Source organism: Mycobacterium sp. TY814 (assembly GCF_030755175.1).
Classification (GTDB): domain Bacteria; phylum Actinomycetota; class Actinomycetes; order Mycobacteriales; family Mycobacteriaceae; genus Mycobacterium.
In genome coordinates, this window is record NZ_JAUFRY010000002.1 from 1,037,374 (window position 1) to 1,093,662 (window position 56,289).

Genomic DNA, 56,289 nt, shown 5'->3' on the forward strand with positions numbered 1-56,289 from the left:
GGTCCGGGAAGAAGACCTTGGGGAACGTCAACGCCGCGGCGGTGCCGTAGATGTAGAAATCGTAGAACTCGACGGTGGTACCCACCATGCACGCGAACGCGATACGTCTGACGTTCACGAACCCGGCACCCTCCTCCGCAGCGGGAGTCTAGGCGCACAACGCCGGCCGGGAAGCGCTTTCGCGCGTGCTAGGTTGAGCCGAGATGTTCCGCCGCCGCCTCTCCGAAGCCCAGCACGTCATGCAGCCCGCCGTGCGGTTACGCGAACAGGCCGAATCCCTCGCCGATTACGTCGGCCGCGGCGACAGCGTCCTCGACGTCGGTTGCGGGACCGGACTTCTCTCGTCCTACCTGCGGGAGATGTACGGGGCGGTCCCAACCGGCATCGACGTCAAGGACGCCCGGCAGGCCGACATCCCCTTCACCGAGTTCGACGGAACATCGATCCCGTTCTCCGACAACTCCTTTGACCACGTGATCCTCAGCGAGGTGCTGCACCACAGCCACGACCCGGTCCGGCTGATCGCCGAGTGTGACCGCGTGGCACGCCGGCGTGTCATCGTGTTCGAAGACATGCCTGAGGGGTTGGTCGGCAAGCTCGCATTGCAGGCGCACGTGCAGGCCTTCGCGCGCTACCACCGGTACCCGTCCCGTCCGGCACGCCTCGACGAATACCGGCAGGCGCTGGCCTGGCTTGCCACCAAAGCGACTGGTGTGCAACGAATTCCGCAACCACCGCAGTGGCTGACCTGCTATCCGCGGGTGCTGTACATCTATGACCTGGCGGCAGGACCCGCTACCAGCTGACCGGCAGCACCTTGATGCCGTGGATGAACTGCGACAGCAGTCGGCGCGGCTCGGCCGTGGCCACGATCTCCGGCATCTCGCGGCGCAACTCGTCGAACACCACCCGGATCTCGCGGCGGGCCAGGTTGGCGCCCAGGCAGAAGTGAGCGCCGCCACCGCCGAACCCGACATGCGGGTTGGGGTTGCGTGCCACGTCGAACCGCCACGGGTCGGCGAACTTCGACTCGTCCCGGTTGGCCGAGCAGTACCACAGCGTAACCTTGTCGCCCTCAGCCAGTTTCGTGCCGGACAGCTCGAAATCGCGGGTCAGCGTGCGGCGCATGTACACCACCGGTGAGGCCCACCGCACGATCTCTTCGGTCGCGGTGTGGGCCAGGCCCTCGTAGTCGGCCCACCACTTGTCCCGCTCCTCGGGATAGCGGGACAGCGCGAGCACCCCGTGGCTGATTGCATTGCGGGTGGTCTCGTTGCCGGCCACCACCAGCAGGATGAAGAACATCGCGATCTCCGACGACGAGAGGCGCTCGCCGTTGACCTCGGCTTCCACCAGCGCGGTGGTCAGGTCGTCGTGATGCTCCACCCGCGCGCTGCGCCGGTCGTCGGCCATCGCGGTGGCGTACGCGCCGATGTCCATCGAAACCTGAAGAAACTCACCGAAATCGGTGGCCAGGTCGGGATCGCCGAAGCCGAGGATGACATTGGTCCAGTGGAAGATCTTCTGGTGGTCTTCCTCGGGGATGCCCATCATGTCGCAGATGATCTGCAGCGGCAGCGGTCCGGCGATCTCGCTGACCAGGTCGGCCTGCCGGTCGGGGTGATTGGCCATCATCGACGTCACCAACTGGTGCGCGCGGTCGCGCACCGACGCTTCGATGCGTGCCACCACCTTCGGGGTGAAGGCCCGGCTGACGATGGAGCGCAGCCGTTGGTGACGCGGATCGTCCATCACGATCATCGAACCGAAGTACTCGGCCAGTTCCGGCGTCTGGTCGTTGATGGTGATGTTCGGGCTGGAGCTGAAGACCTCCGGATGGCGGCTGGCGAAGAAAACGTCGTCCAGCCTGGTCAGCGCCCAGTGCCCGTTGCCGCCGGTGAACCCCTCCATCTCGATCGCGGGCCAGAACGAAATGGGCGCCTCGCGGCGCAGAGTGGCGAAGGCGCCGTCGCGGTAGTCGTCGTCGAGGGCCCAGAAGTCCAGCGAACCCAGCGCGATGTCGGCCAGCGGAATCTCCGGCGGCGGCGTCCCGTTCACCCGAGGCTTGAGGCCCGAGTGTGCGTCAGTCTTGAGGTCCATTAATCCTCCTTTGCCTCCTCAACGTTGAGGGGGCGCCACCGCCGAGCCTAGACGCGTCAGTGCGAGCACATGGCGTGACCGGGAGTCCCGGTGGAATGCGCGTCATTGACCACGTTGCCGTCCACCACGATCTTGCACGCGATGGTGCCCTGCCCCTGCGCGCTCAACACGAAGACCTGACCGCCGAAACCCTGGAAATCCGTGGAACAGGGCAGTGGCACGTTGACGGCACGCTGCTGTCCGGATTGCGTCTGGTACGAGATGTATTCGGCCATGCCGGTGCCGCTGACCTCATAGTGGACCTGGGGGAAGGCACCCGGTGGCTTGAAAGGATCCGCGTGCGCCACACCGTAGGTGGCCCCGAAGGCGGTGCCGGTGGCAATCAGGATCGAAGCTGCGCGACGGATGGTCATGGTTGTCATCGTGTCATCACCCGCGGCGCCACACCAGAGGTTTGCCCGCTTTGACCGGAGCCATCACCAGGTCGGCGGGCACCGCGCGCAGGGTCGACTCCTGGATCCCCACGGCGGCGCCCCACAGCAGAGCGCCCGCGATCACCAGCGCAACACTGCGACCGAACGCCGTCAGGGCCACCAGGATGGACAGACCGGCAGTGCGACAAGGGTTTTGGCGCCGAACCGGTCGTAGCACCAACCGGAGGCGAGCGCCGCGGCCTCGCCGATGCCGGCGACCACCCCGACCACCAGCCCTGTCGTGCCGACGAACCGCCACGGGCTCAACGCCGGGACTGCTCGCACGGTCCGATGCTAGATGTCCCCTCGCTGCCCGCTTAGGGTGAAGCGATAAACGAAAGAGGTGGCCGATTGATGACGCAGAGTGGCGTTAAGCGAGTGGTGGTGTGGGGCACCGGCTTCGTGGGGCGGATGGTGATCCCCGAGATCGTCAAGCATCCGTTGTTCGAGCTGGTCGGTGTGGGCGTCAGCAACCCGGACAAGGTCGGCCGCGACGTGGGCGACATCTGCGGCATGGCCGAACCGGTCGGCGTCACCGCCACCGACGACGTCGACGCGCTGATCGCGCTCAAACCCGACGCTCTGGTGCACTACGGCCCGACGGCGATGCACGCCAAGGACAACATCTCGTTGATCACCCGGTTCCTGCGGGCCGGTATCGACGTGTGCTCCACGGCGATGACGCCGTGGATCTGGCCGACCATGCCGCAGAACCCGCCGAACTGGATCACCCCGATCACCCAGGCCTGCGAGCTGGGGGAGTCGTCCTGTTTCACCACCGGCATCGACCCCGGCTTCGCCAACGACCTGTTCCCGATGACCTTGATGGGCCTGTGCTCCGAAGTGAAGCGGGTGCGCGCCTCGGAGTTGCTGGACTACACCAACTATGAAGGCGACTATGAGCGGGAGATGGGCATCGGCCGCGAACCCGAGTTCAGCCCGATGCTGGAAAACCGCGACGTGCTGATCTTCGCGTGGGGCGCCACCGTTCCGATGATCGCGCACGCCGCCGGAATCATGCTCGACGAGATGACCACCACCTGGGACAAGTGGGTGACTCCTACTGACCGCCCGTCGGCCAAGGGCGTGATCAAGGCGGGCAACGTCGCCGCCGTCCGGTTCACCATCAACGGCCTCTACCAGGGGGAGACGAGGATCCAGCTCGAGCACGTCAACCGGATCGGGCTCGACGCTGCCCCGGACTGGCCGACCGGCCACGACAACGACGTGTACCGGGTGGACATCGAAGGCACCCCCAGTATCTTCCAGGAAACCGCGTTCCGCTTCACCGACGGCTCGGGCCGCGACGCTGCGGCCGCTGGATGCCTGGCCACCGGCCTGCGGGCGCTCAACGCCGTTCCCGCGGTCAACGAGCTGTCGCCGGGCTGGGTGACCGCGCTGGATCTGCCCCTCATCCCGGGCGCAGGTACGATCCGCTGACCGGCGCTCATACAGCTCGCGCATAGCTGATACTGAGAGTACCTATAGGTTTTACCGAGAAAATGAGCTGGGCGACACGGGGGTGAGGCCAGATGGCAGATGGAGCTAGGCCCGCACTGGGTCTGTCGATCGGTGCCACCAACCTGGCTGCCGTCACGCCCGACCATGCCATCACCCGAAAACCCGTGCTGACCCTGTACCGGCAACGTCCGCCCGAGGTCGGGATCCCCTCGGAGAATCCCCGGCTGGACGAACCCGGCCTGGTGATCACCGACTTCGTCGACCGGGTGGGCGACCGGGTCGGCATCGTGGCGGCAGACGGTTCCGTGCACCGCAGCGAAGCCCTGGTTGCCGACGGGTTGCGGGCCCTGGCCTATGCGGCCACCGGCGGGCGCGCACTGCCCGACAATGTCGCGGTGACCTACCCGGCGCACTGGGCGCCGGCCGCGGTCGACGCGCTGGGCGGTGCGGTGAGCCGGGTGGCGGAATGGTCCCACCAGGCCACGCCGGTCACCCTGATTCCCGACGCCGCAGCCGCGGTGTTCGCGGTGCGGGCCAATCCCGGCATACCGGCGCGGGGAACGGTCGCGGTGTGCGATTTCGGTGGCAGCGGAACCAGCATCACCCTGGTCGACGCGAGCGGCGACTATCAACCGCTGGGTCCCACGGTCCGCCATCACGACTTCTCCAGTGATCTGGTGGATCAGGCGCTGTTGAGCTACGTCATGTCCGAGATGCCCGCGACGGGCTCGTTCGATCCGACGGCCACCGCGGCGATCGGATCGCTGACCCGGTTACGAGCCGCCTGCCGCGCCGCCAAGGAGCGGCTCTCGGCGACGACGGCGACCACGCTGGCCGAAGCGGTGCCGGGACTGCGCGGGGAAATTAGACTCACCCGCAACGAACTCGAGGAGACGATCCGCGACTCGCTGGCCGGAGTAATGGCGGTCCTCGAAGAAACGTTGCGGCGCAACGCAACAGGATTGGTCGCCATCGTCACCTTCGGCGGCGGGGCGAACATCCCGGCGGTGACGACGTCGCTGTCCGGGCGGTTCGGGGTGCCGGTGATCACCACGCCGCGCCCCCACCTGACCGCCGCCATCGGTGCCGCCCTGCGCGCCGCCCGGGGCCCGGGTGACACCAGCGCCACCATGTTGACGCCCGCCGCGCCGCCCGCGGTGCCGGCGCCGGAGCCGCCCGCCGAGGAATACGAGGACGTGCCCGCCGCGGCACCGGTATCGGCAATGCAGCCCGCGCTGGCCTGGTCGGAAACTCAGGACGAGTCCCGGGTGATGCTGGCAGTCGGGTCGGGATCTGGATCGGGCTACACGGCCGCCCGGCCGCAGATGAAGTTCGAACACGACGAGCGCCCGGAGCCCGAGCAGAAACCCTCGCCGATTCCGTGGTACCGCCTGCCGGCGGTGATCATCGTCAGCACGGTGGTGGCGGTCCTGCTGGTCGGAACCGCAGTGGCTATCGGGCTGACGTCGCACGACAGCAAAGGGACCAAGTCGCCCGGGGTGAACACCACCCCTCGCAGCTCCGCGCCCCCGGCGCCGCCCACCTCCGCAAGCCCCAGTCCGGAGCCGCCGCCGGCGTCGACGCCCGAGCCCGCGCCCACGACCCAAGCGCCCGCCCCGCCTCCGCAGACACAGCAGGCGCCACCGGCCACCCAAACGCCGGCGCCCACGAGCGAGGCGCCGGCGCCGACGACGGCGCCACCGCCGGCGACCACCCAGCCGCCGGTCACTACCCAGCCGCCAGCTACCACCCAGCCGCCGGTGACCACCCAACCGCCGGTGCCGCAGATACCTCAGCTGCCAGGCCCTGGCAATCCGAATCCACCTGCGCCACCGGCGATTCCGCAGATCCCCCAGATTCCGGGGCTGCCGCAGATCCCCGGGATCAGCTGGCGCTAAGCCTCCGCCTTTTCCGAGGCCTTCTCCCGGTCCTCGCGGTCCTGCTTGGTCGCCTCAATGATCTCCTTGTTGAACTCTTTGTCCTTCTCCAGGTTGTCTTTGACGCGTTGTTCGGCTTCTTCGTTGAGCTGCTCGATCGACTTGTTCTCGTCCTCCGCCGTTTCGTCGGCTTCAGAGGCGCGCTCACTCTCGGCGGTGCTCTTGGCCCGGCTGCCGCCTTCGTTGTCGCCGTCGTCGTCGGCCCGGTCTGTGCCCGCATCGTTTCCGTCCGCCGAGTCGTCTCCCTTGGTGGCGTCGGATCCCTCTGACTTGGCCTTCGCCGCCGGCGAGTCCTCGTCGTCGGCGTACTTGGGGTTGCCGTCATCGTCGAGCCACTCGTTGACCGCGGTCCCGGTGATGGTCTTGCCCGACCCAGGCATCACCAGCGTCGGCTTGTCCTCGTAAGCCGTCATCATTTCGGCGGCCTTTTCCTTGGCCTCGTCGTCCGGCTCCGGCTTTTCGGTGGTGTCCTGGACGCCGCCGCTGTTCTCGTTGTCGTTCTCGTCGGCCTCGGCCGTACTCACGGCACCCTCGTCGGTCTTGCTGGCGTCCTGACCAGCCGATTCGTCCTCGTGCGCGCTCATACGTGTGGCCCCCTTATGGAGTTGCTCTGCGACCCGACCCAAAGTGAGGGTTACCACATCGACGTCGGGCCGAAACTCCCGTTACTGCGAATCCCGCTTGGCCAGCACCAGGGACGCGAGCGGAATCCGCATGGGCTCGGGTGCCTTGGCCAGCCGCTCGGCCACACCGGCTTCGAGCCGCTCGACGAAGTCCGTCCCCCGCGGATCGTTGAATCCGCCGGCCAACCCTGCCCGCAGCGTCGGAAACAGGGCGGCCCGGGCGAACGCCGCCCACTGCGCGCCGAAAGCCTCTGCGTCCGAATCCTTTTGGAACCTCGCCCAGAACCGGTCGTCGGCATTGAACATCTCGAGGTGCTCGATCGTCAGGCCCTCGAACCAGCCACGCGGTGCGAACGGGGCGCGGAAGTCCTTCTCGGTGCGGGCGACGACGGGAATCACCATGCGCCGCATCTCTTCCCGGCGCAGCAGACCCTGTTCGGCAAGCTCCTCCAGCGTCGCCATCAAAGCCTCGTTCATCGGTCGATAACCGAATTCGCCGTCTTCGTCGAGGGCCATGGTGAGCACCACCAACCGGCCGCCGGGGCACAGCTCCCGGCCCCGGAACGCGACGAAGTCATTCCAGTCCAGCGCAGACTGGTGCTGGTATGCGCGCCGCGCTTCGGCGCTGCTGCTGTAGGCGATCTGCACATGGTCGGCGACTTCCGGCGCACCTTCGGGGACGCGGCTCAGCCATTGGATCGCCCAGGACGACCACCCGAGGTTGACGGTGCCGGTGGGCAGGATCTGCTGATAGAAGGACCGGCCGATGGCCGAGGTGAAGCTGGCCGTGTCGTTGTTGAGGTAACTGTCCGGGTCGTCGGACAGCGTGTTGAACAGGGCGGTGAAGTCGTTCTCCGGCACGTCGGTGTGCACCACCAGGATGGCGTGGTCGTGGCGGGTGCGTGCGCGCAACACGTCGACCGCGGTGGCCATCGGCCGCAGCGAGTTGTGGCCGGTGGCCGCACCGTAATCGGCGATGACGACCGGTTGCGGAGGTTTGGGCAGCGGAACCTGCTGCGCCGCCTGTTCGAACAGCGCGACGGCCGGCAGCAGTCCCGCCGCCTGCAGACGCGACGACTGGGTGTAGGTCGCGGAGTCCATCGGTTCCGGCCGCACCACGACGCTTGATTCGGGCAGGCGGACCTTGGGCTGCCGGTCAGTGCGACGAGGGGTAGCTGACACCGGTGAGCCTTTCCGAAATCTCCCAAAGTCGTTTGCAGTCATCGTCATTGGCGGCGCGCACGGGCACCTTGGCCTCGGTGACACCGCCGCCGGCGGCCTCGTAGAACCCGCGCGGCCCGTAGAACGCGCCGCCCTCGGCGCCGGGCGTGACCGCCGCGTACAGCACCGGCAGGATGCCCTCGTCGATCTCCTGCCACAGGAATGGTGCGTACTTCCAGGACGTCGTGTACAGGCGCTGCATCAGCGCGGGTTTGTCCCGACCGTGCGACGGCCCGCTGATCTGCAGGTTCGTCTTGGTGAGCCCCGGATGGGCGGCGTTGGACATGATGCCCCAGCCACCGCGCCGGCTGCGCCGGTCCAACTCGCGGGCGAACATCAGCATCGCCAGCTTCGACTGGCCGTAGGCCGACATCGAGGCGTAGGACTTCTCGAACTGCAGGTCGTCGAAGTGGATGCGGCCACGGCGGGCGGCGATGCTGCTCAGCGAGACCACCCGCGGGGCCGGCGTCGCGCGCAGCAGCGGCAGCACGTGGCCGGTGAGCGCGAAGTGGCCGAGATGGTTACTGCCGAACTGCAATTCGAAGCCGTCGGCGGTGGTGTCGCGCTCGGGTGGGGTCATGACGCCGGCGTTGTTGATCAGGATGTCGATCGGGCGGCCGTCAGTGTTGAGCTGTGCACCCAGGGCGGCGACAGAGGCCAGCGACGACAGGTCCAGCGACTTGATCGTCAGGCTGGCATCGGGCACGGTTTTGCGGATCTCTTCGATGGCGGCCTCACCCTTGGCCTGGTTGCGGATGGCCATCACGACGTCGGCGCCGGCCGCCGCGAGACGCTTGGCCAGACCGAATCCCAGGCCGCTGTTGGATCCGGTGACAACTGCCAGCTTGCCGGACAGATCGGGCACCGTGGCGACGAGATCGCTGGCCATGGGAGAACTCCTTTTCCGGTTGCGTCGTCTGCGGTCGCAAACAGTGTCCCCCGTCGCCGCCGGTCGTGACACACTGCCTGGATGAATAGCAGACGGGTCGCCAAGGTCTCGTTGATCCTGGCGGTTGTGACGCTGGTGGTGGCGGTCGCCGGCTTCATCACCACGCTGGTACTCAATGTGTTCTTCCTGGATGACTTCGACGCCTACGGTGAGGTCCCCGTCCCGGGCACCGGCAGCGTGCACCTGCCCAAAGGGGAGGCCACCGTCAGCCTGCACACGCTGGTGATCGGCGGGACCGACGGCGGCGGGTTGCCGGTGCCGCCGCTACGCATCTCGATCACTCCGCCGGACGGAGTGGCGCAGCCCGAGGTCACCGAAAGCATCGGCAGCACAACGACGGTGAACAACGACGCCCACATCCGGGTATGGAACGTGCGGGTGCCGGCCGAGGGCACCTACAACGTCATCACCGACGGCCAGGTCAACGGTTACATCAATCCGCGACTGGCTTTCGGCCATCAGAGCTCGTACGGCTACCTCGTCTGGGTGTTCGTGGCCCTGTTCGTCGTCGGACTGGTCGACCTGACGCTCTCGATCATCTGGCTGGGGCGGGCCCGGCGGCGCCCGGTGCCGTCCTCCGGATCACCCGTCGCTTTCGCGGCGCCGGCGGTGGCCTACGAGCCCACCGGCGAGGGCGTGCGTGTCGAGCGGCTGAAAACTCTTTCCGCGCTGCGCGATTCGGGGGCGTTGACGGAAGACGAGTTCCAGCAGGAGAAGCGCCGGATCCTCGACGGGCTGTAGGGGCCTACGTCTTCGTGCGGGTGGTGCCGTGGCGCGAGCGTGCCCGGATGTACAGCGGCACGCCAGCAGCGGCGGCATTGAGTGCACGCCCGGCGATGACGCTGAACCGGCCTAGTGGCCGCGCTTCTCCCACTCCTCGTAGTGCACGATCTCGTCGCCGATCGTCGTGCTGTCCCCGTGTCCGGTGTGCACGACGGTGTCGCCGGGCAGCTTGCCCAGGCGCTCGGAGATCGACTGCAGGATCGTCGGGAAATCCGAGTACGAACGGCCGGTCGCGCCGGGCCCGCCGGAGAACAGCGTGTCGCCGCTGAACACCACGCCGAGGTCGTGGATGTACCAGCACACCGATCCGGGGGAGTGCCCCGGCGTGTGGATGGCGCGTATCTCGGTGCCGCCCACCTTTAGCGCCTCACTTTCGGAGATCGGCCGAAAGTCGCTGTCCGGATGCGTCATTCGCCACAGCACCTCGTCCGCAGGGTGCAGCAGCACCGGCGCGTCGAGCTCCTTGCCGAGTTCGGGCGCCACCGTCACGTGGTCGTTGTGCCCGTGTGTGCACACCACCGCCACCACATGGCGCCCGTCCACGGCCTCGATGATCGGCGCCGCGTCGTGGGCGGCGTCGAACACCACCACGTTGGAATTGTCGCCGACCAACCAGATGTTGTTGTCGACTTCCCAACTGCCGCCGTCGAGTTCGAAGGTGCCGCGAGTGACCAGCCGGTCGATGACCACCATCAGAGAATCACCACCGAACGTAATACCTCGCCGTCATGCATCTTGTGAAACGCCTCCTCGATGCCGTCTAGCCCGATTCGCTCGGAGACAAACTTCTCCAGCGGCAGCCGGCCCTGCAGGTAGAGGTCGACCAGGGTGGGGAAGTCGCGCTCGGGCAGGCAGTCGCCGTACCACGACGACTTGAGCGAGCCGCCGCGGGAGAAGAAGTCCACCAACGGCATGTCCAGGCGCATGTCCGGGGTCGGCACCCCCACCAGCACCACGGTCCCGGCGAGGTCGCGGGCGTAGAAGGCCTGCTTCCAGGTCTCGGGCCGCCCGACGGCGTCCACCACGACGTCGACCCCGAAGCCACCGGTGAGGTCCTGGATGGTCTCCACGACATCGAACTCTCGGGCGTTGACTGTGTGGGTGGCGCCGAACTTGCGCGCCCACTCCAATTTCTTGTTGTCGGTGTCGACGGCGATGATCTTCTTCGCTCCGACCAGCGCGGCGCCGGCGATCGCGGCGTCACCGACCCCGCCGCAGCCGATCACCGCAACCGTGTCGTCACGTGTGACGCCACCGGTGTTGATCGCCGCGCCGAGGCCGGCCATCACCCCGCACCCGAGCAGGCCCACGACGGCCGGATCGGCTTCCGGATTGACTTTGGTGCACTGCCCGGCCGCCACCAGTGTCTTGTCGGCGAACGCTCCGATGCCAAGGGCGGGAGTGAGTTCGGTGCCGTCGGTCAGCGTCATCTTCTGCTCGGCGTTGAAGGTGTCGAAGCACAGGTGCGGCCGACCCCTTCGGCAGGCCCGGCACTGACCGCACACCGCACGCCAGTTCAGGATCACGAAGTCACCGGGTTGGACGTGGGTGACGCCGGGACCGACCGCTTCGACCGTGCCTGCGGCCTCGTGCCCGAGCAGGAAGGGGTACTCGTCGTTGATGCCGCCCTCGCGGTAGGTCAGGTCGGTGTGGCACACGCCGCAGGCGGTGATGTCGACGACGGCCTCGCCCGGTCCGGGGTCGGGAATGACGATGTCGACCAACTCGACGGGTTGCCCTTTGCTCCGCGAGATGACGCCGCGCACTGTCTGACTCATGGCGTCCAACCTACGGTGTAGCGTCGCTTGCCATGACGGCACCCGAGACCGGCACCGAAACCGTCCCTGAAACCGTGGAGGCCTTCGCCGACCGAATGGTCTCGACGATCGACAACGCAAGCCTGACGCTGCTCCTGAGTCTGGGGCACCAGACCGGACTCCTGGAGACCATGGCTCGATTGGCGCCATCCACTAGCGCGGAGATCGCCGAAGCCGCCCAGCTCGACGAGCGTTACGTCCGAGAGTGGTTGGGCGGCATGACAACCGGCCGCGTCGTCGACTACGACGCCGAGACCGGGACCTATAGTTTGCCCGCCCACCGTGCGGCGGTACTGACCAGTGCGGCCGGGCCGGACAATCTCGCGCTGGTCGCACAGTTCGTGCCGCTGCTCAGCGAGGTCGAACAGAAGATCCTCGGCTGCTTCCGGGCCGGCGGCGGTCTGCCGTACAGCGAATATCCCCGCTTCCACACATTGATGGCCCAGCAGAGTGGTGTGGTGTTCGACGCCGGGCTCATCGACGTGGTGCTGCCCCTGGTGGACGGCCTGCCGGAACGTCTGCGCGCCGGCGCCGACGTCGCTGACTTCGGTTGCGGCAGTGGGCATGCCGTGAATGTGATGGCGCAGGCGTTTCCGGCCAGCCGGTTCACCGGCATCGACTTCTCCGAGGAGGCCATCGCCGCTGGCCGCGACGAGGCGGCGCGGCTCGGCCTGACGAATGCGGCTTTCGAAAGCCACGACCTGCCGACGCTGGACAGGGAGGCGGCCTACGACGTCATCGTGGTCTTCGACGCCATCCACGACCAGGCCCAGCCGGCGCGGGTGCTGGAGAACATCTACCGCGCATTGCGGCCGGGCGGTGTGTTCCTGATGGCAGACATCAAGGCATCGAGCCGACTCGAGGAGAACGTCGGCGTACCGATGAGCACCTACCTCTACACGGTGTCGTTGATGCACTGCATGACGGTGTCGCTGGCACACGGCGGAGCCGGGCTGGGAGCGGCGTGGGGCACGCAGCTGGCCACCTCGATGCTCGCCGACGCCGGCTTCGGCGACGTCGTGGTGGCCGAGGTCGAGTCGGACCCGATCAACAACTACTACATCGCCCGCAAATAGATGGCCGCCCTCGACGTCCTGGACGACTGGCCGGTCCCGAACGCCGCCGCCGCGGTGGTCGGACCGAAGGGGGTGCTGGCCTCCCACGGTGACACCGCGCGCGTCTTCGCGCTGGCATCGGTCACCAAGCCGATCGTGGCACGGGCCGCGCAGGTCGCGGTGGAGGAAGGCGTCGTCGATCTCGACACCGAGGCCGGCCCGCCCGGCTCCACCATCCGTCACCTGCTGGCGCATGCCTCGGGTCTTGCCATGCTTTCCGGCGATGTGCTGGCCCGCCCGGGAGCGCGCCGCATCTACTCCAACTACGGGTTCGCCGTGCTCGCCCAGACCATCGAGCGCGAGTCCGGCATCGAGTTCGGCCGCTACCTCACCGAGGCGGTATGCGAGCCGCTCGGCATGACTTCGACGCGACTCGACGGGGGCGCCGACACCGCCGGCTACGGCGCAACCTCCACGGTCGACGACCTGGTCCGGTTCGCGGGCGACCTGCTGCGCCCGGCGACGGTCTCGGAACAGATGCACGCCGACGCGACCAGCGTGCAGTTCCCGGGTCTGGACGGGGTGCTGCCCGGATACGGCTCCCAGCGGCCCAACGACTGGGGCCTGGGATTCGAGCTGCGCGACTCGAAGTCGCCGCACTGGACGGGCGCGGGCAACTCGGTGCGCACCTACGGTCATTTCGGCCAGTCAGGCGGCTTCATCTGGGTCGATCCCGACGCGGACCTGGCCCTGGTGGTGCTCACCGACCGCGACTTCGGCGAGTGGGCGTTGCAGCCGTGGCCGGCGCTGTCCGACGCGGTGCTCAGCGAGTACGCGTCAAAGGAAAATGCACACTAGCGCAACACAGGCATCACAGGGCACAATAGACACGCAAGACACAAGAAAAGATATCGCGCAGTATCTGCTTGATCGGATTCACCAGGTCGTTGGGGAAGACGTCCCTCGTGAAACCGAAGGAGCAAGAAGATGCGTGCGTCGAATCAGTTCGCCGACGTGACGGCTGGTGTGGTGTACGTCCACGCCTCGCCAGCGGCGGTGTGCCCGCATGTCGAGTGGGCGTTGTCGTCGACCTTGCAAGCCAAGGCGAATTTGGTGTGGACTCCGCAGCCGGCCATGCCCGGGCAGTTGCGCGCGGTCACCAATTGGGTGGGTCCCGTCGGGACAGGTGCCCGTCTGGCGAACGCGCTGCGCTCATGGTCGGTTCTGCGGTTTGAAGTGACCGAGGACCCCAGCCCCGGTGTCGACGGACACCGGTTCAGCCACACTCCGCAGCTGGGGTTGTGGAGCGGGCCGATGAGCGCCAACGGCGACATCATGGTGGGCGAGATGCGGTTGCGGACGTTGATGGCGCAGGGCGCCGACACCCTTGCGGCCGAGATGGATTCGGTGCTGGGCACCGCGTGGGACGAGGCACTCGAGCCGTACCGCGACGGCGGCGACGCCGGCGAGGTCACCTGGCTGAGCCGGGGAGTGGGCTAGCTTCGGCTTGCCGAGCAGACACAAACTCGCGTTGGAGCAGCCGCTCCCACGCGAGTTTGTGTCTGCTCGCGCCGGGAAGGCCACCAGTTGGCCCGCCCGACCAGTGCCGCCATCGCCGGCACCGTGATGGTGCGCACGACGAACGTGTCGACCAGCAGACCCGCGCCGATGATGAAACCGGTCTGCGCCAGGGTGGACATGCTGGCGCACATCAGCCCGAACATCGACGCGGCGAAGATGATGCCCGCCGAGGTGATCACGCCACCGGTCGAGCGCACCGCCCGGATGATGCCCGAGCGGATTCCGGCCGCCGCCTCTTCCCGGATGCGGGTGATCAGCAGCAGGTTGTAGTCCGCCCCCACCGCGACCAACACGATGAACGCCGTCGCCTGCACGTTCCAATAGATCGCCTGGTGCAACACGAACTGGAAGAAGACCACCCCCAGTCCGACCGCCGACATATACGAGATCACCACGGAGGCAATCAGATACAGCGGCGCCACCAGGGCGCGCAGCAGCAGAACCAGGATGAGGAAGACCACGACCAGGGTGGCGATGATGATCAGGGTCACGTCCCGGTCGTAGTACTGGCGCAGCGTGCTGTACATCGGGGTGGTGCCGACCATGGATATCGACGCGTCCGCCAGCGAGGTATTCGGCTGCGCACCGCGCGCGGTGTCGAGGATCGAGGCCACCTGATCCATCGCCGCCGGGCTGAACGGGTCCAGCTTCGTCTCCACCATGTAGCGCACCGAGTGCCCGTCGGGAGAGATGAACATCCGTGCGGCGTTCTTGAAGTCCTGCGAGGTGAGCACCGTGGGCGGGATGTACATGCCGGCCATGCCGGGCTGTGCCGCATCACGTTTCATCGACAGCAGCAGATCGGCCGCTTGATTCATGCCCGAGCCCATCTTCTTGGTCTGCTCGACGAGCGTCCGGACGCCGCGCGCCAGCTGCTGGCTGCCGTCGGCCAGCTTGTCGGCCGCCGCCTGCAGTTGTGCGATCCGCTGGGTGATGCCGGCGGCTCCGGCGCTCGCGGTGCGCAGGCTGTTGTCCGCGCTCGCGAGCATCGCGCTCACGTTCTGCACCGCGGCCTGCAGGTTCTGCATCGCCGACGGCACCAGGCGCGAGCGGCACGTCGTGTCGTCGGCGCAGAACGGACTGTTGGCCAGGGCATCCAGGACCGGGTTCCCGGCAACGTTGCTGGCCGTGACGGCTCCGTTGGCGAGCCCGCGCAGATGGTCCAGGAGGTTGGCGGCCCCGGTGAGCTGCTGTTGCACTCCGTTGAGCGTGCCGGTCACCTGTGCCACCGGCCCACTGGCGCCACGGATCTGGTCGCGAACCTGGGCGAGCGCCGCGGCCAGTTGGTCGGCCCCGTTGGTCAGCGCATCGAGGTCGTCGGTCTTGTCGCTGATCTGGGTCGAGGCGTCCGCGAGCTTGGAGCCCACCGCACCGGCCTGCACGCTGAGCTTGGCCTGGTCGAGCGGCTGACCGTCGGGCCGGGTGACGCCGCGCACCGCGGCGATGTCGGGCAGCTGGGACACCCGCTGTGCCATCTGGTCCAGGTCGGCCAGCGCCCGTGAGGTCCGCAGGTCATGGGGTGAGCGCACGTAGATGTACTGCGGCAGTAGCGCATTCGTCGAATAGTGCGCCGCCATCGTAGTGAAGCCGACGTTGCTCGGCGCCGACTGCGGTAGCTGCAGGCGGTCGTTGAAGGTGGGCCGCAGCAAGGCCGCGCAGTCGGCCAGCGTGAGCAGTACGGCCAGGCTCACCACCAGGTGGGCCTTGGGCCGGCGCACGATCGCGACGGCAGAGCGCCGCCACAGCCGGTCGGTCAGCCCGGGGCGCGGGGCCACCCAGCCGCGCCGGCCGGCGAGCACCAGGATGGCGGGCAACAGGGTGACGGCCGCGAAGAATGCGATCGCGATCGAAACCGCAAGGGCCGGGCCGATACTGGTGAATGCGGGCAGCCGGGTGAACACCATGCACAGGAAGGTGACCGCGACGGTGGCCGCCGACGCCGCGATGACTTCGCCGATCGAGCTCAGCGCCTTGCACACCGCCTGGTCGGAATCGCTGCCGGCGCGGATGTGCTCGTGATAGCGGCTGATCAGGAACACGGCGTAGTCGGTGCCGGCGCCCACGATCATCGCCGTCATCAGCGCGACCGTGAGCGCCGATACCCCGAGCCCCAGTTGAGCCAGGCCGGACACCACGCCCTGGGAAGTGGCGACCGAGATGCCGATGGTGAGCAGCGGCAGCAGCACGGTCATCGGCCGCCGATAGATCGCCATCAGAATGAGCAAGACCAGTATGGCCGTGGCGATCTCGATGATGTGCATGTCGTGGGTAGTCAGGATCGACATGTCGCCGACCATCGCCGCCTGTCCCGTCACCGCCGCGGTCAGCGACGAACCGGCGGTGACGCGTTGCGCGGTCTGCGCGATCCGCTGGTAAGCCTGCGACGACTCCGGGGACCCGGCCGGCGCCTTCAGGCTCACGGCCAGATAGATGGCCTTGTGGTCGGCGCTGGCCATGAAGGTGCGCAACGCGGGCGTGGTGAGGACGTCCTGCACATTGGCCACATCAGCGGTCTGACTGCGCAGCGTGGCGGCCAGCTTCCGGTAGGTGTCCTCGTCACCGGGTTGCAACCCCCGGTTGTCGGTGAGGACGACCAGCAGCAGGTTCTGTGCGGACTCGCCGAAGTCCCTGGCCATCTGATCGGCTGCCGCCATGGCGCTGGGCGGCAACGGCTGCAGCGGCCGGCTCTCGACCACCGTGGTCAGCGGTGTCAGGGTGGCAGCCAGCGCTGCGACGACGACGATCCAGGCGGCGATGACCACCCAGGGTGCGCGCACGGCGACCCGTCCCAACACCGAGAACACGCCGATCGGCATCGAGGTCCGCGCAGGGGCGAAGCGTTTCAACATGGTGACGTCCTTCTCGGTCAGGCGTAGGCACGCCCGCCCCGGCAGGTGCACAGCCTGCCGGCGGGCGTCGTGTTGACACCGAAGCTACGGCCGCCCCGGCGCCCGGTCGCGCTTGTCAGCGATAGTCGGACTTAGCCACGTTTGGCGAGGTTGTGCGCATTGTGCTCTGCTGCCGGCCAGCCCGCGGCGGAAGGGATGCCGAATTCCCGCAGAACCTCCGAAATATCCTTGAGCAGTTGGGCATTCGAGTTGCGATCGCACGGCTGATGGGACAGCGCCGAGAGGAAAATCTGTCCGTTGACACGCCCGGACACGAGCCCCAGCAGGCCGCCGGTCGGGCGCATCGTCGCCGCGGTAGACCGCGGATACAGCGACCTCATGGCCATGCAGTCGGCGTCGGTGCCGTCCGGCCGGTTGACCGCCGGGTCGATCACGCCGAGGTTGGAGGATCCGCTGGTCGTCGCACCCCCGAGAGCCACACCGACCATCCGTCGAACCGCCCACCGCGGCAGCCACGGAGTCAGGGGGAGCAGCGCCGAGCGCTCGTCGGGCATGGTGCCGCGGCGAACCAGCGCGTGCTTGATGGCGGCCCGGACCGGGGTCAGGTCCGTCGTCACCATGGTGGAGTCCACCTCGACGTCGACGGCCGTGATGGCGTTGGCCCGGGTATCGCCGTCGACCCGCTCGTTGACCGGTATCGCCACGGTGGCGCAGCCCGCGTCGGTGACGCGTCCGGTCCGCCGGGCAAGCCGGGCGGTGACCGCCGCCAGCAGCGCGTTGCCGGTGCCCCCGAGCGCCCGGGCGCGAGCGTCCCACCAGTCGCCATAGATATGCACCGTCGCCGTGGCCAGCGCCACGCGCTGGGGTGACCGCGGAGACCGGGCCGGCCGTGCGGTGGCGGTCCGGTGGGTGCCGCGTGCCAGACGTGCGGCGTCCCGCAGAGCCCGCCGGGTGGCGGGCAGGTCGCGCCGGGTCTGGCGGGTGTCCTCGCGAAGTGCCCGCCACCGCCGCCGCGAGCGGGCGGCCGGCCAGCTGACCGGATCGTCGTGCCCGCAGGCGGCGTCGGCCAATGCGGCGCAGATGCCGACGCCATCGGTGAGGCAGTGCGTGGTCACAAAACTCACCCCAGCGCCACCGTCGGTGAACGGGAGCACCGCCAGATGCCAGCCAGGTCCGCGTTCCGGGTCCAGCGCGATGTCCGCCTGTTCGTCCAGCCAGCTGTCGAAATGCTCACGCGGACGGGGTGATTCGATGATCTCGAGCTCGGGCTGGGCGGGTGTGGACACCCAGCGGTGGCGGCCGAAGGGTAGCGGTGAGCGTTCGATGCGCCGCGCGAGGCGTCCCCGCTGCAGGTGGTGGTGGAATCGGCGCAGACCGTCGAGATCGACGCCGCCCTGGTAGAGCCAGGCGCACTGCAGCACATTCGTGGAGCCCGTGGCACGCTCGGCCAGAAACGCGGCCTGGTCCATCAGATCGAGGACGTTACTCATCGCCGGGACGCATCCTGGTCCGCCAGCTGGGACAGCTCTGCGACGGTCAGCGAGAAGTCGTTCAGCACATCCGAAAGATGTTGTCGCAGTTCGGGCGTGGAGTTGGGGCGGCCCAGCTGGTAGGCCAGCACCGAGACGAAGACGTGCCGGCCCGTGCGGCCGGACAGCACCATCAGCAACCCGCCCAATCGGTCCATGATCGCCGAGGTCACCCCCGGCGCCAGTGACTTCATCGCCAAATGGTCGGCCTCGGTGCCGTCCGGCCGCAGGGCGGCTGCATCGATCGCTCCGAGGTTGGAGGCGATCACGCTGGCCGCCCCGCTGGCCGAGAGACCGACCCAGCGCCGCACCAGCCATTGCGGCAGCAAAGGAACCAGGGGCAGCAGTTGCCAGCGCTCGTTTTTCGACGTGGCGGCGCTGGTCAGCGCGTCCTTGATCGCGGCCCGAAGCGGCCGCAGGTCCGTTGTCGTCGGCGCGACCGCGAAATCGACATTCGTGATCGCGTTGGCCCGGGTATCGCCGGTCGTGCGTTCGTTCACCGGCACGGTCAGGGCAACCGTGCCGTCGGCGGTCAGCCGGCCCACGCGCTGGGCGAGGCGGGACGCGACGCCCGCGAGCAGCGTGTTGGGCGTCCCGCCGAGCGCTGCGGCGCGGGCGTCCCACTGGTCGGCGTCGACGAAGATCGTCGCAGTCGGGAGCGTCACGGGCTCGTCGGATCTGTCTTGCGGTGGCGGTGCGGCCGAATCCTGCTGCCGCCGAGCCGCTCTGGCGATGACGACGACGGCGCGCCCGATGGCCGGGATGTCACGCAGGGTCTGACCCGCGTCTTGGTACAGCGCCTGCCACCGGGGTCGGGAACCGGCGGCCGACCACCGGAACGGGCTGTGCCGCCCGGACGCCGCGTCCGCCAGCGCCGTGCACAGCCCGACTCCATCGGTGAGGCAGTGCGTGACCACCAGGCTCACTCCGGCCCCGCCATCGGTGAAGGGCAGCACCGCGAGATGCCATCCCGGCCCGTGTTCGGCATCCAGCGCGACGTCGGCCTGCTCGGCCAGCCAGGACTCGAACAGGGCACGCGGCCGTGGTGTTTCGGCGATCTCAAGCTCGCAGTCGCGGCGGGGTGAGACCCAGCGATGGCGGCCGAACGGCAGGGGTGAGCGTTCGACGCTGCGCGCCAGCGGGCCGTGCTGCAGGTGGCGGTGGAATCGTCGCAGCCCGTCGAGGTCGACGGCGCGGTCGTAGAGCCAGAAGCACTGCAGGAGGTTGGTCGCTCCGGTGGCGCGCTGGCCCAGAAACTGGGTTTGGTCATAGAGGTCCAGAACGTCGCTCATGATCGGGAACCTTTCGCGGTGGTCAGGTCGTCGGATGTGGTCGCGGTGAGCGAAAACTCGTCCAGCACGCACGAAATATGCTGTTGGAGAGCGGTATTGGAGTTGATCTGGCCCGGTTGATAGCCGAGCACCGAGATCGCGATCCGCCGGCCCACCGTCATCGCGTGCAACGACAGCAGGCCGCCGATCTGGCCCAGCATCGCCTCGGTCAGATCCGGGTAGACCGACCGCACGGCGACGTAGTCGGCGTCGAGGCCGTCTGGCCGGCTCAGGGCCGGTGGCGCCGTGCCCAGGTTGGACGCGACGACGACATTGGTCGCGCCGCCGGTGGCGACCCCCACCAGCCGGCGGGTGAGCCGCCGCGGCAGCCAGGGGATCAGGGGCAGCAGTGTCCGCCGCTCGTCGGGCAGTTCCCGGTAGCCGGTCAGCGCATGCTTGACGGCGGCCCGGATGACGCGCAGGTCGGCGGCCACCCTGGCCGGGTCCACCGTGATGTTCACCATCGTGACGGCGTTGGCGCGGGTGTCATCGGCGGCGCGTTCGTTGACGGGTATCGCCACGGCGACCGTGCCGTCGGCAGCCACCCGTCCGACCCGGTGCGCGAGCTTGACCGCCACCGCCGCGAACAACGTGTTGCTGGTTCCGCCGAGCGCGTGTGCGCGAGCTTCCCATTCCCCGGCGTCGACGAAAACCGTTGTGGTGGGCGCGGTGTACGGTTCGTCGGCGCCGGCGATCGGGAGGATCGGGGTGGCCCGGCCGCGGTTCTGCCGGGCGAACCGGGCGGCGGCGGCGAGGGCCCGGCAGACGGCGGGCATGTCGCGGGCGGTCTGCCGGGCGTCTTCGCGCAGCGCACGCCAGCGGGTGCGGGAGCCGGCGGCAGGCCAGTGCGCGGACGGCTCCCGGCCGCACGCCGCCTCGGCCACCGCGATGGCGCCGCCGACACCGTCGGTGAGGCAATGGCTGAGCACCAGGCTGACCCCGGTGCCGCCGTCGGTGAACGGCAACACCGCAAGGTGCCAACCCGGTCCGAACTCGGCATCCAGCGGGGTGTTGACCTGCTCAGTCAGCCAGGCGTCGAATTCCGCACGGGGCCGGGGCTGGTGAGCGATCTGCAGTGCGGACGGTCCGCGCTGGGACACCCAGCGGTGGCGGCCGAACGGCAACGGTGAGCGTTCGATGCTGCGCGCCAGCCGCCCCTGCAGCAGCTGGTGGTGAAATCGGCGCAGCCCGTCGATGTCGACCGGGCGGTTGTACACCCACACGCACTGGCCGACGCCGGCGGCTTGTTCGAGCCGAAAGAAGGTCTGATCGACCAGATCAAGGACGTTGCTCATCTGCCGGGGATCCTTTCCTGCACCGGCCATCCGGTCGTCGTGCTGAGCGCGAATTCGCTCAGCACATCCGAAACAAGGCCGTTGACAAAGCTGTTGGAGTTGCGGCCGTCCCGCTGATAGGAGACGACCGAGACGAAGACCGTGCCCCGCACGCGGCCCGAGAGCACCGACAGCAGCCCGCCGGAGCGGTCCGTCATCGCGGTAGTGGCATGCGCGGTGAGCGACCTCATCGCGAAGTGGTCGGCGTCGGTGCCGTCCGGCCGGTTCACGGCCGGATCGATGATCCCGACGTTGGATGCCCCGACGCTGACCGCACTGGTGGCGGCGGCATCGACCCATCGTCGGCCCAGCCGCTCGGGTATCACCGGAACCAGCGGCAGCAGGCGCCACCGCTGTTCGGGCTGCTCCGCGCAACGGATCAGCGCTTGCTTTGTGGCAGTGCGGATCTCGCGGAGATCCGTCGCGGCGTGCGTGGGGTTTGCCGTGAAGTCCACATTGGTGATGGCGTTGGCGCGGGTGTCGCCGGGGGCGCGTTGGCTGACCGCCATCGTCACCGCGACCGCACCGTCCGGGGTGGTCCGTCCCATCCGCTGGGCCATGCGGGCGGCCACCGCGACCAGCAACGTGTTGCTGGTCCCGCCGAGATCGCCGGCGCGGGAGTCCCACTCGTCGGCGTCGACGAAGGCGGTTGCGGTGGGGATGGTGATGCGGGCAGATGGTCCGGTCGGTGCGGCGACCTGTCCGCCGTCCCGGCGGTTGCGCCACGCGAACTGTGCCGCGACGGCGGCTGCCTTACCGATGGCCGGGACGTCACGCACGGTTTGCCAGACGTCTTCGCGCAGGGCCTGCGGCCGCGGGCGCGACCCGGCTGCCGGCCAGCGCCGTGGGAGATCGCGGCCCTGCGCCGCATCCGCGAGCGCTTCGCACAGCCCGACGGCATCGGTAAGGCAATGCGACGCAACCAGACTCACGCCCGCGCCGCCGTCGCTGAAGGGCACTACCGCCAGGTGCCAGCCGGGTCCGTGCTCGGCATCCAGCGGGGTGTCGGCCTGCCGGGCCAGCCACGTGTCGAAATCGGCGCGTGCACAACGCTCCTCGGCGATCTCCAGCTGGTTCTGCTGCCAGGGGGAGACCCAGCGGGGACGCCCGAACGGCAGTGGCGAGCGCTCGATTCGGCGGGCCAGTCTGCCGCGCTGCAGATGGTGATGGAACCGCCGCAGGCCGTCGATGGCTACGGGGCGGTCATACACCCAGGCGCACTGGATCACGTTGGTGACCTCGGCGGCCCGCTCGATGCGGAAGAAGGTGTGGTCGACCAGATCGACGACAGTGCTCACGGTGCTCACACCGATCCCTTGCTGATGACCGGAATGCCCTGCCCCGAGTTCGCATGCTCGGCAACCTCTTCCAGCCACGGCGGGGTGGACGGGGCGACGATACGCGCGAAGGCTCCGGCCAGTGCCGAGAGGTAGCGGCGTACCGACGTGCGTGCCTCGGTGTTGTCCGGAAAGGAGATGGTCGCGGTGGTCTTGTCGGCGTGCCGGGTGATCCAGACGTTGACCCCGCCGCGTGACAGATTGTCGCCGTAGGCGCCGAAGTTCGTTTGTTCGAACAAGGGCGCCAGGGGTAGCTTGCGGACGTCGATGAACGACACCATCGATTCCGAACGCTCGGGGGGCGCGATTCCCAGCTGTTCCGGCGTCGCCAGTTGCAGTACCCGGTCGAACGGGACACCGGCCAGACGCTTGGCGGCGTCGAACGATTCCTGCGCGGCGCGGGCCATCCGGGGGAAGGATCCGGAGCCGATGGAGACACTGATCGGTACCAGGCTGGCGAACCAGCCGACGGTGAGAGTGTCCAGGCCGGGTGTACGGGTGTCGTAGGGGGTGAATCCGTAGTAGGTCGTGGCGCCGGTCAGGTCATGCTCGGCCTGCGCGGCACAGGCCAGGACACCGCCACTGAAGCGTGCACCGGCGGCCAGGCAGGCGGCGTCGAACGATTCCGTCCCGGCGGCGTCGAGCAGGTCGACCGTCAGAAAGTCGCCCGTGGTGGTGACATCGACGTCCCCGAGCGGAAGCGGGAAACGGGGCCAGTGTCCACCGGTGCCCTCCATGAAGGAGATCCACTCCCTGACCTCTGGCGATGTGAGCGTCAGGCGCGCTATCCGCTCGTGCTGCCGCGCCGCGTAACGCCGATAGCTGGCGATCTCCGGAGTGACGGGTTGCTGCGCCGGGTTCTGCGTCAGCGCGTCATAGGAGAGATGGATATCGAAGAAGATCAGGCCGGCCGACATGCCGTCGATGTAGAGATGGTCGACGCTGGTGTAGAAGGTGAAGTAGTCGGCGTGCTGGATGACCCCGAAGGTGATGCAGCCCCACTCCAGCGTGCCCGGGGTGCTGGTCAGCGCATGGTTGCGTATCTGTTCGGTGTTCATCCGGCCGAATTGGACGGGGTGGAAGGCGATGACATCGGGGTTCTCGATGCGCCGGCGCTGGATTGCCGCACCGTCGAATTCGAACCAGTCGTGGTAGCTGTCGTGGCGGCGCACATGGGTGTTGATCGCGGCCGTCATTGCGCCGATGTCGCAGGTGCCGGCGATGTCCCAGGCCACGACCATCAACCGGGGCAGGGTGTGGCCGGCTTCCTGAGCGGCCAGGGCCGACCGAAGGTGTTGCTCCCGTTGGTAACTGGGAGCCAGAGTGCTGTGCGGCGCCGTCCGTGCCGCGGCGCGTGCCGCCGGGGTGGCCGTCCAGGTGGTGACCAGCCCGTGCGGCGGTCGCCATTCGTTGATCGTGCCCAGTCCTACCATCGCTCGATCCCTTTCGCGTGTGCCGGCCGTGTATGGCAGGCAAAACCACTGGGGTGCCTGGATTTCGCCGGCGGAAATCCTGTGCGTGGTTGGGCGGAGCGCGCCTGCCAATCGGTTGATCACAAACCTAGGAATTCGGCGGCGAGCCGTCACGGTTGTGGTCGATAGCCGGAGTAAACGACGATTGCAGGGTTTTGCGCGTTATGCTCACGCAGTGGTGCGGCGGACGTGGATTACGTCGCGGGAACGTGCGCGAAATGGTCGATCAGTGCTTGCTGATCGACGCCGTCTCGCGGACGGGCACTTAGGTGACGGGCCCTGATATCGGCTTGGCCGACACCGGCATATCGACATTGCCCGCGCAGGTGCCGCTGGCGATATCGGTGTGGAAGACGCCGGTGAGAATGCCGTATTGCCCTGGGGTGTAGACGGTTATCGATTTGGCCGGGTCGTATTCGATGGTGCCGTCCGGCAGCAGGCAGTCCCATTTCCAGGTCATCTCGCGCACCCATTGCGAGCCGTTCCAGGTGAATTCGATTGTCCGGGGCATCGATTCGTTCTTCGGTACCGGCGGGTTGTCGACCGTGGCGACGCAGACGCCCGCGGCGCAGCTGGAGGTGAAGGAGACGGTGGAGCGGTGGGCGAATTCGGGCTGGCCCGCTGCCACACTGGTGCCGGATTTGGCGTTGGCGCCGAGCACGACGAGGTATTCACCGTTCCAGGAGGCGACTTCACCCGCGTGCGCCACCGGCGCCACGCACAACGGAACCCCTATGGCCGCTACCGCGGCCAACCCGGTCTTGACGAACACTGACATGCTGAACATGTCGCGTCGCGTGACCGGTTCGTTACACCTTGTGGGCCGGCCTCAGCACCTGCAGCGCGGCCGGAACCGCGGAGATCTCGGCCGGCAGCGGACAGGCGAAGTCACCGTCGGCGTACACGTTGATGCCGGGGCATTCGACTTCGACGGTCTTGGCTCGCGCGGTGGTGACTTCGTCGAGCCCCACATGCGTGCCTTTGAGGGCGGTGGGGAAGAAGCGGATCAGCTTCGTGCGCGACTCTGACCGCACCATGGTCAGATCCAGCAGGCCGTCCGAACGGTCGGCGTTCGGGCAGATCAGCATCCCGCCGCCGTAGCTGCGGGTGTTGCCGAAGGCAGTCATGGTGAGGTCGGTTTCGATCACCTGCTGCCCGTCGAGCACCAGCCGGAACGGCAGCAACCGCAATTGCGACAGCTCGGCGAACATGGCGATGTAGTACCGCATCCGCCCGTGCGGCCAGGTCATCCGGTTCGCCCGATCGGTCACCAGCGAGTCGAATCCCGTTGCCGCCACGGTGCCGAACCACTTGTTGACGCCGTGCTGGTCGCGGATCCGGCCCAGGTCAATGGTTTCCGTCCAGCCGTCCACCACGATGTCCGCCGCGGCTTCGGGATCCTTGGTGGGGATACCGAATTCACGCGCGTGGTCGTTACCGGTGCCCGCCGGGATGATCCCCAGCGGCACATCGGTTTGCGCCAGCACCTGCAGGGCGTTGGAGATGACGCCGTCGCCGCCGGTGACGACGACCGCGTCAGTGCCCTTCTCCAGCGCCGCGGCGACCAGAAAGCGTGCGTCTTCGGCGCCGTCGCCGATGATCTCGACGACTTCGATGCCGCGTTTGTGGAACCGGGCGATCGCGCGTTGCGCCGCCTCGATCGCGGCACCGTGTCCCGACAGGGGATTGGTCAGCGCGGTGACCTTGGCGATCTCGCGCCGGCTCAGGACGGGGGACTGCTGCGTCACGGAATCAGTTTGCCGGGGTTGAGAATTCCGGCTGGATCCAGGGTGGCCTTGGCCGCGCGCAACAATTGCACCCCGAGGTCGCCCACTTCGTCTCGCATCCATGCCCGGTGGTCGGCTCCGACGGCATGGTGGTGGGTGATGGTGCCACCGGTGGCCATGATCGCGTCACACGCCGCCTTCTTCGCCGCCCACCACTGCTCGACCGGATTGCCGCGCTGGCCGGCGACCACGGTGAAGTACAGCGAGGCGCCGGTGGGGTAGACGTGCGACACGTGGCACATCACCAGCGCCGGGGTGCCCGACTCGCCCAGCGAACTGGTCAGCGCCTCGGTGACGGCGGCCTTGAGGGCGGGAATGTTGGACCAGTCGGTGGCGGTCTCCAGCGTCTCGCAGAGCGCGCCCGCGGCCAGCAGTGAGTCGCGCAGGTACGGAGCGCTGAACCGGCCGTGCTCCCACGTCTTGGCCGGGCCTTCGCCCAGCGAGGTGCCGCCGCTGGCTTCCAGCAGCGCCCGGGTCTCGGCGTGTCGGCTCTCGGCGTGCTCCTTGGTGCCCTCGAACAGCGTCAGACCCAGACATCCACCGCTGCTTTGGTTTTCACCGATCGTCTCGTGAGTGGCGAGGTTGATGCCGGTCTCCGCCTCATCCGAAAGGCGCACCACGGTGGGGCCGGTGCCGGTCTGGGTGATGGCACGCAATGCGGCGACCCCGGTTGCGAAGTCCGGGAACGACCACGCCTCGTAGCTGGTGGTCTCCGGGACGGGGTGCACCCGCAATCGCACCTTGGTGATGACCCCCAGGGTGCCTTCGGAGCCGATGGCCAGCTGGCGCAGATCCGGACCGGCGGCCGAAGCCGCCACCCGCCCCAGGTCCCAGATGCCGACGGGGGTGACCATGCGCAGTCCGATGATCATGTCGTTGAACCGGCCGTAGCCGGCGGAGTCCTGGCCGGACGAGCGGGTCGCCGCGAAACCGCCGATGGTGGCGTACTCGAAGCTCTGCGGGAAGTGCCCGAGGGAGAAACCGTGTTCGCCGAGCAGGCGTTCGGCGTCCGGGCCGGTGACGCCGCCGCCCAGTTCCGCGATGCCCGACACCGGGTCCAGGGAGTGCAACTCGTCGAAGCGACGCAGGTCCAGCGAGATGACGGCGGCGAACTGCCCGCGGGTGGGATCCAGGCCCCCGGTGACGTTGGTGCCGCCGCCGAACGGGACGACTGCGATGCCGTGGTCGGAGCAGTAGCGCAATATTTCCAAGATCGTGTCGTCATTGCCGGGGAGCAGCACCGCGTCGGGCGCATCCTGGACGCCGCGGTCTTTGCGTCGCAGCATGTCGGGGGTGGACTTGCCGCCGGCGCGCAGCAACCGGTCGCGGTCAGCGGTACGGAAGTACTCGCTGCCGACGATCTTGGCGAGCCCGTCCCGGGCTTCCTGCGACAGGGCGCATTCGCGCAGCTTCACCTCGTTGGGCTGCAGCTCGTCCTCATCCGAATCTTCAAGGCCCACAACCTGCTTCAGCAGACCGCGGATTCCATCGGAGAGTGGCTTGGCCGCGGCGGGATCCCCCCACGCGTTCCATTTCATCGGCGGAAGGAGTTCCTCAAGGTGCGTCATGCGTTACAGTATTACACATGGTGTCAATGAGTAATGACCCAAATTTGGATACCGGGGACCGAATATTAGCTGCGGCGGCCAGCTGCGTGGTCGATTTCGGTGCCGACCGGGTGACTCTCGCCGAGATCGCCCGCCGCGCCGGCGTGAGCCGTCCGACGGTCTACCGCCGATGGCCGGACACGCAGTCGATCATGTCGACGCTGCTGACCGACCACATCACCAACGTGATGCGCGAGGTGCCTTTCGCCGGCAACGACCGGGAGGCGCTGGTTCGGCAGGTGGTGGCGGTGGCCGACCGGTTGCGCCGCGACGAGCTGATCATGTCGGTGATGCACTCGGAGCTGGCCCGGGTCTACATCACCGAGCGCCTGGGTGCCAGCCAGCAGTTCCTGATCGAAGGGCTGGCCCAGCGGCTGGCCGAGGCGCAGCGGGCCGGCACCGTCCGGCCCGGTGACCCCCGTCAGTTCGCGACCATGATTCTGCTGATCGCCCAGTCCACCATCCAATCCGCCGACATCGTCAAACCGATCCTCGACGACGAGGCCCTGGCCACCCAACTCGCCTACACACTGAACGGATACCTGTCGTGATGGACAACCTGACCGCGCTCAACGCCGCTCGTCGCACCGCAGACCTCACCGCCCTGGCCGACGGCGCCGAGCTCGACGTCGTCGTCATCGGTGGTGGCATCACCGGCGTCGGCATCGCCCTGGACGCCGCGTCGCGCGGCCTGCGCACCGCGCTGGTGGAGAAACACGACCTGGCGTTCGGCACCAGCCGGTGGAGTTCGAAACTGGTGCACGGCGGTCTGCGCTACCTGGCCAGCGGCAATATCGGCATCGCGCGCCGCAGCGCCATCGAGCGCGGAATCCTGATGTCGCGCAACGCCCCTCATCTGGTGCACGCGATGCCGCAGCTGGTTCCCCTGCTGCCGGCGATGAACCACTTCAACCGTGCCCTGGTGCGGGTCGGCTTTCTGGCCGGTGACGCGCTGCGGGTGATGGCGGGCACGTCGTCCTCGACGTTGCCCCGGTCGCGGCGGATCTCGGCAAGCCGGGTGGTCGAGCTGGCACCCACGGTGAAGCGCGACGGCCTGGCGGGGGGACTGCTCAACTACGACGGGCAGTTGATCGACGATGCGCGGCTGGTGACGGCGGTGGCGCGTACCGCGGCCCAGCACGGCGCCCGGATCTTGACCTATGTGGCCGCCTCGGAGGCCACCGCCACCTCGGTGCGGCTGACCGACCAGCGGACCGGCGAGTCGTTCGAGGTGAAGGCCGGCGCGGTGATCAATGCGGCCGGGGTGTGGGGCGGTGACATCGACCCGGCCTTGAAGCTACGGCCCAGCCGCGGAACACATCTGGTGTTCGACGCTGCGGCGTTCGGCAATCCGACTGCGGCGCTGACCATTCCGATCCCGGGCGAGGTGAACAGGTTCGTGTTCGCCATGCCCGAGCAACTCGGCCGGATCTACCTCGGGCTGACCGACGAGGATGCGCCCGGCCCGATTCCCGATGTCCCGGAGCCCTCTTCGGCAGAGATCGCCTTCCTGCTGGACACGGTAAACACCGCGCTGGGCACCACCGTTTCGTCGTCGGACGTGATCGGGTCTTACGCCGGGCTGCGGCCGCTGATCGACACCGGTTCGGGCCGGACCGCCGACGTATCCCGCGACCACGCGATCTTCGAGTCGCCGACCGGGGTGATCAGCGTGGTGGGCGGCAAGCTCACTGAATACCGTTACATGGCAGAGGATGTGCTCAACCGGGCGATTGAGCTGCGCACGTTGCGCGCCGGGCAGTGCCGGACCCGCAACCTGCCGCTGATCGGGGCGTCGGCCAACCCGGGCCCCGCCGCGGGGCCGGGTAACGTGCCGGCGTCCATGGTGGCGCGGTACGGCGCCGAGGCGGCCAACGTGGTTGCGGTGGCCACCTGCGAGCGGCCGACCGAGCCGGTTGCCGACGGCATCGACGTGACGCGGGCGGAGTTCGAGTACGCCGTGACCCACGAGGGCGCACTGGACGTCGGTGACATTCTCGATCGCCGGACCCGCATCGGTCTGGTGCCGCGTGACCGCGAGAAGGCGGTCGCGGTAGCTGAGGAGTTCCTGGCAGGTGTCGGCTGACCCTCGCTATGCCACGACGCGAGTTGTAGTTTCGTATCCGTGACGGGGGAGGACCGTCGGGTATTGATTGTCGGAGCCGGGGTGGGCGGCCTGGCGATGTCGGCGTTGCTTGCCCAGCACGGCGTGCGCTCGTTGCTGATCGACCGGCGGCACGAGACCTTCGTCTATCCCAAGGCGCGCAACCTGAGCTTTCGCAGCCTGGAAATTCTACGCGGGCTCGGTCTGGGCGACGAGGTGCACGCCGTGGCGGAGCGGGTGTCCACCATGGTGGTCAAGCCCACACTGGACAGCACGGCCCCGGGGCACCCGGCGATCGATATGGATGCGATATTCGCCGGCCTGGACGCGGTGAGTCCCGAGCCCGCCGCGCAGTACTGCCCGCAGAGTGAGTCGGAGCCGATGTTGTTGCGAGCGACGCGAAGTCGCGGCAGTGAAGTGCGCTATGGAACCGCACTGGTGTCGTTCGAGCAGGACGGCGACGGTGTCTCGGCGGTCCTTGCCGACCGGGAATGCGGGCGATCGCAGACAGTGTGGGCCGAGTATCTGATTGCGGCCGACGGGGTGCACAGCCCGATCCGCAAGGCGCTGTCGGTACCGACTTCCGGCTATGGCGCGTTGCCGATCTTTGTGGTGTTCGTCTACTTTCGCTGTGCATGGCGCCGGTTCGCTCCGGATCTCACCAACGGCGGTGCGGTGCAGATTAGCAATCCGGCTGCGCCCGGCATCTTCCTCGCGGTCGACGAGGACCGCGGCATGTTCATCACGACCTATTTTCCCGCCAAAGGCGAAACGGCCCAACAGTTCACGCCCGAGCGGTGCGCCGAATTGGTGACCGCGGCAATCGGACAGCGGGCCGAGGTACAGATCATCGAGGTCGCCTCGTGGCAGCCCTATGAACAGGTTGCAGATCAATTCTGTTGTGGCCGTGTCCTTCTGGTCGGTGATTGCGCGCATACCATGCCACCGTTCAAAGCCGGCGGAGCCAATACCGCCATTCAGAGTGCGCACAACCTCGCCTGGAAGCTGGCAGCGGTTCTGCAGGGGCGAGCCGGGCCGGCGCTGCTGTCGAGTTACCACAGCGAGCGGCACCCGGTCGGCCGGTTCGCCGCCCACCAGTCACTGACGGGCCCCACGCTGGCCACTCTCGAATTGGGAGACCAGCGGCCACGTTTAGCGCCCGAGCAGGAGTGCTCGATGTTCGAGCTGCTGATCGGCTACCGGTATCGGTCGGCTGCGGTGCTGACCGACGATCCCGATCCCGGGGCGTTGGAGCTGGTGCAGGAGTTGCGCGGACAGCCCGGCACCCGAGTTCCACACGTGTGGCTGCAGCGCGACGGGAAGCGGTTGTCGACGCTCGACCTGCTGGGACACCGGTTCACGCTGCTGTCTGCCGACGAGCGGTGGCGTGCCGCGACGGCCGGTCTCCAGGTAGCCATGCACCGCATCGATGAGCCAGAGTGGTTGGACGTCAACGGTTTAGGCGCGACGGGAGCGCTGCTGGTGCGCCCCGACGACTTCGTGGGATGGCGGGTCGAGGAGCTGCCGGACGCCCCAGCCGGTGCACTGCGACAGGCGCTGAGGGCGATCCTGGCGCACGGGTGAGCAGTCGCAAAATCGCACGTTTCCCGAAGGAAATCGTGCGATTTTGCGTCTGCTCGCGAGTGGGTGGTGCCCCCTGCTCGCGAGTGGGTGGTGCCCCTGCTCGCGTAGGGAGCTGGCCCCCGCTCGCGAGGATTTACAGCGGGATGTTCTTGTGGCGTCCGCGGCGAGCCGGCGCCTGCGCCAGCGCCTCGGTGAGCTTGCTGCGGGTGTGCGACGGGTCGATCTTCTCGTCGACCACACCGATGTCGATGGCGCTGTCCACACCACCGGCGATGCGCTCGTGCTCAGCGGCCAACTCGTCGTGCAGGGCCTCACGCTCGTGGTCCGGCGCGGCGGCCAGCTTGCGCTTGTGCAGGATGCCGACGGCCGCCTTGGCGCCCATCACCGCAACCTCGGCGTCCGGCCAGGCGAACACCTTCGTCGCGTTCAGCGAGCGGGAGTTCATCGCAATGTAGGCCCCGCCGTAGATCTTTCGCGTCACCAGGGTGACCCGCGGAACCGTCGCCTCACCGAAGGCGTGCAGCAGCTTCGCGCCGCGGCGCACCACGCCACCCCACTCCTGGTCGACACCGGGCAGATACCCCGGCACGTCGACGATGACCACCAGCGGGATACCGAACGCGTCGCACAACCGCACGAAACGCGCTGCCTTCTCGGCACTTTCGGAGTTCAAGCAACCGCCCAGGCGCAGCGGGTTGTTCGCCAGCACGCCGACCGTCCGGCCCGACAAGCGGCCCAGGCCGACCACCATCGACGGCGCCCACTTGGCCTGGAATTCCTCGAAAGGCGCGTCCGAGTCGAGCACGGCGCTGACGATCGGGTGCACGTCGTAAGCCCGTCGCGACGACTCAGGCAGCAGCGCCCTGATGTCGGTGTCGCCGGCCTCGGCCTTGCTGCGGTCGAAATGTCCCTGCTGGCAGAACAATCCGACCAGCCGGCGACCACGCTCGAAGGCGTCGAGTTCGTCGTCGGCGACGATGTGGCACACCCCGGACTTCTTGTGGTGGGTTTCGGGCCCACCGAGGGACGCCATGTCGACGTCCTCGCCGGTGACGCTGCGGACCACGTCGGGCCCGGTGACGAAGACCCGGCTCTCCGGCGCCATCACGATGACGTCGGTCAGGGCCGGCCCGTAGGCGGCGCCGCCGGCCGCGAAGCCGACGACCACCGAGATCTGCGGGATGTAGCCGGATGCCCGGATCATGGCCTCGAAGGTCAGCCCGACCGCGTGCAGCGCTTTGACGCCCTCGGCAAGCCGTGCGCCACCCGAGTGCCAGATGCCCACGATCGGGCACTGTTCCTCGATGGCGGTGTCGTACGCGTTGACGATGTGGGCGCAACCCTCGACTCCCATGGCGCCGCCCATGACGGTGCCGTCGGTGCAGAAGGCAACGGTGCGTACGCCGTTGACGGTGCCCGCCGCGGCCAGCACACCCGAGCGGTCCCGCTCGTGAAGCAGCTCGATGCTGCCGTCGTCGAGGAAGTTGCTCAAACGCAGCAGCGGATCGCGGGGGTCGAGCGACTCGCCAACCGCCTCAGGGGCCATGATTGTCATCGCAGATCTCCTAATTCGCCTGTGGTGCTCTGGGTTTATCCCGTGATCCTTGGAGCTTTCTAGTAACGCCCGAACGCGATCGCCACGTTGTGACCGCCGAACCCGAACGAGTTGTTGATCGCGTACTCGAAGTTGCCGGACCGGGGCTTGCCCGCCACCACGTCGAGGTCGATCTCGGGGTCGAGGTTGACCAGGTTCAGTGTCGGCGGAATGACCTGATCCCGCAATGCAAGCACGGTCAGGATGGACTCCACGGCACCGACCGCACCCACCGAGTGCCCGAGAGCACCCTTCGGGGCGAACACGGCCGGCTTGTTGCTGCCGAGAGCGTTGTTGATCGCCCTGCCCTCGGCCACGTCGCCGACCTGAGTGCCGGTGGCGTGCGCGTTGACGTGGCCGATGTCGCTCGGCTGCAGACCGGCGAGCTGGATTGCCCGCGTGATCGCGTGTCCGGCGCGAATCCCGTTGGGGTCGGGCGCCACCATGTGGAAGCCGTCCGAGGTGATGCTGGCGCCCATGATGCGGGCCAGGATGTTCGCGCCGCGGGCCTTGGCGTGCTCCTCGGTCTCGATCACCATCAACGCGGCGGCCTCACCGAACACGAAGCCGTCGCGGTCCTTGTCGAACGGGCGGCAGGCGCCTTGCGGGTCGTCGTTGTTGGTGGACATGACGATTCGCATGTTGGCGAACCCCGCGATCGGCACCGCCTCGATCTTGGTTTCCACACCACCGCAGATCGCGATGTCGGCCTCGCCGAGCGCAACCTGCTGCCACGCCCGGGCGATGCCCTCGGCTCCGGACGCGCACGCCGAAATCGGGGTCATCACACCGGCTTTGGCGTGGCGCTCCAAGCCCACCGCCGCGGCCGCGCCGTTGGGCATGTACTTCTGCACGGTCAACGGCGAGATGGCCCGGAAGCCACGCGCCCGCATTTCGTCGTACCCGAAGACGAGCTCTTCGGCGGAACCCAGCCCGGTGCCGATGGACACCATCAACCGGTTGGTGTCGACCTCCGGTGAGCCGGCGTTCTCCCAGACCCGCCGGCCCATGATGGTGGACATCCGCTGCAGGTAGCCCGTGCGGCGCAGTTCGATTCGCGTCAGTTGACTGTCGAACTCCTCCAGCAGGTGCCCGCCGATCTTCACCGGCAGGTCGAACTCCTCGACGAAGTCGTCCTCGAGGACCCGAATCCCACTTTGCCCGTCGAGCAAGCACTTCCACGTGTTCTCGGCGTCGGTTGCCAGTGCGGTCGTCATGGCAATGCCGGTAACGACAATATTCGGGAATGCTTTCCCGGTAACCAGCTCTGTCATGGCTTGTGCCACGTTCCTTCCGTATTCGTCCGGCACGGGCCGGGTGCGGCCCGCATCATCGCCGAACCCCGTGCCTCAGTAGCGCCCAAACGCGAGCGCCACGTTGTGGCCGCCGAACCCGAATGAGTTGTTGATCGCGTAGCGGTACTCGCCGTAGCGAGGCTCGCCGGCGACCACGTCAAGATCGATCTCCGGGTCCGGGGTCTCATAGTTCAATGTCGGTGGTATGACTCCGTCCCGAAGGGTCAGCACCGTGAGGGCCGATTCGAGTGCGCCGACGGCGCCGATCGAATGTCCGAGCGCCGATTTCGGCGCGTAGACAGCGGCGTTTTCGCATCCGGCGACCCGGATGGCGTTGGCCTCGGCACTGTCACCGATAGGTGTGGCAGTGCCGTGCGCGTTGACATGGTCGATGTCGCTGGGGGACAGGCCCGCCAACTCCATTGCCCGTCGCATCGCTCCGCCGGCACGGGTGCCGTCGGCAGCGGGAGCGACCATGTGGAAGGCATCCGAGGTGATACCGGCACCCATCAACCGGGCCAGCGGCTTGGCGCCACGGGCCTTGGCGTGCTCCTCGGTCTCGATGATCATCATCGCTCCGGCCTCGCCGAAGACGAATCCGTCCCGGTCCTTGTCGAACGGCCGCGACGCCCGCTCGGGCTCGTCGTTGCGCGTCGACATGGCCCGCATCATCGAGAACGCGGCGATCGGCAGCGCCTCGATCGGTCCCTCGACACCGCCGCACACCGCGAAGTCGGCGTCACCCATCACGATCTGACGCCACGCGTGCGCGATGGCCTCCGACCCTGACGAACAGGCCGAAACCGGGGTGATGACACCGGCGCGGGCACCGAGTTGCAGACCCACCACCGCCGCGGCGCCGTTGGGCATGATCATCTGAACGGCGAGCGGCGACACCTTGCGGGGGCCACCCTCGTTCATCAGGTCATAGCTCTCGACGATCCGCTCGGCGCCGCCCAATCCGGTGCCGACCACGACGCTGAAGCGATCGGGATCAACCTCGGGGCTGCCGGCGGTCTCCCACAACTGGCCGCTCAACCACTTGGCGAGCCGCTGGACATACGACATCCGTCGCATGTCCAGGCGGCCCATGTGGTTGTCGACCGGTTCCTTGAGGTGTCCGCCAATTTTGGCGGGCAGGTCCCATTTGGAGACGAATTCGTCTTCGAGGACGTGGATACCGCTTTCGCCGGCCAGCAAGCTCTTCCACGTGCTCTCGATGTCCGGCGCGAGACATGTCGTCGCCGCGACGGCGGTTACCACAACGCTGGGGTAACCGCCATTAGCAGTGGAAGGCTTGGTCACTTGCTGTCTGCTTCCAGCCTCGCCTTGACGTTGGCAGCCGCCTCGGGGTTGTCGGTCTCCAGCTTGGCGCGCAGCGCCTCGGCAGCCTCGGGGTTCTCTTCCTCGAGCTTCTGGATGTAGGCGACGACGTCACCGACGGTGCGCAGGCCGGCGAGGTCCTCGTCCGGGATCTTCACGCCGTACTTGTCCTCGGTCTGCACGGCGATCTCCACCATCGACAGCGAGTCGATGTCCAGGTCGTCGACGAACGACTTCTCCGGGGTGACCTCCGAAGGCTCGATACCGGTGACCTCTTCGATGATCTCGGCGATACCGGCGATGATTTCTTCCTGACTGACGGCCACAGTTAGTTCCCTTCGTAATATGTTGTGTGTAAACCGATTTGACGTGCTTATTGGGCTCTGGGGTAGAGCGGGCGATTAGATGTTCGCCAACTCGTCCAGATCTGCGGGTGACTTGACGGCTCGCGTCGGAACCCCCCGAAGTTCGCGTTTGGCGATACCGGTCAGAGTGCCCGCGGGCGGGAACTCCACGATCGCCGTCACATTCTTCTCACGCATGGTGGCGGTGCACAGGTCCCAGCGCACCGGCCGGGTCAGCTGAGAAACCAGGGTCTGCATCGCCGAGGCGGCAGAGGTCACCGGCTTTCCGTCGTAGTTGGACAGCAGCGTGGCCGTCGGCTCGGCGGTCGCGATGCCGGCAGCCGCTGCGGCGTAGCCCTCCAGGGCGGGGGCCATGAATTCGGTGTGGAACGCGCCCGCGACGCCCAGCGCGCGGACCCGGGCCTTGGCCGGCGGGTCCTCGGCAAGCTTCTCCAGCGCGGTCAGCCGGCCGGCGGCGACGATCTGGCCGGCGGCGTTGCGGTTGGCGGGAACCAGGTCGAGCTGCTCGAGACGGGTGAGCACCTCCGACTCGTCGCCGCCGAGCACGGCCGACATGCCGGTGGGCTCGGCTGCGCACGCCTTGGCCATCTCGGCGCCGCGGGTGGCGGCCAGCATGACGGCGTCATCGGCGGCCAGCACCCCGGCGATCGCGTAGGCAGCGATCTCGCCGACGGAGTGGCCCGCGATGATGAGGTCCTGTCCCGACAGCAGCCCGCGCCGGGTCAGCTCCTGGTGGGCCAGCAGGGTGGCCGCAACGATCAGGGGCTGGGCGATGGCGGTGTCGGTGATCTCCTCGGTCGATGCCGTGGTACCGAGCCGGGCCAGATCCAGGCCGCTGGCCGTCGACCATGCCGAAATCTGGTCTGCTGCTCCTGGCAGTTCCAGCCATGGCGACAGCATTCCCTCAGTCTGGGAGCCCTGTCCGGGCGCAAGCAAAGCGATCACGTGTCTAAGAGAACACTGTGAAGACGGTTTTGCGGGGTGTAACAGATTATGAACCTCGTCTTAGGTTTTTGTAGATCTCCTACAAAATAGCTCCGTAAGCTACATGTTTGAGATACACCCGCTATCTGTCATCTAAATCACTTTCGGCCGGAAACGGCGCCGGAACCCCCTCTGACCGGCGACGGAAGCTGCGGGACCGACGTACCGGCGGCGCTGGAACTCTGCGTCGGGTAGTTGAGCTGGCCTACCGTCGCCGCCACGCGGAGAACGTAGGCGTCGCGCGGCTGGGTGGGATCACGCCCGGTGAAGTCGGTGATCCGCTTGAGCCGATAGCGCACGGTGTTTGGATGAACGAACAACTTCCTGGCACAAGCCTCAATAGCACCGCCAGAATCTAAGAAAGCATCCAAGGTCTCAACCAGCGTCGGCCCGGCGTCGGCCAGCGGGCGCATGACGTCGGTGTGCAGCGCCACGATCGCCGACGCGTCGCCCATCAGGGCCCGTTCCGGGAGCAGTTCGCGGGCCAGCACCGGGCGGGGGGCCCCGCGCCAGCCGGCGACCGCGTTCATGCCGGAGATGGCCTCACTGGCGCTGTGGTAGGCGGCGGTGAGCATGGGCGCCGTCGGCCCGATCACCACCGGTTCGTCGGCGAAGGCGATCAGCAGGTCCTTGAGAAACTTGTCGGTGAGCGACAGCTGTCCCGAGACGATCGCAACGAGCCAGGTGCCGTGCACGTCGGTGAGGGCCGCCCGGCCGTGTCGCGTGGCGATGTCACGCAGATGCTGGCTGGCCCGCTCGCTGCCGGCCTCGCCGTCGGCGCGTCCCGGTGCCGGGGTTCCCACGATGACGGTGGCCGGCGCGGTGGTGTCCCAGTTCAGCGCCGCCGCCCGGGAGAGCAGCTCCGGGCCGGTGTCGCCGCGGACGACCGCGTCGACGACGCTGGCCTCCATCCGGCTGTCCCAGTTGCCGCGCGCCTCGGCGGCGTCGGCGTAGGCCGAGGCGGCGGTGAAGGCCAGGTCGCGGCTGTACTTCAAGATTCCGACCGTCAGTGCGGTCAACTGCTCTTCAGAGCGGGCCAGCAGCGGCACCACCTCTTCGAAGAACTCCATGGTGACCCGCACCATGTCCACGGTGTGGCGCAGCGCGATGCGCCGGGTGAGGTCTTGCGGCACCAGTTCGAAGGCCTGCGCGGTGTAGCTGACGTCGCTGTGCGGGTCCTGCATCCACTCGACGAAGTTGACCACCGCCGTCTGGACGACCAGTGCCACGCTGGCGCGCTGGGAGGCTTCCAAGTCGGCGAAGAACGGCAGCCGTTCCTGCATGGCCGAGACGGCTTCGGTGGCCAGCCGGCCCGAGTACTGCTTCAACCTGCGCAATAAGGAGTCCGGCACGGTATCCAGCAGCTCCAGCGGCGACCGGGGACGCCCAAGCTGCTGCGCCAAGTTGTTGTCGCCCACCCCTAAAAGCTACGCCCCTTTTCTGTCGGAGTCCGCTAAAGGCCCCTGGCGCTTCGGCGCCGAGTGTGGGCCTAGCCGCACACTCGGCACCGACGGTGCGGCGGGCCGCACATTCGGCGAGAGAACGAGCGGGGGCTAAGCGACGCCCGGGTCGGAGGTCTGCTCCGGGGCTGCCTGGACGTCGTCGATCTTGTACTGGCGCGCGGCGGTGACGGCCACCGACGGGTCGATCTCCCCGTCGCGGGCCAGTGCCTCGAGCACCGCGACCACGGTCGACTCGGCGTCGGTGTTGAAGTAGCGCCGCGCGGCCGGTCGGGTGTCGGAGAAGCCGAACCCGTCGGTACCCAGCGTCACATAGGTGCCGGGCACCCATGGCCGGATCTGCTCGGGGACCCCGCGCATCCAGTCCGACACCGCGACCACCGGGCCGCGGGTGTCTTTGAGCACCTTCGTCACGTACGCCTCGCCCGCCGGCTCGTCCGGGTGGCGCAGCCGGTGCTTCTCGATCTCCACACCGTCCCGGTTGAGCTCGCCCCAGCTGGTCACCGACCACACGTCGGCGGCCACGTCCCATTCGTCGGCGAGCATCTCGGCCGCTTTGAGCGCCGAGGGCATCGCGACCCCGGACACCAGGATCTGGGCCGTGCTCGAGCGCTGCTCCTTCGCCGAGCGGTAGCGGTAGATGCCGCGCAGCAGGCCTTCGGGGTCGAAGTTCTCCGGCTCCGGCGGCTGCGGGTAGGGCTCGTTGTAGAGGGTGATGTAGAAGTAGACATTCTCCGGGTCCTTGCCGAACATCCTGGCCAGACCGCTTTCCACGATGTAGGCGATCTCGTAGGCGAACGCCGGGTCGTAGGACACCACGGCCGGATTGGTGGCCGCCAGCAGCAAGGAATGCCCGTCGGCGTGCTGCAGGCCCTCGCCCACCAGGGTGGTCCGTCCGGCGGTGGCGCCGAGGACGAAGCCGCGGGCCATCTGGTCGGCCGCGGCCCACAGGCTGTCGCCGGTGCGCTGGAACCCGAACATCGAATAGAAGATGTAGAGCGGGATCATCGGCTCGTCGTGGGTGGCGTAGGAGGTGCCGACCGCGGTGAACGAACCCACCGAGCCGGCCTCGTTGATGCCCTCGTGCAGGATCTGGCCTACTTCGCTCTCCTTGTACGCCAGCATCAGTTCGGCATCGACGGCGGTGTAGAGCTGGCCGTTGCGGTTGTAGATCTTCAGCGACGGGAACCACGAGTCCATCCCGAAGGTACGTGCCTCGTCCGGGATGATGGGGACGATGCGGTGACCGATCTCCTTGTCCCGCAACAGCTCCTTGAAGGTGCGCACCAGCGCCATGGTGGTGGCGACCTCCTGGTTGCCCGATCCCTTCTTCAGCGCCTTGTACACATCGCGACTGGGCAGCTTGAGCGCCTTGGCCTTGGTCCGGCGTTCGGGGACGAAGCCGCCCAGGGTGCGGCGCCGGTCCAGTAGGTAGCGGATTTCCGGGGCGTCCGGGCCGGGGTGGTAGTACGGCGGCAGGTACGGGTCTTCCTCGAGCTGGGCATCGGTGATGGGGATCCGCATGGCGTCGCGGAAGTGCTTGAGGTCCTCAGCCGCAAGCTTTTTCATCTGGTGGGTGGCATTGCGGCCCTGGAAGTGCGCGCCCAGCGAGTAGCCCTTGATGGTCTTGGCCAGGATCACCGTGGGCTGCCCCTTGTGCGCGACTGCGGCGTGGTAGGCGGCGTAGACCTTGCGGTAGTCGTGGCCGCCGCGCTTGAGGTTCCAGATCTCGGAGTCGCTCATCTTCTCGACCAGCGCCTTGGTGCGCGGGTCGCGGCCGAAGAAGTGGTCGCGCACGTAGGCGCCGTCGTTGGCCTTGTACGTCTGGAAGTCACCGTCGGGCGTGGTGTTCATCAGGTTCACCAGCGCGCCGTCGCGGTCGGCGTGCAGCAGCGCATCCCATTCGCGGCCCCACACGACCTTGATGACGTTCCAGCCGGCCCCGCGGAAGAACGACTCCAGCTCCTGGATGATCTTGCCGTTGCCGCGCACCGGGCCGTCCAGGCGCTGCAGGTTGCAGTTGATCACGAAGGTGAGGTTGTCCAGCGCTTCGTTGGCCGCCACCTGGATCAGTCCGCGGCTTTCCGGCTCGTCCATCTCGCCGTCGCCCAGGAAGGCCCAGACGTGCTGGTCGGTGGTGTCCTTGATGCCGCGGTCGTGCAGGTAGTGGTTGAACCGGGCCTGGTAGATGGCGTTCATCGGGCCCAGCCCCATCGACACGGTGGGGAATTCCCAGAAGTCGCGCATCAGGCGCGGGTGCGGGTAGGAGGGCAGGCCGCCGCCGGCGTGGCTGTGTTCCTGGCGGAAGCCGTCCAGGCGGTCCGAACTCAGCCGGCCCTCGAGGAAGGCCCGTGCGTAGATGCCGGGGGAGGCGTGCCCCTGGATGAACACCTGGTCGCCGCCGCCGGGGTGCGCCTTGCCCCGGAAGAAGTGGTTGAAGCCCACCTCGTAGAGCGCCGCCGAGGAGGCATACGTCGAGATGTGGCCGCCGACGCCCACCCCGGGGCGCTGCGCGCGGTGCACCATAATGGCAGCGTTCCACCTGATCCAGGTGCGGAAGCGGCGTTCCACGTCCTCGTCACCGGGGAACCACGGTTCCAGTTCGGTGGGGATGGTGTTGACGTAGTCGGTCGACGTCAGCGCCGGGATGGAGACCCGCTGCTCACTGGCTCGCTCGAGCATTCGCAGCATCAGATACCGGGCCCGCGCCGGCCCCGAGCGGGCCAGCAGGTCGTCGAACGACTCCAGCCACTCCGCGGTTTCCTCGGGATCGATGTCGGGCAGATACGACGCGACACCCTCGCGAATCACCCGGACGCGATCGGGTTCGCTTGTGCTGCTTGGGTTTTTGGCCAGATCGTTGCGGGCGAACTCGGTGGTCAACTTCCGCTCCTGTAGTTGGCATGGGTGATGCTCGAGTGGTCGTCCCTCTATCGTGCCGCACCGGCGTGCCCGGCGGGTACCCGTGTGCCGCTCGCCGGTGCCACACCGAAGTCGGTGCTAATGGGGCAGTTGGGATCGCGACCCGGTAACGTCAGGTCCCGTGCTCATCGGATGGCGTGCCGTCCCTCGCAGGCGCGTGGGGGCGTTCCCCAGGCGAGGCGCCCTGGCTCTCGGGTCCGTCGCTGTGGTGGCGATCGGCATTGTCGGCTGTACCAAGGTGACCGAGGGGACCGGGGCGCCGGACACCAACGTCGCCCCCGCCTACCGGTCCTCGGTGTCCGCGTCGGTTTCGGCGTCGTCGGTGACGTCCAGCGTCCGCGAATCCCAGCGCATCGCCTCGGTGACCACCAGGGCGATTCGCACCTCCTGCGACACTCTCGCCACCACCAGCAAGGAAGCGATCGACAAGGTGAACGCCTTCGTCGCGGCCTTCAACGGCGGCAAGAACACGGGGCCGGCCGAAGGCCCGGCCATCGACGCGCTGAACGCCAGCGCCTCGGCGGTGGAGAACAGCTACAGTGACGCGCTGCCGGGCCAGATGCGCGACGCGATGAACACCTACAACGACGCTGCTCGTCAGGTCGCCAACGCGATCGGCACCCACGCCTCGACCGGTGAGTTCAACCGGCGGGTGGACCGGCTCAACGACGCCAAGACAAAGGCGTTGAAAATGTGCGTGGGTTAGCCGTATGAAGCTACTAGTGCCTGTGCGACGATTACGTTCGTCGCTCTCGGTTGTCTTGCTCTCGTCTGTTTAGGAGGTTCCACGGTGGTCGCGGCGGATCACGCTCGCAAACTGGGCATCCAACGGGACCAAGTCGTCCAAGAGTGGGGTTGGGACGAAGACACCGACGACGACATCCGCGCTGATGTCGAGGATGCCTGCGGCAGCGAATTGCTCGACGAGGACACCGACGAGGTCGTCGATGTCGTCCTGATGTGGTACCGCGACGGTGACGGCGACCTGGTTGACCTGCTGATGGACGCAATCAGCCCGCTGGCCGAGGACGGCGTCATCTGGGTGCTGACGCCCAAGACCGGCCGGCCGGGGCACGTCCTGCCCGCCGACATCGCCGAGGCAGCCCCGACTGCGGGCCTGATGCCCACGTCGTCGGTCAACCTGGGCAACTGGGCGGCCAGCAGATTGGTTCAGCCGAAGTCGCGGACCGGTAAGCGCTGATGCTCGACGTCGGAGCAACCGCCCCCGACTTCACGCTGCGCGACCAGAACCAGCAGCCTGTCACGCTCAGCGGCTATCGCGGCGCCAAGAACGTGCTGCTGGTGTTCTTCCCGCTGGCGTTCACCGGAATCTGCCAGGGCGAGCTGGACCAGGTGCGGGACAACCTGCCGGAGTTCGAGAACGACGACAGCGCGGTGCTGGCCATCTCGGTGGGGCCGCCGCCCACCCACAAGATCTGGGCGGTGCAAAGCGGGTTCTTGTTTCCGGTGCTGTCGGACTTCTGGCCGCACGGCGAGGTCAGTCAGGCCTACGGGGTGTTCAACGAAGTGGCCGGCATCTCCAACCGCGGCACCTTCGTGGTGGACAAGGAGGGCATCATCCGGTTCGCCGAGATGAAGCAGCCTGGCGAGGCCCGCGATCGTGCGGTGTGGACCCAGGCGCTGGCGGCGTTGCGCGTTTAGTTTTGGGTGGTTGGGCTTTCGGCGTGTAGCCTGCGCCGGGGCATAAGGGCGCGTAGCTCAGTGGTAGAGCTCTGGTTTTACACACCAGCGGTCGGCGGTTCGATACCGTCCGCGCCCACTTTTCACGTGGCGAACAGACGCAAAATCACCCATTTCGGGCCGAAATGAGGTGATTTTGCGCCTGCTCGCGCGGGTCAGGGGCGCCCGCGCGCTATCGGCACGCTCGGGCGGCGTGTTCCCGCGATCGGCGTCGGACGTAATGTCCGGTAGGACGCGATCTGTCTAAAGGAGCCCGATGACCGCACGCCACGATCTCGCCGGTGCCGCCCTTGAACAGCAGTGTTTCCGTGCCGAGTGCTCGCCGCAGAACTGGGAAGCGCTGGGCGCCTGGCTGCGTGGCGGCGGGATGGTGCTCGACGCCGTTGAGCCGCGTCAGTTCGCCAACGGTCTGGCCAATCTGAACTACCTGATCTCGGTGGACGGCCAACCCGTGGTGTTGCGCCGGCCGCCGGGCGGACAGCTGGCCGAGGGCGCCAGCGATATGGCGCGAGAATTCCGGGTGCTGAGTCGCCTGCACGCGCACTACCGCCGCGCGCCGCGGGCAGTGGCCTTCTGTGACGATGCCTCGGTACTCGGAGGACCCTTTCAGCTGATCGAATACCGCCCCGGCACCGTCGTGTCGGACACGATTCCCGAGCAACTCGCCGCCATCCCCAGCGCCAGGCTCGCCGACGAATTCGTGACGGCCCTGGCGGACCTGCATGCGATCGACCTCGACACCCACCCCGAGCTCGCCGAGCTCGGGCGGCCCCAAGGCTTCATCGCGCGACAGATCGCCGGCTGGAACCGGCGGGCACACAACGCGTTCGACGGATCACCGCCGACGTCGGTCGAGCACATCGTGACGTGGCTGGGCGCCGCTGCACCCGACCCGTCGATCAAACCCACTGTGCTGCACAACGATTTCAAGTTTGACAACGTCATCTTCGATGCCACCGGCGCGGCTGCCGCGGTGATCGATTGGGACATGTCGACGCTGGGCGATCCGCTCTTCGATCTCGGCGTCACGCTGTCCTATTGGGCGCAGGCCGACGACGCGGACGTCATTCGCGACCTCGGATTGGCCCCGTCCCTGCAGCCGGGCTTCCCGGACCGGAAAGCGCTCGCGGCGAAGTACTTTGTCGCGGCCGGACGGGAAGCGGTGCCGGTCGGCTTCTACCTGGTGTTGGGCCGGCTCCGCCTCGCGATCGCCTGGCAGCAGCTATTCGTGCTGCACCAACGTGGTGCGCTCGTCGGCCCGCAGTACGCCGCGTTCAACCGCATTGCCACATCTGTTCTGACGGTGACCGCCGATTCCCTTTCGGCAGAAGACATCTGATCGCCCACAACCCAAAAGGATGGCTCCGTGATCGACTTCTCCGTACCCCCGGAACTGACGGCACTCGGCGAGCGGGTCCGCCGATTCGTCATCGACGCGATCGTCCCCTACGAGCGCGATCCGCGGCTCACCCAGCACGGCCCCAACGACGACCTGCGCCGCGAGCTCGTGGAATTGGCACGCAAGGAAGGACTTCTGACCCCGCAGGCATCCACACGATTCGGCGGAAAAGGCATTTCGCACATCGAGCAGTCGGTGATCTACGAGGCGGCCGGGTGGTCCACGCTCGGGCCGGTCGCGATGAACTGCGCCGCGCCCGACGAGGGGAACATGTTTCTGCTCGACAAGCTGACGACCGACGAGCAGGCCGAGGTCTTCCTGAAACCCGTCCTGGACGGCACCGTCCGATCGGTGTTTGCGATGACCGAGCCCGGTGGAGCAGGTTCGGATCCGTCGCAACTGCGCACCGAGGCGCGACGCGACGGCGACTCCTACGTCATCAGCGGCCGCAAGTGGCTCATCACCGGCGCCAACGGCGCGGGAACCTGGATCGTTATGGCCAACGTGGTCGGTGACGAAAACCGTAACGGGCCAACGTTGTTCCTGGCTAAGGGTGATGACCCCGGCTCTGGAGGGATTGTCATCGAGCGGGTGATGAACTCCATGGACCGCAACTATGTCGAAGGGCACGGCGTCGTCGTCTTCGACGACCTGCGGGTGCCCGCGTCGAATGTGCTCGGCGAAGTCGGCGAGGCGATGCGCTACGCCCAGATGCGCCTGGCCCCGGCACGTCTCACCCACGCCATGCGCTGGCTGGGGGCCGCCTCACGTGCCCAGCACATCGCCCTGGAGCACGCGAAGACCCGGACGGCGTTCGGCGCCCCGATCATCGATCACCAGGGCGTCGGATTCATGTTGGCGGACAACGAAATTGCCCTCACCCAGTGTCGGTTGGCGATCTGGCACACGGCGTGGATCCTGGACCAGGGGCACAAAGGCCGGCACGAGAGTTCGATCAGCAAGGCATTCGTGTCCGAGGAGCTGTTCAAGGTCGTCGACCGTTGCATACAGGTCATGGGTGGAATCGGCGTCACCGACGAAACGCCGATCGAGATGATCTTCCGGGACATCCGGGGATTCCGGCTCTACGACGGGCCCACCGAAGTCCACAAGTACGCGATCATCCGGCGGATGAACCACGTCGGCTCGGCGGCGGCGCGGGTGCCCGGATCGGACACCGTCTGAGATCGGGCATCGGTTCCCTATCGAAACCTCAACGGCTTTGGCTGTTTGACCAAGAACCCGCGGTGCGGGGTCTAGCATCCTGTGGCGTGCGACGACTTCTGGTGCTGGTTGTGGTGGTGGTGACGATGCTCGCCGGCTGCGGGAACAAAGATGCATCATCGGGCAAACGTCCGGCCGCTCAGGCCGTGGTGATCGTCTCCGGGGGAGATGCCACCAGCCCGTTCACCACCCCGGACCAGGCATGCGCAACCGGACTGGCGGCGGGCAACACCGACACCGCGATCCGCGAATACCTGCTGAAGCAGGCGTACACCGTCTACACCTCGCCGGCGATGGCCGGGCGCGGGCAGGTGGTCGACCAAACCGGATTCGGCCCGTTCGCGATCTGCCCGGTGACGCTGCCGGAGAACATGACCGTCGACTCCACGGGAAGTATCGACACCGCCGGTGAGCACCTCGCCCGGTTCCTCACCTACCTGCACACCGAGAAAGGGGTCAACGACGTCGACCTGGTTGCCCACTCGATGGGCGGTCTCTACTCGCGTGCCGCGATCCGGGTGCTGTCGAGCACGAATTCCCCGCTGCATATCCGCTCGCTGACCACGATCGGCACCCCGTGGCAGGGCTCGTATCTGTCCGACTATGCCAACGGCATCCTTCCGCTCACCGATTGCCTCGGAGACACGTTCTGCGAGAAGGCTATGAACGGATTCAAGGACGAGGTGCTGCGGCTGATGGCCGGCTCGGGCCGTGAGGTGAACCAGGCTTTTCTGATGGGCAAGAACGGCTGGAACGACTTCCAGTCCGGTGTGCTGGACAAGATCCCTGTCGTGCTGATCGGCGGCAAGAAATTCACCAAGCCCGGTCAGGTGAACCCCGCGGTGTGGCCCAACGACGGTCTGGTGGCGTTGCAGAGCGCCCTGGCCAAGGACATCGGCGATCCGGTACTGCCGCACCGGCGCTGTTACACCTTCGACGACACCCACAGCATCTTCGTGTCCAACGCCGCCGGGTTGGACTGGCCCACCGCGCTCACCTGGGATCCGCAGGTGCTCGACGTGGTGCACAAGGCGATCGAGGGCGCGCCCAAGGCGCTCGACGGGGTCAACCGCGAGGGTTGCCCGGCCAGTTGAGGCAACGCGCGCGCTACCGCCGTTTGAGTTTCAGCCACGTGCGGCGCGGCTGGGTCGCCCGGACCTCGCGGATCTGCGGGTAGCGCGCCTGCACGCTGCGGGTCACCAGGTCGCCCAGGGTGCGACCGCTCAGCGGGCAGCCCAGGCAGGCTCCGGTCAGTTCCACGGTGAGAACACCGTCGTGCACCGAGTGCACCTTGATCGCGCCTCCGTGCGAGGCGGCGATCGGCGACACGTCGCGCGCCAGAATCTCGTCGATCCCGTCGCGCAGCTCCTGTTCGCTGACGTCGGGGGTCTGACCGGACAGCGCATCGAACAGCGCCGAGCGCACCCGGGGACCGTCGACCTCCCAGGATCTGTTGGCGCACAACCGCGTTCGCACCTCGCCGGCGCCTACCTCCGCCCGTTCCAGCACGCCCTCGGTGATCAGCGCGGTCAACTGCGGCGGGACATCGGGCAGCTGCCGTGTCCCGGTCAGCCACCGCATCAGGCGGGGGTCGTCGGTGGTCTGCGGGTGCAGCAGCGGAACCGTCACGATCAACCCGTCAGCCACAAGGTGATGTGCCGGGCGGCGAACGCCGCCACCCAGGCGAGCACGAACATGTAACCCCACGCCACCAGCGGCCAGCGCCACGAGTTGGTCTCGCGCCGCAGCGTGGCGATCGTCGACATGCACTGCAGGGCGTAGGCGAAGAACACGAGCAACGCCATGATCGTCGGCGCGGTGAACACCAGCTGCCCGTGATGCGGGCCGGAGGTGAAGACGGCCGAATGCGCGGCCGAGACCAGGTCGCCGGATTCGCCGGTGGCGAAGATCTGCCCCAACGTGGCCACGAACACTTCACGGGCGGCCATCGCGCCGATCAGGCCGACGCAGACCCGCCAGTCGAAACCCAGCGGCGCGAACAGCGGTTCGAGAATCTTGCCCAGGCCGGCGGCGAAGGAATGGTTGACGACGTAGGCCGAAGCCGCGGTCTGGTCCATACCGGCGGTCTCCGCGGTGCGCGTCGGCAGGTTGAGCAGAAACCACAACACGACAGAGGTGCCCAGGATGATGGTTCCGGCCTTGCGCAGAAACACCTTTGCCGAGTCCCACACGGTCATCACGACCGACTTGAGCGACGGGAATCGGTAGGGCGGCATCTCCATGTAGAACGGCAGCAGATCCCCGCCGAGCACCACCGATTTGAACAGCCAGGCGGTGAGCATCGCCGAGACGCCGCCGAGCAGGTACATGCCGAACATGACCACGCCCTGCATCGAGACCGGCCCCCACCTGTCCTGCGGACTGACCAGCATCCCGATGAGCAGGATGTACACCGGCAGGCGGGCCGAACATGTCATCAACGGCGCGGCCATGCAGGTGGCGAGCCGGTCTCGTGACGACGGAATGGTGCGGGTGGCCATGATGGCGGGCACCGCGCACGCCAGAGATGACAGCATCGCCACGAAGGCGCGGCCGTCCAGTCCGGTGGTCGCCATGATGCGGTCCACCAGGAACGCGGCGCGCGTCATGTAGCCGATGTTTTCCAGCAGGGAGATCAGCAGGAACATCAGCACGATCTGCGGGATGAAGACCAGGACGGCGCCAACTCCGCCGATCACCCCGTGGCCGAGCAGTCCCGCGATCGCGCCGTTGCTGATGTGGTCGTCCACCAGGGTGCCCAGCCAGCTGAACGACTTCTCGATCAGGTCCTGCAACGGCGCGGCCAGGGTGAAGACGATCTGGAAGAACGCGAACATCACCGCGACGAAGAACAACGAACCCCACACGGGGTGCAACAGCACCCGGTCGATCCGCGCGCTGCGGCGGTCCGGCTCAGGTGCCCGGTACCGGCCGGCATGGAGGATCGAGGCGATCCAGCTCTGGTATTCGGCGTCGTCGGACGGTGGCGGGATGGCGACGCGCTGCCAAGTCTGCGGCGCGGCCAGCAGTGCCCGTAGCGGTTCGAACCCCTTGCCGCGGCTGCCGATCACGCTGACCACCGGGATGCCCAGCGCGGCGGCGAATTTTTCGGTGTCCAGCTGGCCGCCGCGGGCCGCAAGTTCGTCTCCCATGGTGAGGATGAGCAGGGTGGGCTTGCCCAGTGCGAGTACCTGCGACACCAGCGACAGCGACCGCTCCAGGACGGTGACATCGACGACCACAGCGAGCGCATCCGGTGCGGTGATGCCAGGCAATTCCCCGCGCAGCAGGTCGGCGACCACCTGTTCGTCCGGGCTGACGGGGTGCAGGCTGTAACACCCCGGGACGTCCTCGACGAGGAACGTCGTCGTTTCGTCCTCGCTGCGGAACTTCCCGGTGCCTACCCGGCGGGCGACGGTGACACCGGGGTAGTTGCCGGTGCGTGCCCTCATCCCGGTGAGCTGGTTGAACACGGTGGTCTTGCCGGCGTTGGGGCTGCCGATCAGCGCCGTCCGGGACAGGCCGGGCGGGGCGGCGACCGCACCCCCGTCGTCGTGGCAGGACGCGGTCATGACTGCTCGGTGATCTCGATCTGGGCGGCTTCCCGGCGCCGCAAGCACGTGTCGTAACCCAGCAGCCGGTACACCGCAGGGTCGCCGAGCGGGGCGGTGCGCAGCTTAATGACTTGGACGCCGGGTCGGAAACCCAAGTGGCGCAGGCGATTTGCGATATCCGGGGCAATCGCTGGGTCGAACGCGACGATCTCGGCGCCGGTTCCGGGAGCCAGGTCGGCGAGGGTCGGCCGGCGGTCCTGACCAGGCCGGGACTTCGGCGCTGATCGCTCCAACCGGCTGTTGGGCATCGTTGGTACCTCCGGATTGCCGACACGCCCGCACGCGGGTGATAACCAAGAGTATCCGTAGTTAGGTCAGCCTCACCAAGGGCAAGGGCGCCAAGGGCTCAGCGGCATATCACGCAAAGGAGTTTCGAGGCCGACTCAGCGGTGTTGCGCCCGATGGCTTCGGATGCCACCGCACTCTCGGCGCGTTACCATGGCCGTTGCCCTGCACGGGTTGTTGTGGGCCGACGACGGCCGCGTGAACGAACGTACTCCCGAGGCCACACAGAGTAGGCGGGTGCGCGATGAGCAAACACTACGGTCTGATCGCGTTCACCGATGACGTCCGAGCCGTGCAGCATCAGTACGGCAGCGATGCCTTCTACGATCGCAAACGGGTTCAGGCCAAGGCCGTCCCCGGCGCCGACCCGCTGACCGATGACGAGCGGGATTACCTCGGCGAACGCGACAGCTTCTATCTGGCCAGCGTCGGAGCGACGGGCTGGCCCTACGTCCAGTTCCGGGGTGGGCCGCCCGGTTTCCTTCGCGTCATCGACGACCACACCATCGGCTGGGCGGACTTTCGCGGCAACCTGCAGTACATCAGCACCGGCAATGTCGCCGGGGACAACCGGGTCGCGATCATCGCAATGGATTACGCGCACAAGCGGCGCCTGAAGATCTTCGGGCGAGCCCGTGTCGTTGCCGCCGACGACGACCCCGTCCTGATCGCCCAGCTTGCCGAAGTCAGTTATGACGCGGTCGTGGAGCGCGCCGTCGTCGTCGACGTCGAGGCCTACGACTGGAACTGTCACCAGCACATCACTGCCCGCTTCACCGCCGCGGAGCTCGAACCGCAGCTCGCCTCGTTGCGCCAACGACTTTCAGCCCTGCAGGCCGAGAATGCGGCGCTTCGTGAACAGTTGCGCCCAGATCGGTGACCCGCCACGAAAAGCTGCCCTTCGTGGACGTGCCTAACCGGGTATGGCACGCTCGACACCGTGGGTGACCTACCTGGTTCTCAGAGCGACAGCGCAGCACGCAAGACATCGGGGCCGCCGGTGCGGCCGTTGTCGTCGGACCAGCAGCCGGCAACCAAGGCCGACCTGTACGCGGCGGTGGATGCCATGCGCGCCGACATGCGTGAACTGCTCGAGCAGATCAGCACGCTGATCAAGGACGCGACACAAAAGTAGGGTCGATCGGGTGAAGCCGTTTCGCATCGACGTTCCCGACGACGTACTCGACGATCTGCGCCTTCGGCTGCAGCGCACCCGGTGGCCCGAAGCCGAATGCGTGGACGACTGGAGCCAGGGCATCCCGTTGCGCTACACCCGGGATCTGGCCGCGTACTGGTCCACCGACTACGACTGGCGCGCTCGCGAGGCGGCGCTGAACCGCTTCGACCACTTCGTGGACCAGTTCGACGGTCTGGACATCCACTTCATCCACCAGCGTTCGCCGCACGACGACGCCTTCCCGCTGCTGATCACCCACGGCTGGCCGGGGTCGATCGTGGAGTTCCACAAGGTGATCGAGCCGCTGACCAACCCGACCGCCCACGGTGGACGGGCCGAGGACGCCTTCCACGTGGTGTGTCCGTCGCTGCCGGGGTACGGGTTCTCGGGTAAGCCGGGCCGCACCGGCTGGGGTGTGGAGAAGATCGCGCTGGTCTGGGAAGAGTTGATGCAGCGGTTGGGCTACGACCGCTACGGCGCGCAGGGTGGTGACTGGGGCTCGGCGGTCACCAGTCAGATCGGTCGCAATGCCGGTTCGGGGGGCGGCAACTGCGCCGCGATCCATCTGAACATGCCGTTGGGTACGCCCACCGCCGAGACGATGGCCAACCCGACGCCCGAGGAGCAGCAGGCGCTGGCCGCGCTGGCTGAGCACCGCAAGAACGGGACGGGGTATTCCAAGCAGCAGTCGACGCGGCCGCAGACGGTGGGGTACGGGCTGGTCGATTCGCCGGTGGGTCAGCTGGCCTGGATCGTCGAGAAGTTCCAGGCGTGGATGGACTGCGACGGGCACCCGGAGAACGTTCTTACGCGAGATGAGTTGCTGGACAACGTGATGCTGTACTGGGTGACCGAGACGGCGGCGTCCTCCGCGCGGCTGTACTGGGAGAGCTTCAAGAAGTGGGGGGACACCACCCGCGTCGAATTGCCCACGGGCGTCGCGTCTTTCCCGAAAGAGATCCTGCGGGCTCCGCGCCGCTGGTGCGAACCGAACTTCGACATCACCCACTGGACCACCATGCCGCGCGGCGGGCACTTCGCCGCGTTCGAGCAGCCCGAGCTGTTCGTGGACGACGTGCGGAAGTTCTTCGCGACCGTACGTTGACGTGCGTTGCCGCCGGCTAGACCACCCGCCAGCCGCGGCGTGCGCGAAACCTCATGTCCCACAAGTACATCCGATAGACCAGAAGCCAGGCCCGGTGCGGTATCAGCCGGTCGGCCACCCGCAGCGTCGAGAGCAGCAGCTCGAACCGGTACTGCTGTGACTCCGACCAGTCCAGCCGCATCATCGCCCGGAACTCCGGCGCCAGAAACCCCGTCGTCGCAAACAAGTTGAACGGTCCGGCCAGCGTGCGCAGCGGCCACGGCAGGAACGCCATCGAGGCCACCCCATGCAGGTGTTCCCGCACCGGCGGGTCGATCTGCAGTTCGTCCAACGACCGCTTCCAGTACTCATCGAAGGCGACCCGGTCGGCCGGCCAGAGCCGCTCGGGCACCTGCAGGGTGGTGCCCAGTCGTTTGGCGTCCTGGTAGACGGCGTCGGCGGCCGCATCATCGAGCGGCCCGTGCAGGAACTCGTGCTGCTCGACGTAGTAGCGGTACAGGCAGGCGGCGACCCACAGCTGCAGCGCGGGATCGAAGGCGCGATAGGCCACCGGGCTCGACGCCGTGGAGCGGACCTGCCGGTGGGCGATGTCGACGGCCTTCCTGATCAGTTTGCGATCGGAGTCCGTGCCGATGGTGGCCACCGCGAGATACGTCCCGGTGGTACGGGCCCGTTTGAAGGGGTGCTTGTAGACGTTGCCGCTGTCCACCGGGCTTTCCAGGACGCCGTACCCGACGCCCGGCCGGGACAGCTGCATGATCACATTCGCCGCCGGCAGCAAGAACGCCGCCGGGTTCAGCAGGTCGGCGACGCGGCTGACCGGGCGCTTCATCGCGGGTCCTGGCTCATGTCTTCGAGTAGACCACGCGCGACAGCGCCTCGGGTCGAGATCGTCCACGCACGGCACGGTCACTGGCAGACATGGTGTCGGGCGATCCGACGGTTGCGGACCACGCCGTAAGCCAGGGTGACAACCCTAGTTGACAAAAGCTAGCTGAGACCTACGATAGTTAATGTCAACTTGGGTTGACAATATGGTCAGCTCTCCCGGAGAAGAGGGTGAATATGCTCGACGAGCAACTGTTGCTAGCGGCCGGCAGGGACGCTGGAGATGCACACTTCGATGTCGCCGATCGACTTGCGGTGATCAACCTGTTGGGCGCCTACGCCTACACCTATGACCACGACCGCCTCGATGAATTCCGCGCTTTGTTCACCGAATCACCGGAACTGGTCCTGTTGCATGAAGGTCGAGTGTTATCCGAGCACATCGACGTCGTCATGAAACTGCTCGCCGCCAGGAAGTCAGCGTTCAGGGCCGAACACAACACACGACGCCACGCGGTGAACTCGCTCTGGATGACAAGTCAGACCGACGGGGAAGTGACCGGACACTGTTATGTCCAGGTGTTTGCGATCCGGGGTGGCGGTTCGCCGGTGCCCGATCTGACGGGTTGCTACGACTTCACGGCCGTCAAGCGGCACGGCGTATGGCGGCTCGACCGGTGGGTCGTGACGGTGGACCAGACCACCACCGGTTTGCCCAGCGACCGGCACTCCGGTGAACCCGGCCGATTAGACGCTCCCAGCGGGAGGAGCGAGGCGTGACCGCGTGCGCAAAAGGGGTGGTTGAGGCCCGTCGCTGCTCGTGATCTGCGTCATTTCATCGGCGCGAGCTGGGCCTGCGCCTGGACCTGTGACCGAGTTCACCGCCGATTAAGGTTAGATCGGCTAGAAACGGGCATCTTGCACACATGTCAATCGAACCGTCAGTCGGCGAGCCCGATGTCTCGGCGGCCAAGTTGGCGAATTTTTTCCAGCTCGGACGCTCTCAGGCCGCGTTCAACTCCGTCCCGGAGATGTGGTGGATGCTGGCTGCGCAGTTCATCGTCCTGATCACCCTGCTCGTCGTCGTGGTGGTCATCTAGCCGCTCATCTGCGGTGTGAGACGCTGCCCGGGTGTTCGTGAAGGCGGGGCAGGCCCGGGTACTCGGCGTCGTCGCGGGTTATCTGGCCGACTTGATGTTCGCAGACCCAATGTGGGCCCATCCCGTCGCATTATTCGGGACAGCAGCAGCCAAGCTGGAACAGGTCAGCTACCGCGACAGTGAAACGGCCGGAGTAGTGCACGTCGGCCTGCTGGTGGGCGGCGTCGGACTGCTCGGTATGGCCCTGCAGCGTCGCGCGGGCCCCGCGACGGCCGCCGCGCTGGCAACCTGGGTGTCGTTGGGCGGTACGTCACTGGCCCGTACCGGCAGTCGCATGGCAGAGCTGCTGGACGGCGGCGATATCGACGGTGCACGACGCTTACTGCCGTCGCTGTGCGGACGGGATCCGGCCGCGCTGGATGAGGCGGGACTGGCCCGCGCGGCGCTGGAGTCGGTAGCCGAGAACACCTCCGACGCCCAGGTGGTGGCGCTGCTGTGGGCCGTGGCCGGCGGAGCGCCCGCGGTGCTGGCCTATCGCGCGGTCAACACCCTCGATGCGATGGTCGGATACCGATCGCCCCGGTATCTCCGATTCGGTTGGGCCGCAGCACGATTGGATGATCTGGCGAATTTCCTCGGAGCGCGGGTGACCGCCGCGCTGGTGGTCGTGTGCGCGCCGTTGATCGGCGGCTCGCCCGTCGCGGCGGTGCGGGCCTGGCGACGCGACGCGAGCCGGCATCCCAGCCCTAACGCCGGGGTGGTCGAGGCCGCGTTCGCGGGCGCGCTCGGGGTGCGACTCGGGGGCCCCACCCAGTACCGCCACGAATTGCAGATCCGGCCGACGCTGGGCGACGGGCGGACGCCGACGGCAGGCGACCTGCGCCGCGCGGTGCGATTGTCACAGCTGGTGCAGGCGGGTGCCGTTGCGCTGGTCGCGCTGGCCGGTATTGCACCGAACATGTTCCCAGGGAGAAGATTTCGTGGTTCTTCCGCCGTCAGGACACGCTCGTCGACCGCGCTTCAGCGCCGTCGGCCGTAGCGGTCGGCGAGCTTGTCCTCCACGGTCATCGCGGTCGGCTTCGGCTCGGCAACCGCCAACCCCTGCTTGTCCCGGCGCCGTGCGCGTACCTCCGAATAGACGAAATATCCCAGGGCGATCGGTGCGAGGACGCCGAAGAGCACCCATTGAATGCCGTACGAGAGATACGGTCCGGCGTCCAGATGCGGCACTCCGATGACGCCGAGTCCACCGGGCTGGTTCTCGATCAGCTGCAGATAGGACCCCGCCAGCGGCACTCTGGTCAGAGCCGAGACCTGTGCCGTGTTCACCGAGTACACCTGCTGGTAGCCGTCCCGGGTGAACGGGTCCTTGCCCTGCACCGCCGGCTCCGAATCGCGCAGCCGCGCGGTGATGGTCACCGACTGGGTGGGCGCCGGTGGGATCGGCGGCACGTGGGAACCCTGCTCGGGCCGCACGTAGCCGCGGTCGACGAGCACGGTCGGGCCGTCATCGACGACGAACGGCATCAGCACCTCGAAGGCCTGATCGCCGTCCACCACCCGCAACCGGGCCAGCACGTGCACGTCCGACAGATAGTGTCCGGTGGCCGTCACCTGCCGCCACTGAGCGCCAGGTGCTGTCGAATCTTGCTGAGGAAGAAGGGTTTTCAATGCAACGGCCGGCGTGTTCAGGGAGTCGGCGATCTGCTGATTCTCCCGTGAGGTCCTGGTGTTCTTCCCCAGCTGCCACGGCGCGAGCACGGTGAAACACAGGTAGGTGAACGCGACACACACCAGAATCAGCGCCACCCAGCCCGGCCGCAGCAGGAACCGCAAGCGCCTGACCATCAGCCGTAACCGTTCTGCGCAAGTCTCTCGTCGACCCACGCGTGCAGGCCCGGCAGCGCGGCCTCGATGACGACGAACGCCGTCTCGAAGTCGCTGTGGTCTCCGTAGTAGGGGTCTTCGACGTCGGGAGTGTGGGCGCCCGAGCGGGGATCGAACGAGCGCAGCATCCGCAGCCGGTCGTCCTCCACCCCCAGATCACGGAGCAGTCGCTGATGGTTGCGCCCGAGCGCGATCACCAGGTCGGCGGAAAGGTGGTCGTCGTCCACCTGAGCTGCGCGGTGGTCGGTGGGGTAGCCGTGGTCGCGCAATACCCGCTTGGCGCGCCGGTCGGCCCCTTCGCCGGCGTGCCAGTTGCCGGTGCCGGCACTGGTGACGCGTACGACGTCGCCGAGACCGCGTTCGGAGATCTGATGGGCGAACATCTTCTCGGCCATCGGCGAACGACAGATGTTGCCCGAGCAGACGAACGTCACGTGCAGCCGTGGATCAGACACCCAACGCCCTCCGGAGTTCGTCGATCGTCTCGACGTGGGTCACGCCGGTCAACGCGATCGGGCCGGCGAAGTCGCCCCGCCCGTAGCCCCAGCCCACGACCACCGTGTCGATGCCGTGCGCGGCCGCCCCGTGCACGTCGTGAGTGCGGTCACCGACCATCAGAACGCGCTCGGGAAGTGGCTGCAGCTGCGCCAGCGCGTGAGCCAGGACGTCGGTCTTGGACTTGCGGGTGCCATCGGGACTGGCGCCGGCGATGACTTCGAAGTGCTGGTCGAGTGCGAAGTGGGCGAGGATGCGGCGGGCCGTCGGCTCCAGCTTGGAGGTGGCCACGGCCAGCCGCACCCCGGCGGCCTCGAGATCGGCCAGCAGCGGCGCGATGCCGTCGAACAGGCTGTTGATCGCCCAGCCCCGGCTGCCGTACTCGGCGCGGAAGGCCGCGAATGCCTCATCGGCGCGCCCGTCGAGTTCCATGGCGTGGAACGTTTCGTCCATCGGCGGCCCGACGATCTGGGCGGCCAGATCACCCTCGGGAATCGCGGCGCCGATGTGGGTGAGCGCATGCCGGAAGCTGGCCACGATTCCGGCCGCCGAATCGGTCAGGGTGCCGTCGAGGTCGAAGATCACCAGTTCGGCCTT

55 protein-coding genes and 1 tRNA gene (2 of these 56 cut by a window edge) are annotated in these 56,289 nt (G+C 67.4%); 23 read left to right on the forward strand and 33 right to left on the reverse strand.

The window, feature by feature from the left end; all coding sequences use genetic code 11:
- Nucleotides 1-88, reverse strand: the 5' portion of a protein-coding gene (locus QXH22_RS18175) for an MFS transporter (protein WP_306276916.1). Its footprint begins 1,202 nt before the window's first position; 88 of the gene's 1,290 nt are visible here — the first part of the coding sequence; it begins with the start codon at nucleotides 86-88; its stop codon lies off the left edge, out of view.
- A 115-nt stretch (nucleotides 89-203) separates the two neighbouring features.
- Between QXH22_RS18175 and QXH22_RS18180 the strand changes: the two genes are divergently transcribed.
- Nucleotides 204-806 (forward strand): class I SAM-dependent methyltransferase, encoded by a 603-nt coding sequence (locus QXH22_RS18180; RefSeq protein ID WP_306276549.1) that lies wholly within the window; start codon nucleotides 204-206, stop codon nucleotides 804-806.
- On the opposite strand, the gene QXH22_RS18185 is transcribed toward QXH22_RS18180, so the two are convergent.
- The 4 genes from QXH22_RS18185 to QXH22_RS30520 are packed head-to-tail and all read right to left on the reverse strand — an operon-like array spanning nucleotide 796 to nucleotide 2,858.
- Nucleotides 796-2,100 (reverse strand): cytochrome P450, encoded by a 1,305-nt coding sequence (locus tag QXH22_RS18185; protein ID WP_306239891.1) that lies wholly within the window; start codon nucleotides 2,098-2,100, stop codon nucleotides 796-798. The genes QXH22_RS18180 and QXH22_RS18185 overlap by 11 nt on opposite strands.
- Nucleotides 2,101-2,156: 56 nt before the next feature.
- The gene (locus tag QXH22_RS18190) at nucleotides 2,157-2,513 is read right to left on the reverse strand and encodes an MmpS family transport accessory protein (protein ID WP_306276550.1); all 357 of its coding nucleotides are present in this window, start codon (nucleotides 2,511-2,513) and stop codon (nucleotides 2,157-2,159) included.
- A 16-nt stretch (nucleotides 2,514-2,529) separates the two neighbouring features.
- Nucleotides 2,530-2,694 carry a hypothetical protein gene (locus QXH22_RS30515; RefSeq protein WP_371934253.1) on the reverse strand — a complete coding sequence of 55 codons (165 nt, stop codon included), beginning with the start codon at nucleotides 2,692-2,694 and terminating at the stop codon, nucleotides 2,530-2,532.
- Complete coding sequence (locus QXH22_RS30520; protein ID WP_371934254.1) at nucleotides 2,685-2,858, reverse strand: hypothetical protein; 174 nt, start codon at nucleotides 2,856-2,858, stop codon at nucleotides 2,685-2,687. The genes QXH22_RS30515 and QXH22_RS30520 overlap by 10 nt, the downstream gene beginning before the upstream one ends.
- A gap of 69 nt (nucleotides 2,859-2,927) precedes the next feature.
- On the opposite strand from QXH22_RS30520, the gene QXH22_RS18200 reads away from it, so the two are divergent.
- Both QXH22_RS18200 and QXH22_RS18205 read left to right on the forward strand, forming a co-directional pair.
- Nucleotides 2,928-4,013 carry a dihydrodipicolinate reductase gene (locus QXH22_RS18200; protein ID WP_306276551.1) on the forward strand — a complete coding sequence of 362 codons (1,086 nt, stop codon included), beginning with the start codon at nucleotides 2,928-2,930 and terminating at the stop codon, nucleotides 4,011-4,013.
- Nucleotides 4,014-4,105: 92 nt separating this feature from the next.
- Nucleotides 4,106-5,932 (forward strand): Hsp70 family protein, encoded by a 1,827-nt coding sequence (locus tag QXH22_RS18205; protein ID WP_306276552.1) that lies wholly within the window; start codon nucleotides 4,106-4,108, stop codon nucleotides 5,930-5,932.
- On the opposite strand, the gene QXH22_RS30525 is transcribed toward QXH22_RS18205, so the two are convergent.
- From QXH22_RS30525 to QXH22_RS18220, 3 genes are all read right to left on the reverse strand, one after another.
- Nucleotides 5,929-6,555 (reverse strand): hypothetical protein, encoded by a 627-nt coding sequence (locus QXH22_RS30525; RefSeq protein ID WP_371934255.1) that lies wholly within the window; start codon nucleotides 6,553-6,555, stop codon nucleotides 5,929-5,931. The genes QXH22_RS18205 and QXH22_RS30525 overlap by 4 nt on opposite strands.
- Before the next feature lie 81 nt (nucleotides 6,556-6,636).
- A complete protein-coding gene (locus QXH22_RS18215; RefSeq protein ID WP_306276917.1) occupies nucleotides 6,637-7,695 on the reverse strand; it encodes an SAM-dependent methyltransferase in 1,059 nt (352 codons plus the stop codon).
- 55 nt (nucleotides 7,696-7,750) lie between these two features.
- Entirely contained in the window at nucleotides 7,751-8,704 is a 954-nt protein-coding gene (locus tag QXH22_RS18220) for an SDR family oxidoreductase (protein WP_306276553.1), read from the reverse strand.
- An 81-nt stretch (nucleotides 8,705-8,785) separates the two neighbouring features.
- On the opposite strand from QXH22_RS18220, the gene QXH22_RS18225 reads away from it, so the two are divergent.
- Entirely contained in the window at nucleotides 8,786-9,505 is a 720-nt protein-coding gene (locus QXH22_RS18225) for an SHOCT domain-containing protein (protein WP_306239898.1), read from the forward strand.
- Between the two features lie 111 nt (nucleotides 9,506-9,616).
- Here QXH22_RS18225 and QXH22_RS18230 read toward each other — a convergent pair whose 3' ends face one another.
- Nucleotides 9,617-10,240 (reverse strand): MBL fold metallo-hydrolase, encoded by a 624-nt coding sequence (locus tag QXH22_RS18230; RefSeq protein WP_306276554.1) that lies wholly within the window; start codon nucleotides 10,238-10,240, stop codon nucleotides 9,617-9,619.
- Entirely contained in the window at nucleotides 10,240-11,325 is a 1,086-nt protein-coding gene (locus tag QXH22_RS18235; protein ID WP_306276555.1) for an S-(hydroxymethyl)mycothiol dehydrogenase, read from the reverse strand. Before QXH22_RS18235 ends, QXH22_RS18230 begins: the two co-directional genes overlap by 1 nt.
- Nucleotides 11,326-11,357: 32 nt before the next feature.
- Between QXH22_RS18235 and QXH22_RS18240 the strand changes: the two genes are divergently transcribed.
- The 3 genes from QXH22_RS18240 (at nucleotide 11,358) to QXH22_RS18250 (ending at nucleotide 13,919) form a co-directional block, all read left to right on the forward strand.
- Entirely contained in the window at nucleotides 11,358-12,440 is a 1,083-nt protein-coding gene (locus QXH22_RS18240) for a class I SAM-dependent methyltransferase (RefSeq protein WP_306239901.1), read from the forward strand.
- Complete coding sequence (locus QXH22_RS18245) at nucleotides 12,441-13,277, forward strand: serine hydrolase (protein WP_306276556.1); 837 nt, start codon at nucleotides 12,441-12,443, stop codon at nucleotides 13,275-13,277.
- A gap of 129 nt (nucleotides 13,278-13,406) precedes the next feature.
- Complete coding sequence (locus tag QXH22_RS18250; protein ID WP_055577186.1) at nucleotides 13,407-13,919, forward strand: DUF3145 domain-containing protein; 513 nt, start codon at nucleotides 13,407-13,409, stop codon at nucleotides 13,917-13,919.
- Here QXH22_RS18250 and QXH22_RS18255 read toward each other — a convergent pair.
- From QXH22_RS18255 to QXH22_RS18295, 9 genes are all read right to left on the reverse strand, one after another.
- The gene (locus tag QXH22_RS18255) at nucleotides 13,916-16,849 is read right to left on the reverse strand and encodes an RND family transporter (protein ID WP_306276557.1); all 2,934 of its coding nucleotides are present in this window, start codon (nucleotides 16,847-16,849) and stop codon (nucleotides 13,916-13,918) included. The genes QXH22_RS18250 and QXH22_RS18255 overlap by 4 nt on opposite strands.
- Nucleotides 16,850-16,980: 131 nt before the next feature.
- Nucleotides 16,981-18,339, reverse strand: a complete 1,359-nt coding sequence (locus QXH22_RS18260) for a hypothetical protein (RefSeq protein ID WP_306276558.1) — start codon at nucleotides 18,337-18,339, stop codon at nucleotides 16,981-16,983.
- Nucleotides 18,336-19,670: a hypothetical protein gene (locus tag QXH22_RS18265; RefSeq protein ID WP_306276560.1), complete on the reverse strand. Its 1,335-nt coding sequence runs from the start codon at nucleotides 19,668-19,670 to the stop codon at nucleotides 18,336-18,338. The genes QXH22_RS18260 and QXH22_RS18265 overlap by 4 nt, the downstream gene beginning before the upstream one ends.
- On the reverse strand, nucleotides 19,667-21,004 hold the full coding sequence (locus tag QXH22_RS18270; RefSeq protein WP_306276561.1) for a hypothetical protein: 1,338 nt from the start codon (nucleotides 21,002-21,004) through the stop codon (nucleotides 19,667-19,669). Before QXH22_RS18270 ends, QXH22_RS18265 begins: the two co-directional genes overlap by 4 nt.
- Nucleotides 21,001-22,341 (reverse strand): hypothetical protein, encoded by a 1,341-nt coding sequence (locus QXH22_RS18275; protein WP_306276918.1) that lies wholly within the window; start codon nucleotides 22,339-22,341, stop codon nucleotides 21,001-21,003. Before QXH22_RS18275 ends, QXH22_RS18270 begins: the two co-directional genes overlap by 4 nt.
- 5 nt (nucleotides 22,342-22,346) lie before the next feature.
- On the reverse strand, nucleotides 22,347-23,813 hold the full coding sequence (locus QXH22_RS18280; RefSeq protein WP_306276562.1) for a condensation domain-containing protein: 1,467 nt from the start codon (nucleotides 23,811-23,813) through the stop codon (nucleotides 22,347-22,349).
- 304 nt (nucleotides 23,814-24,117) lie between these two features.
- Nucleotides 24,118-24,630 carry a hypothetical protein gene (locus QXH22_RS18285; protein WP_306239908.1) on the reverse strand — a complete coding sequence of 171 codons (513 nt, stop codon included), beginning with the start codon at nucleotides 24,628-24,630 and terminating at the stop codon, nucleotides 24,118-24,120.
- 31 nt (nucleotides 24,631-24,661) lie between these two features.
- Nucleotides 24,662-25,579, reverse strand: coding sequence for a diacylglycerol kinase (locus QXH22_RS18290; protein WP_306244095.1), 918 nt, complete (start codon nucleotides 25,577-25,579; stop codon nucleotides 24,662-24,664).
- Between the two features lie 17 nt (nucleotides 25,580-25,596).
- The gene (locus QXH22_RS18295) at nucleotides 25,597-27,177 is read right to left on the reverse strand and encodes an FAD-binding oxidoreductase (protein WP_371934280.1); all 1,581 of its coding nucleotides are present in this window, start codon (nucleotides 27,175-27,177) and stop codon (nucleotides 25,597-25,599) included.
- 47 nt (nucleotides 27,178-27,224) lie between these two features.
- Here QXH22_RS18295 and QXH22_RS18300 point away from each other — a divergent pair, with 47 nt between their 5' ends.
- Genes QXH22_RS18300 through QXH22_RS18310 form a run of 3 tightly spaced genes read left to right on the forward strand, consistent with a single transcriptional unit; the run spans nucleotide 27,225 to nucleotide 30,934 of the window.
- Entirely contained in the window at nucleotides 27,225-27,797 is a 573-nt protein-coding gene (locus QXH22_RS18300; protein ID WP_306239909.1) for a TetR/AcrR family transcriptional regulator, read from the forward strand.
- Complete coding sequence (locus tag QXH22_RS18305) at nucleotides 27,797-29,332, forward strand: glycerol-3-phosphate dehydrogenase/oxidase (protein ID WP_306276564.1); 1,536 nt, start codon at nucleotides 27,797-27,799, stop codon at nucleotides 29,330-29,332. The genes QXH22_RS18300 and QXH22_RS18305 overlap by 1 nt, the downstream gene beginning before the upstream one ends.
- Nucleotides 29,333-29,371: 39 nt before the next feature.
- On the forward strand, nucleotides 29,372-30,934 hold the full coding sequence (locus QXH22_RS18310) for an FAD-dependent monooxygenase (RefSeq protein ID WP_306276565.1): 1,563 nt from the start codon (nucleotides 29,372-29,374) through the stop codon (nucleotides 30,932-30,934).
- A gap of 133 nt (nucleotides 30,935-31,067) precedes the next feature.
- Here the strand turns inward: QXH22_RS18310 and QXH22_RS18315 are convergent, their stop codons facing one another.
- The 7 genes from QXH22_RS18315 to aceE all read right to left on the reverse strand — a co-directional run bounded on the left by QXH22_RS18315 (nucleotide 31,068) and on the right by aceE (nucleotide 40,838).
- Nucleotides 31,068-32,489, reverse strand: a complete 1,422-nt coding sequence (locus tag QXH22_RS18315; protein ID WP_306239911.1) for an acyl-CoA carboxylase subunit beta — start codon at nucleotides 32,487-32,489, stop codon at nucleotides 31,068-31,070.
- Nucleotides 32,490-32,548: 59 nt separating this feature from the next.
- Complete coding sequence (gene kasB, locus QXH22_RS18320; RefSeq protein WP_306239912.1) at nucleotides 32,549-33,802, reverse strand: 3-oxoacyl-ACP synthase KasB; 1,254 nt, start codon at nucleotides 33,800-33,802, stop codon at nucleotides 32,549-32,551.
- 75 nt (nucleotides 33,803-33,877) lie between these two features.
- Nucleotides 33,878-35,128 carry a 3-oxoacyl-ACP synthase KasA gene (kasA, locus tag QXH22_RS18325; protein ID WP_306239913.1) on the reverse strand — a complete coding sequence of 417 codons (1,251 nt, stop codon included), beginning with the start codon at nucleotides 35,126-35,128 and terminating at the stop codon, nucleotides 33,878-33,880.
- Complete coding sequence (acpM, locus tag QXH22_RS18330) at nucleotides 35,125-35,472, reverse strand: meromycolate extension acyl carrier protein AcpM (RefSeq protein ID WP_055577195.1); 348 nt, start codon at nucleotides 35,470-35,472, stop codon at nucleotides 35,125-35,127. The genes kasA and acpM overlap by 4 nt, the downstream gene beginning before the upstream one ends.
- 75 nt (nucleotides 35,473-35,547) lie before the next feature.
- Nucleotides 35,548-36,456, reverse strand: coding sequence for an ACP S-malonyltransferase (locus tag QXH22_RS18335; protein WP_306276566.1), 909 nt, complete (start codon nucleotides 36,454-36,456; stop codon nucleotides 35,548-35,550).
- A gap of 137 nt (nucleotides 36,457-36,593) precedes the next feature.
- On the reverse strand, nucleotides 36,594-37,913 hold the full coding sequence (locus tag QXH22_RS18340; RefSeq protein ID WP_306239916.1) for a CdaR family transcriptional regulator: 1,320 nt from the start codon (nucleotides 37,911-37,913) through the stop codon (nucleotides 36,594-36,596).
- A gap of 135 nt (nucleotides 37,914-38,048) precedes the next feature.
- On the reverse strand, nucleotides 38,049-40,838 hold the full coding sequence (aceE, locus tag QXH22_RS18345) for a pyruvate dehydrogenase (acetyl-transferring), homodimeric type (RefSeq protein ID WP_306239917.1): 2,790 nt from the start codon (nucleotides 40,836-40,838) through the stop codon (nucleotides 38,049-38,051).
- A 160-nt stretch (nucleotides 40,839-40,998) separates the two neighbouring features.
- Between aceE and QXH22_RS18350 the strand changes: the two genes are divergently transcribed.
- The 7 genes from QXH22_RS18350 to QXH22_RS18380 all read left to right on the forward strand — a co-directional run bounded on the left by QXH22_RS18350 (nucleotide 40,999) and on the right by QXH22_RS18380 (nucleotide 46,295).
- Nucleotides 40,999-41,583 carry a hypothetical protein gene (locus tag QXH22_RS18350; RefSeq protein WP_306239918.1) on the forward strand — a complete coding sequence of 195 codons (585 nt, stop codon included), beginning with the start codon at nucleotides 40,999-41,001 and terminating at the stop codon, nucleotides 41,581-41,583.
- Nucleotides 41,584-41,667: 84 nt separating this feature from the next.
- Complete coding sequence (locus tag QXH22_RS18355; protein WP_306239919.1) at nucleotides 41,668-42,078, forward strand: DUF3052 domain-containing protein; 411 nt, start codon at nucleotides 41,668-41,670, stop codon at nucleotides 42,076-42,078.
- Complete coding sequence (locus tag QXH22_RS18360) at nucleotides 42,078-42,539, forward strand: peroxiredoxin (protein ID WP_306239920.1); 462 nt, start codon at nucleotides 42,078-42,080, stop codon at nucleotides 42,537-42,539. The genes QXH22_RS18355 and QXH22_RS18360 overlap by 1 nt, the downstream gene beginning before the upstream one ends.
- 46 nt (nucleotides 42,540-42,585) lie before the next feature.
- Nucleotides 42,586-42,657: transfer RNA gene (locus QXH22_RS18365), tRNA-Val, on the forward strand.
- A 177-nt stretch (nucleotides 42,658-42,834) separates the two neighbouring features.
- Nucleotides 42,835-43,917 (forward strand): phosphotransferase family protein, encoded by a 1,083-nt coding sequence (locus tag QXH22_RS18370; protein ID WP_306239941.1) that lies wholly within the window; start codon nucleotides 42,835-42,837, stop codon nucleotides 43,915-43,917.
- A gap of 27 nt (nucleotides 43,918-43,944) precedes the next feature.
- Nucleotides 43,945-45,162, forward strand: coding sequence for an acyl-CoA dehydrogenase family protein (locus tag QXH22_RS18375; RefSeq protein ID WP_306239943.1), 1,218 nt, complete (start codon nucleotides 43,945-43,947; stop codon nucleotides 45,160-45,162).
- Nucleotides 45,163-45,248: 86 nt separating this feature from the next.
- A complete protein-coding gene (locus QXH22_RS18380) occupies nucleotides 45,249-46,295 on the forward strand; it encodes a triacylglycerol lipase (protein ID WP_306239944.1) in 1,047 nt (348 codons plus the stop codon).
- 13 nt (nucleotides 46,296-46,308) lie between these two features.
- Here QXH22_RS18380 and QXH22_RS18385 read toward each other — a convergent pair whose 3' ends face one another.
- The 3 genes from QXH22_RS18385 to QXH22_RS18395 are packed head-to-tail and all read right to left on the reverse strand — an operon-like array spanning nucleotide 46,309 to nucleotide 49,063.
- On the reverse strand, nucleotides 46,309-46,830 hold the full coding sequence (locus QXH22_RS18385; RefSeq protein WP_306239946.1) for a NifU family protein: 522 nt from the start codon (nucleotides 46,828-46,830) through the stop codon (nucleotides 46,309-46,311).
- Between the two features lie 2 nt (nucleotides 46,831-46,832).
- Nucleotides 46,833-48,773, reverse strand: a complete 1,941-nt coding sequence (feoB, locus tag QXH22_RS18390) for a ferrous iron transport protein B (protein ID WP_306276568.1) — start codon at nucleotides 48,771-48,773, stop codon at nucleotides 46,833-46,835.
- Nucleotides 48,770-49,063: a FeoA family protein gene (locus tag QXH22_RS18395; protein WP_306239948.1), complete on the reverse strand. Its 294-nt coding sequence runs from the start codon at nucleotides 49,061-49,063 to the stop codon at nucleotides 48,770-48,772. Before QXH22_RS18395 ends, feoB begins: the two co-directional genes overlap by 4 nt.
- A gap of 281 nt (nucleotides 49,064-49,344) precedes the next feature.
- On the opposite strand from QXH22_RS18395, the gene QXH22_RS18400 reads away from it, so the two are divergent.
- Genes QXH22_RS18400 through QXH22_RS18410 form a run of 3 tightly spaced genes read left to right on the forward strand, consistent with a single transcriptional unit; the run spans nucleotide 49,345 to nucleotide 51,382 of the window.
- Nucleotides 49,345-49,980 (forward strand): pyridoxamine 5'-phosphate oxidase family protein, encoded by a 636-nt coding sequence (locus QXH22_RS18400; RefSeq protein WP_306239949.1) that lies wholly within the window; start codon nucleotides 49,345-49,347, stop codon nucleotides 49,978-49,980.
- Between the two features lie 60 nt (nucleotides 49,981-50,040).
- Complete coding sequence (locus tag QXH22_RS18405) at nucleotides 50,041-50,235, forward strand: hypothetical protein (RefSeq protein WP_055577209.1); 195 nt, start codon at nucleotides 50,041-50,043, stop codon at nucleotides 50,233-50,235.
- 10 nt (nucleotides 50,236-50,245) lie between these two features.
- Complete coding sequence (locus QXH22_RS18410) at nucleotides 50,246-51,382, forward strand: epoxide hydrolase family protein (RefSeq protein ID WP_306276569.1); 1,137 nt, start codon at nucleotides 50,246-50,248, stop codon at nucleotides 51,380-51,382.
- A 16-nt stretch (nucleotides 51,383-51,398) separates the two neighbouring features.
- On the opposite strand, the gene QXH22_RS18415 is transcribed toward QXH22_RS18410, so the two are convergent.
- The gene (locus QXH22_RS18415; protein WP_306276570.1) at nucleotides 51,399-52,214 is read right to left on the reverse strand and encodes an oxygenase MpaB family protein; all 816 of its coding nucleotides are present in this window, start codon (nucleotides 52,212-52,214) and stop codon (nucleotides 51,399-51,401) included.
- A gap of 233 nt (nucleotides 52,215-52,447) precedes the next feature.
- On the opposite strand from QXH22_RS18415, the gene QXH22_RS18420 reads away from it, so the two are divergent.
- From QXH22_RS18420 to QXH22_RS18430, 3 genes are all read left to right on the forward strand, one after another.
- On the forward strand, nucleotides 52,448-52,990 hold the full coding sequence (locus QXH22_RS18420) for a nuclear transport factor 2 family protein (protein WP_306239952.1): 543 nt from the start codon (nucleotides 52,448-52,450) through the stop codon (nucleotides 52,988-52,990).
- Nucleotides 52,991-53,136: 146 nt separating this feature from the next.
- Entirely contained in the window at nucleotides 53,137-53,310 is a 174-nt protein-coding gene (locus QXH22_RS18425; protein ID WP_306239953.1) for a hypothetical protein, read from the forward strand.
- 94 nt (nucleotides 53,311-53,404) lie between these two features.
- On the forward strand, nucleotides 53,405-54,349 hold the full coding sequence (locus tag QXH22_RS18430) for a cobalamin biosynthesis protein (protein WP_371934281.1): 945 nt from the start codon (nucleotides 53,405-53,407) through the stop codon (nucleotides 54,347-54,349).
- Here QXH22_RS18430 and QXH22_RS18435 read toward each other — a convergent pair.
- The 3 genes in view from QXH22_RS18435 to QXH22_RS18445 are tightly spaced (each overlapping or abutting the next) and all read right to left on the reverse strand, a layout consistent with a single transcriptional unit that may run on beyond the window.
- Nucleotides 54,331-55,158, reverse strand: a complete 828-nt coding sequence (locus tag QXH22_RS18435) for an SURF1 family protein (protein ID WP_306239956.1) — start codon at nucleotides 55,156-55,158, stop codon at nucleotides 54,331-54,333. The genes QXH22_RS18430 and QXH22_RS18435 overlap by 19 nt on opposite strands.
- Complete coding sequence (locus QXH22_RS18440) at nucleotides 55,158-55,652, reverse strand: low molecular weight protein-tyrosine-phosphatase (protein WP_306239957.1); 495 nt, start codon at nucleotides 55,650-55,652, stop codon at nucleotides 55,158-55,160. Before QXH22_RS18440 ends, QXH22_RS18435 begins: the two co-directional genes overlap by 1 nt.
- Nucleotides 55,645-56,289, reverse strand: partial view of an HAD-IA family hydrolase gene (locus tag QXH22_RS18445; RefSeq protein WP_371934256.1) — the 3' portion only. It continues 33 nt past the right edge of the window; 645 of the gene's 678 nt are visible here — the last part of the coding sequence; its start codon lies beyond the right edge, outside the window; the stop codon is at nucleotides 55,645-55,647. Before QXH22_RS18445 ends, QXH22_RS18440 begins: the two co-directional genes overlap by 8 nt.

Coding starts and splice junctions, on each gene's coding strand:
- QXH22_RS18255 (WP_306276557.1), bottom strand. CDS start 16,849: ATGTTGAAACGCTTCGCCCCTGCGCGGACCTCGATGCCGATCGGCGTG.
- QXH22_RS18305 (WP_306276564.1), top strand. CDS start 27,797: ATGGACAACCTGACCGCGCTCAACGCCGCTCGTCGCACCGCAGACCTC.
- QXH22_RS18420 (WP_306239952.1), top strand. CDS start 52,448: ATGCTCGACGAGCAACTGTTGCTAGCGGCCGGCAGGGACGCTGGAGAT.
- kasB (WP_306239912.1), bottom strand. CDS start 33,802: ATGACAGAGCTGGTTACCGGGAAAGCATTCCCGAATATTGTCGTTACC.
- QXH22_RS18215 (WP_306276917.1), bottom strand. CDS start 7,695: ATGGACTCCGCGACCTACACCCAGTCGTCGCGTCTGCAGGCGGCGGGA.
- QXH22_RS18190 (WP_306276550.1), bottom strand. CDS start 2,513: ATGACCATCCGTCGCGCAGCTTCGATCCTGATTGCCACCGGCACCGCC.
- QXH22_RS18200 (WP_306276551.1), top strand. CDS start 2,928: ATGACGCAGAGTGGCGTTAAGCGAGTGGTGGTGTGGGGCACCGGCTTC.
- QXH22_RS18225 (WP_306239898.1), top strand. CDS start 8,786: ATGAATAGCAGACGGGTCGCCAAGGTCTCGTTGATCCTGGCGGTTGTG.
- QXH22_RS18400 (WP_306239949.1), top strand. CDS start 49,345: ATGAGCAAACACTACGGTCTGATCGCGTTCACCGATGACGTCCGAGCC.
- QXH22_RS18415 (WP_306276570.1), bottom strand. CDS start 52,214: ATGAAGCGCCCGGTCAGCCGCGTCGCCGACCTGCTGAACCCGGCGGCG.
- QXH22_RS18370 (WP_306239941.1), top strand. CDS start 42,835: ATGACCGCACGCCACGATCTCGCCGGTGCCGCCCTTGAACAGCAGTGT.
- feoB (WP_306276568.1), bottom strand. CDS start 48,773: ATGACCGCGTCCTGCCACGACGACGGGGGTGCGGTCGCCGCCCCGCCC.
- QXH22_RS18295 (WP_371934280.1), bottom strand. CDS start 27,177: ATGAAATGGAACGCGTGGGGGGATCCCGCCGCGGCCAAGCCACTCTCC.
- QXH22_RS18245 (WP_306276556.1), top strand. CDS start 12,441: ATGGCCGCCCTCGACGTCCTGGACGACTGGCCGGTCCCGAACGCCGCC.
- QXH22_RS18425 (WP_306239953.1), top strand. CDS start 53,137: ATGTCAATCGAACCGTCAGTCGGCGAGCCCGATGTCTCGGCGGCCAAG.
- QXH22_RS30525 (WP_371934255.1), bottom strand. CDS start 6,555: ATGAGCGCGCACGAGGACGAATCGGCTGGTCAGGACGCCAGCAAGACC.
- QXH22_RS18300 (WP_306239909.1), top strand. CDS start 27,225: ATGGTGTCAATGAGTAATGACCCAAATTTGGATACCGGGGACCGAATA.
- QXH22_RS18315 (WP_306239911.1), bottom strand. CDS start 32,489: ATGACAATCATGGCCCCTGAGGCGGTTGGCGAGTCGCTCGACCCCCGC.
- QXH22_RS18240 (WP_306239901.1), top strand. CDS start 11,358: ATGACGGCACCCGAGACCGGCACCGAAACCGTCCCTGAAACCGTGGAG.
- QXH22_RS18235 (WP_306276555.1), bottom strand. CDS start 11,325: ATGAGTCAGACAGTGCGCGGCGTCATCTCGCGGAGCAAAGGGCAACCC.
- QXH22_RS18260 (WP_306276558.1), bottom strand. CDS start 18,339: ATGAGTAACGTCCTCGATCTGATGGACCAGGCCGCGTTTCTGGCCGAG.
- QXH22_RS18435 (WP_306239956.1), bottom strand. CDS start 55,158: ATGGTCAGGCGCTTGCGGTTCCTGCTGCGGCCGGGCTGGGTGGCGCTG.
- QXH22_RS18230 (WP_306276554.1), bottom strand. CDS start 10,240: ATGGTGGTCATCGACCGGCTGGTCACTCGCGGCACCTTCGAACTCGAC.
- QXH22_RS18280 (WP_306276562.1), bottom strand. CDS start 23,813: ATGGTAGGACTGGGCACGATCAACGAATGGCGACCGCCGCACGGGCTG.
- QXH22_RS18250 (WP_055577186.1), top strand. CDS start 13,407: ATGCGTGCGTCGAATCAGTTCGCCGACGTGACGGCTGGTGTGGTGTAC.
- QXH22_RS18220 (WP_306276553.1), bottom strand. CDS start 8,704: ATGGCCAGCGATCTCGTCGCCACGGTGCCCGATCTGTCCGGCAAGCTG.
- QXH22_RS18285 (WP_306239908.1), bottom strand. CDS start 24,630: ATGTCAGTGTTCGTCAAGACCGGGTTGGCCGCGGTAGCGGCCATAGGG.
- QXH22_RS18180 (WP_306276549.1), top strand. CDS start 204: ATGTTCCGCCGCCGCCTCTCCGAAGCCCAGCACGTCATGCAGCCCGCC.
- QXH22_RS18430 (WP_371934281.1), top strand. CDS start 53,405: ATGTTCGCAGACCCAATGTGGGCCCATCCCGTCGCATTATTCGGGACA.
- QXH22_RS18395 (WP_306239948.1), bottom strand. CDS start 49,063: ATGCCCAACAGCCGGTTGGAGCGATCAGCGCCGAAGTCCCGGCCTGGT.
- QXH22_RS18270 (WP_306276561.1), bottom strand. CDS start 21,004: ATGAGCAACGTCCTTGATCTGGTCGATCAGACCTTCTTTCGGCTCGAA.
- QXH22_RS18205 (WP_306276552.1), top strand. CDS start 4,106: ATGGCAGATGGAGCTAGGCCCGCACTGGGTCTGTCGATCGGTGCCACC.
- QXH22_RS18185 (WP_306239891.1), bottom strand. CDS start 2,100: ATGGACCTCAAGACTGACGCACACTCGGGCCTCAAGCCTCGGGTGAAC.
- QXH22_RS18360 (WP_306239920.1), top strand. CDS start 42,078: ATGCTCGACGTCGGAGCAACCGCCCCCGACTTCACGCTGCGCGACCAG.
- QXH22_RS18265 (WP_306276560.1), bottom strand. CDS start 19,670: ATGAGCGACGTTCTGGACCTCTATGACCAAACCCAGTTTCTGGGCCAG.